Annotated in this window: 56 protein-coding genes, 1 pseudogene and 1 riboswitch (2 of these 58 cut by a window edge); of the genes and pseudogenes, 34 read left to right on the top strand and 23 right to left on the bottom strand. The window is 61.0% G+C overall.

The genetic code is table 11. From position 1 onward, the window contains the following. The 5 genes from C816_RS10925 to C816_RS10905 all read right to left on the bottom strand — a co-directional run. Nucleotides 1-479: the 5' portion of an ABC transporter permease gene (locus tag C816_RS10925; RefSeq protein WP_016322448.1), read on the bottom strand. The gene continues 277 nt to the left of window position 1, outside the view; 479 of the gene's 756 nt are visible here — the first part of the coding sequence; it begins with the start codon at nucleotides 477-479; the stop codon falls past the left edge of the window. After that, nucleotides 476-1,237 carry an ABC transporter ATP-binding protein gene (locus C816_RS10920; protein ID WP_016322447.1) on the bottom strand — a complete coding sequence of 254 codons (762 nt, stop codon included), beginning with the start codon at nucleotides 1,235-1,237 and terminating at the stop codon, nucleotides 476-478. The genes C816_RS10925 and C816_RS10920 overlap by 4 nt, the downstream gene beginning before the upstream one ends. Continuing rightward, nucleotides 1,234-1,893 carry a thiaminase II gene (gene tenA, locus C816_RS10915; RefSeq protein WP_016322446.1) on the bottom strand — a complete coding sequence of 220 codons (660 nt, stop codon included), beginning with the start codon at nucleotides 1,891-1,893 and terminating at the stop codon, nucleotides 1,234-1,236. The genes C816_RS10920 and tenA overlap by 4 nt, the downstream gene beginning before the upstream one ends. 358 nt (nucleotides 1,894-2,251) lie before the next feature. Next, a riboswitch (TPP riboswitch) is annotated at nucleotides 2,252-2,358 on the bottom strand. Between the two features lie 82 nt (nucleotides 2,359-2,440). Continuing rightward, a complete protein-coding gene (locus C816_RS10910; protein ID WP_016322445.1) occupies nucleotides 2,441-3,028 on the bottom strand; it encodes a GNAT family N-acetyltransferase in 588 nt (195 codons plus the stop codon). A gap of 286 nt (nucleotides 3,029-3,314) precedes the next feature. Continuing rightward, complete coding sequence (locus tag C816_RS10905) at nucleotides 3,315-3,515, bottom strand: hypothetical protein (protein WP_016322444.1); 201 nt, start codon at nucleotides 3,513-3,515, stop codon at nucleotides 3,315-3,317. Between the two features lie 91 nt (nucleotides 3,516-3,606). Here C816_RS10905 and C816_RS10900 point away from each other — a divergent pair, with 91 nt between their 5' ends. Beyond that, nucleotides 3,607-3,855: a helix-turn-helix domain-containing protein gene (locus C816_RS10900; protein WP_016322443.1), complete on the top strand. Its 249-nt coding sequence runs from the start codon at nucleotides 3,607-3,609 to the stop codon at nucleotides 3,853-3,855. A gap of 90 nt (nucleotides 3,856-3,945) precedes the next feature. Here C816_RS10900 and C816_RS10895 read toward each other — a convergent pair whose 3' ends face one another. From C816_RS10895 to rpsT, 5 genes are all read right to left on the bottom strand, one after another. Next, nucleotides 3,946-4,185 (bottom strand): GlsB/YeaQ/YmgE family stress response membrane protein, encoded by a 240-nt coding sequence (locus C816_RS10895; RefSeq protein ID WP_016322442.1) that lies wholly within the window; start codon nucleotides 4,183-4,185, stop codon nucleotides 3,946-3,948. 53 nt (nucleotides 4,186-4,238) lie between these two features. Further along, the gene (locus C816_RS10890) at nucleotides 4,239-4,862 is read right to left on the bottom strand and encodes a TatD family nuclease-associated radical SAM protein (protein WP_016322441.1); all 624 of its coding nucleotides are present in this window, start codon (nucleotides 4,860-4,862) and stop codon (nucleotides 4,239-4,241) included. A 13-nt stretch (nucleotides 4,863-4,875) separates the two neighbouring features. Continuing rightward, nucleotides 4,876-5,748, bottom strand: coding sequence for a hypothetical protein (locus C816_RS10885; protein ID WP_016322440.1), 873 nt, complete (start codon nucleotides 5,746-5,748; stop codon nucleotides 4,876-4,878). A gap of 11 nt (nucleotides 5,749-5,759) precedes the next feature. Further along, a complete protein-coding gene (locus tag C816_RS10880; protein WP_016322439.1) occupies nucleotides 5,760-6,536 on the bottom strand; it encodes a TatD family hydrolase in 777 nt (258 codons plus the stop codon). A 139-nt stretch (nucleotides 6,537-6,675) separates the two neighbouring features. Further along, the gene (rpsT, locus tag C816_RS10875) at nucleotides 6,676-6,939 is read right to left on the bottom strand and encodes a 30S ribosomal protein S20 (protein ID WP_016322438.1); all 264 of its coding nucleotides are present in this window, start codon (nucleotides 6,937-6,939) and stop codon (nucleotides 6,676-6,678) included. A gap of 194 nt (nucleotides 6,940-7,133) precedes the next feature. On the opposite strand from rpsT, the gene gpr reads away from it, so the two are divergent. Further along, nucleotides 7,134-8,030, top strand: a complete 897-nt coding sequence (gene gpr, locus C816_RS10870; RefSeq protein ID WP_016322437.1) for a GPR endopeptidase — start codon at nucleotides 7,134-7,136, stop codon at nucleotides 8,028-8,030. Nucleotides 8,031-8,254: 224 nt separating this feature from the next. On the opposite strand, the gene C816_RS10865 is transcribed toward gpr, so the two are convergent. Beyond that, a complete protein-coding gene (locus C816_RS10865) occupies nucleotides 8,255-9,010 on the bottom strand; it encodes an exodeoxyribonuclease III (RefSeq protein ID WP_016322436.1) in 756 nt (251 codons plus the stop codon). Nucleotides 9,011-9,209: 199 nt separating this feature from the next. Between C816_RS10865 and C816_RS10860 the strand changes: the two genes are divergently transcribed. The 5 genes from C816_RS10860 (at nucleotide 9,210) to C816_RS10845 (ending at nucleotide 14,948) form a co-directional block, all read left to right on the top strand. Beyond that, complete coding sequence (locus C816_RS10860) at nucleotides 9,210-9,830, top strand: hypothetical protein (RefSeq protein ID WP_016322435.1); 621 nt, start codon at nucleotides 9,210-9,212, stop codon at nucleotides 9,828-9,830. 320 nt (nucleotides 9,831-10,150) lie between these two features. Further along, nucleotides 10,151-12,271, top strand: a complete 2,121-nt coding sequence (locus tag C816_RS10855) for a sodium-translocating pyrophosphatase (RefSeq protein WP_016322434.1) — start codon at nucleotides 10,151-10,153, stop codon at nucleotides 12,269-12,271. A gap of 80 nt (nucleotides 12,272-12,351) precedes the next feature. Further along, nucleotides 12,352-12,483: a hypothetical protein gene (locus C816_RS25335; RefSeq protein ID WP_256378405.1), complete on the top strand. Its 132-nt coding sequence runs from the start codon at nucleotides 12,352-12,354 to the stop codon at nucleotides 12,481-12,483. Between the two features lie 753 nt (nucleotides 12,484-13,236). After that, nucleotides 13,237-13,929, top strand: a complete 693-nt coding sequence (locus tag C816_RS10850) for an iron-sulfur cluster assembly scaffold protein (RefSeq protein ID WP_016322433.1) — start codon at nucleotides 13,237-13,239, stop codon at nucleotides 13,927-13,929. Between the two features lie 20 nt (nucleotides 13,930-13,949). Beyond that, nucleotides 13,950-14,948, top strand: a complete 999-nt coding sequence (locus tag C816_RS10845; RefSeq protein ID WP_016322432.1) for a GGGtGRT protein — start codon at nucleotides 13,950-13,952, stop codon at nucleotides 14,946-14,948. Nucleotides 14,949-15,008: 60 nt separating this feature from the next. On the opposite strand, the gene C816_RS10840 is transcribed toward C816_RS10845, so the two are convergent. Both C816_RS10840 and C816_RS24280 read right to left on the bottom strand, forming a co-directional pair. Further along, nucleotides 15,009-15,239, bottom strand: coding sequence for a hypothetical protein (locus tag C816_RS10840; RefSeq protein ID WP_016322431.1), 231 nt, complete (start codon nucleotides 15,237-15,239; stop codon nucleotides 15,009-15,011). A 112-nt stretch (nucleotides 15,240-15,351) separates the two neighbouring features. Next, nucleotides 15,352-15,513 carry a hypothetical protein gene (locus C816_RS24280; protein ID WP_016322430.1) on the bottom strand — a complete coding sequence of 54 codons (162 nt, stop codon included), beginning with the start codon at nucleotides 15,511-15,513 and terminating at the stop codon, nucleotides 15,352-15,354. A 108-nt stretch (nucleotides 15,514-15,621) separates the two neighbouring features. Here C816_RS24280 and C816_RS10830 point away from each other — a divergent pair, with 108 nt between their 5' ends. Then, complete coding sequence (locus C816_RS10830) at nucleotides 15,622-15,837, top strand: hypothetical protein (RefSeq protein ID WP_016322429.1); 216 nt, start codon at nucleotides 15,622-15,624, stop codon at nucleotides 15,835-15,837. Between the two features lie 200 nt (nucleotides 15,838-16,037). Here the strand turns inward: C816_RS10830 and C816_RS10825 are convergent, their stop codons facing one another. Together C816_RS10825 and thiI are read right to left on the bottom strand one after the other, a co-directional pair. Then, nucleotides 16,038-17,291, bottom strand: coding sequence for a competence/damage-inducible protein A (locus tag C816_RS10825; protein ID WP_016322428.1), 1,254 nt, complete (start codon nucleotides 17,289-17,291; stop codon nucleotides 16,038-16,040). A 93-nt stretch (nucleotides 17,292-17,384) separates the two neighbouring features. Continuing rightward, complete coding sequence (gene thiI, locus C816_RS10820; protein ID WP_016322427.1) at nucleotides 17,385-18,563, bottom strand: tRNA uracil 4-sulfurtransferase ThiI; 1,179 nt, start codon at nucleotides 18,561-18,563, stop codon at nucleotides 17,385-17,387. Nucleotides 18,564-18,934: 371 nt separating this feature from the next. Here thiI and C816_RS10815 point away from each other — a divergent pair, with 371 nt between their 5' ends. Next, on the top strand, nucleotides 18,935-19,561 hold the full coding sequence (locus C816_RS10815) for a flavodoxin family protein (protein WP_016322426.1): 627 nt from the start codon (nucleotides 18,935-18,937) through the stop codon (nucleotides 19,559-19,561). Nucleotides 19,562-19,853: 292 nt separating this feature from the next. Here the strand turns inward: C816_RS10815 and C816_RS10810 are convergent, their stop codons facing one another. Beyond that, nucleotides 19,854-21,371, bottom strand: coding sequence for a YifB family Mg chelatase-like AAA ATPase (locus tag C816_RS10810; protein ID WP_016322425.1), 1,518 nt, complete (start codon nucleotides 21,369-21,371; stop codon nucleotides 19,854-19,856). Between the two features lie 275 nt (nucleotides 21,372-21,646). Between C816_RS10810 and nifJ the strand changes: the two genes are divergently transcribed. Then, a complete protein-coding gene (nifJ, locus tag C816_RS10805; RefSeq protein ID WP_016322424.1) occupies nucleotides 21,647-25,309 on the top strand; it encodes a pyruvate:ferredoxin (flavodoxin) oxidoreductase in 3,663 nt (1,220 codons plus the stop codon). A 266-nt stretch (nucleotides 25,310-25,575) separates the two neighbouring features. Here nifJ and C816_RS10800 read toward each other — a convergent pair whose 3' ends face one another. After that, nucleotides 25,576-26,109: a nitroreductase family protein gene (locus C816_RS10800; protein ID WP_371254370.1), complete on the bottom strand. Its 534-nt coding sequence runs from the start codon at nucleotides 26,107-26,109 to the stop codon at nucleotides 25,576-25,578. Between the two features lie 303 nt (nucleotides 26,110-26,412). Here C816_RS10800 and C816_RS10795 point away from each other — a divergent pair, with 303 nt between their 5' ends. The 11 genes from C816_RS10795 to C816_RS10745 all read left to right on the top strand — a co-directional run bounded on the left by C816_RS10795 (nucleotide 26,413) and on the right by C816_RS10745 (nucleotide 40,472). Next, entirely contained in the window at nucleotides 26,413-26,922 is a 510-nt protein-coding gene (locus C816_RS10795; RefSeq protein WP_016322422.1) for a hypothetical protein, read from the top strand. 208 nt (nucleotides 26,923-27,130) lie between these two features. Beyond that, nucleotides 27,131-28,180: a galactose ABC transporter substrate-binding protein gene (locus tag C816_RS10790; protein WP_016322421.1), complete on the top strand. Its 1,050-nt coding sequence runs from the start codon at nucleotides 27,131-27,133 to the stop codon at nucleotides 28,178-28,180. A gap of 298 nt (nucleotides 28,181-28,478) precedes the next feature. After that, the gene (locus tag C816_RS10785; protein ID WP_016322420.1) at nucleotides 28,479-29,987 is read left to right on the top strand and encodes a sugar ABC transporter ATP-binding protein; all 1,509 of its coding nucleotides are present in this window, start codon (nucleotides 28,479-28,481) and stop codon (nucleotides 29,985-29,987) included. A gap of 17 nt (nucleotides 29,988-30,004) precedes the next feature. Further along, the gene (locus tag C816_RS10780) at nucleotides 30,005-31,036 is read left to right on the top strand and encodes an ABC transporter permease subunit (protein WP_016322419.1); all 1,032 of its coding nucleotides are present in this window, start codon (nucleotides 30,005-30,007) and stop codon (nucleotides 31,034-31,036) included. Between the two features lie 103 nt (nucleotides 31,037-31,139). Continuing rightward, nucleotides 31,140-32,726 (top strand): response regulator transcription factor, encoded by a 1,587-nt coding sequence (locus tag C816_RS10775; RefSeq protein WP_016322418.1) that lies wholly within the window; start codon nucleotides 31,140-31,142, stop codon nucleotides 32,724-32,726. A gap of 47 nt (nucleotides 32,727-32,773) precedes the next feature. Further along, entirely contained in the window at nucleotides 32,774-34,603 is a 1,830-nt protein-coding gene (locus C816_RS10770; protein ID WP_016322417.1) for a sensor histidine kinase, read from the top strand. Next, on the top strand, nucleotides 34,600-35,544 hold the full coding sequence (locus C816_RS10765) for a sugar ABC transporter substrate-binding protein (protein ID WP_016322416.1): 945 nt from the start codon (nucleotides 34,600-34,602) through the stop codon (nucleotides 35,542-35,544). The genes C816_RS10770 and C816_RS10765 overlap by 4 nt, the downstream gene beginning before the upstream one ends. Before the next feature lie 12 nt (nucleotides 35,545-35,556). Further along, the gene (locus tag C816_RS10760) at nucleotides 35,557-36,591 is read left to right on the top strand and encodes a galactose ABC transporter substrate-binding protein (RefSeq protein WP_016322415.1); all 1,035 of its coding nucleotides are present in this window, start codon (nucleotides 35,557-35,559) and stop codon (nucleotides 36,589-36,591) included. Between the two features lie 49 nt (nucleotides 36,592-36,640). Then, complete coding sequence (locus C816_RS10755; RefSeq protein WP_016322414.1) at nucleotides 36,641-37,930, top strand: galactokinase; 1,290 nt, start codon at nucleotides 36,641-36,643, stop codon at nucleotides 37,928-37,930. Nucleotides 37,931-37,945: 15 nt separating this feature from the next. Further along, a complete protein-coding gene (gene galT, locus C816_RS10750) occupies nucleotides 37,946-39,448 on the top strand; it encodes a UDP-glucose--hexose-1-phosphate uridylyltransferase (protein WP_016322413.1) in 1,503 nt (500 codons plus the stop codon). A 10-nt stretch (nucleotides 39,449-39,458) separates the two neighbouring features. Continuing rightward, nucleotides 39,459-40,472 (top strand): aldose epimerase family protein, encoded by a 1,014-nt coding sequence (locus tag C816_RS10745; protein WP_016322412.1) that lies wholly within the window; start codon nucleotides 39,459-39,461, stop codon nucleotides 40,470-40,472. Between the two features lie 42 nt (nucleotides 40,473-40,514). On the opposite strand, the gene C816_RS10740 is transcribed toward C816_RS10745, so the two are convergent. From C816_RS10740 to C816_RS10730, 3 genes are all read right to left on the bottom strand, one after another. Next, the gene (locus tag C816_RS10740) at nucleotides 40,515-40,763 is read right to left on the bottom strand and encodes a hypothetical protein (protein WP_016322411.1); all 249 of its coding nucleotides are present in this window, start codon (nucleotides 40,761-40,763) and stop codon (nucleotides 40,515-40,517) included. A gap of 160 nt (nucleotides 40,764-40,923) precedes the next feature. Then, a complete protein-coding gene (locus tag C816_RS10735) occupies nucleotides 40,924-42,831 on the bottom strand; it encodes a M3 family metallopeptidase (protein WP_016322410.1) in 1,908 nt (635 codons plus the stop codon). Nucleotides 42,832-42,911: 80 nt separating this feature from the next. Further along, the gene (locus C816_RS10730) at nucleotides 42,912-43,604 is read right to left on the bottom strand and encodes an aspartate/glutamate racemase family protein (RefSeq protein ID WP_016322409.1); all 693 of its coding nucleotides are present in this window, start codon (nucleotides 43,602-43,604) and stop codon (nucleotides 42,912-42,914) included. 333 nt (nucleotides 43,605-43,937) lie between these two features. Between C816_RS10730 and C816_RS10725 the strand changes: the two genes are divergently transcribed. The 13 genes and pseudogenes from C816_RS10725 (at nucleotide 43,938) to C816_RS23670 (ending at nucleotide 52,826) form a co-directional block, all read left to right on the top strand. Continuing rightward, the gene (locus tag C816_RS10725) at nucleotides 43,938-45,227 is read left to right on the top strand and encodes an O-acetylhomoserine aminocarboxypropyltransferase/cysteine synthase family protein (protein WP_016322408.1); all 1,290 of its coding nucleotides are present in this window, start codon (nucleotides 43,938-43,940) and stop codon (nucleotides 45,225-45,227) included. A gap of 16 nt (nucleotides 45,228-45,243) precedes the next feature. Beyond that, on the top strand, nucleotides 45,244-46,176 hold the full coding sequence (gene cysK, locus C816_RS10720; RefSeq protein WP_016322407.1) for a cysteine synthase A: 933 nt from the start codon (nucleotides 45,244-45,246) through the stop codon (nucleotides 46,174-46,176). A 60-nt stretch (nucleotides 46,177-46,236) separates the two neighbouring features. After that, nucleotides 46,237-47,421: a cysteine desulfurase family protein gene (locus C816_RS10715; protein WP_016322406.1), complete on the top strand. Its 1,185-nt coding sequence runs from the start codon at nucleotides 46,237-46,239 to the stop codon at nucleotides 47,419-47,421. A 13-nt stretch (nucleotides 47,422-47,434) separates the two neighbouring features. Then, complete coding sequence (gene nifU, locus C816_RS10710) at nucleotides 47,435-47,866, top strand: Fe-S cluster assembly scaffold protein NifU (protein WP_016322405.1); 432 nt, start codon at nucleotides 47,435-47,437, stop codon at nucleotides 47,864-47,866. A 285-nt stretch (nucleotides 47,867-48,151) separates the two neighbouring features. Continuing rightward, nucleotides 48,152-48,340 carry a hypothetical protein gene (locus C816_RS10705; protein ID WP_016322404.1) on the top strand — a complete coding sequence of 63 codons (189 nt, stop codon included), beginning with the start codon at nucleotides 48,152-48,154 and terminating at the stop codon, nucleotides 48,338-48,340. A 91-nt stretch (nucleotides 48,341-48,431) separates the two neighbouring features. Further along, nucleotides 48,432-49,926 (top strand): annotated as a pseudogene (locus C816_RS10700) (recombinase family protein). Nucleotides 49,927-50,122: 196 nt separating this feature from the next. Continuing rightward, nucleotides 50,123-50,296 (top strand): recombinase zinc beta ribbon domain-containing protein, encoded by a 174-nt coding sequence (locus C816_RS25635; RefSeq protein WP_196803635.1) that lies wholly within the window; start codon nucleotides 50,123-50,125, stop codon nucleotides 50,294-50,296. A gap of 45 nt (nucleotides 50,297-50,341) precedes the next feature. Continuing rightward, the gene (locus tag C816_RS21825) at nucleotides 50,342-50,710 is read left to right on the top strand and encodes a hypothetical protein (protein WP_016322401.1); all 369 of its coding nucleotides are present in this window, start codon (nucleotides 50,342-50,344) and stop codon (nucleotides 50,708-50,710) included. A gap of 54 nt (nucleotides 50,711-50,764) precedes the next feature. Next, nucleotides 50,765-51,052, top strand: a complete 288-nt coding sequence (locus tag C816_RS25630) for an AAA family ATPase (protein ID WP_081646330.1) — start codon at nucleotides 50,765-50,767, stop codon at nucleotides 51,050-51,052. 111 nt (nucleotides 51,053-51,163) lie between these two features. After that, nucleotides 51,164-51,556, top strand: coding sequence for a hypothetical protein (locus tag C816_RS23680; protein ID WP_155978994.1), 393 nt, complete (start codon nucleotides 51,164-51,166; stop codon nucleotides 51,554-51,556). Between the two features lie 14 nt (nucleotides 51,557-51,570). Then, the gene (locus C816_RS25625) at nucleotides 51,571-51,774 is read left to right on the top strand and encodes an AAA family ATPase (RefSeq protein ID WP_081646329.1); all 204 of its coding nucleotides are present in this window, start codon (nucleotides 51,571-51,573) and stop codon (nucleotides 51,772-51,774) included. Between the two features lie 352 nt (nucleotides 51,775-52,126). Next, entirely contained in the window at nucleotides 52,127-52,501 is a 375-nt protein-coding gene (locus C816_RS23675) for a hypothetical protein (protein WP_207636921.1), read from the top strand. 52 nt (nucleotides 52,502-52,553) lie between these two features. Further along, nucleotides 52,554-52,826, top strand: coding sequence for a hypothetical protein (locus C816_RS23670; protein WP_207636920.1), 273 nt, complete (start codon nucleotides 52,554-52,556; stop codon nucleotides 52,824-52,826). Here C816_RS23670 and C816_RS22710 read toward each other — a convergent pair. From C816_RS22710 to C816_RS10670, 3 genes are all read right to left on the bottom strand, one after another. Then, nucleotides 52,823-53,095 carry a DUF4368 domain-containing protein gene (locus C816_RS22710; RefSeq protein ID WP_196803633.1) on the bottom strand — a complete coding sequence of 91 codons (273 nt, stop codon included), beginning with the start codon at nucleotides 53,093-53,095 and terminating at the stop codon, nucleotides 52,823-52,825. The genes C816_RS23670 and C816_RS22710 overlap by 4 nt on opposite strands. 374 nt (nucleotides 53,096-53,469) lie before the next feature. Next, complete coding sequence (locus tag C816_RS10675) at nucleotides 53,470-56,169, bottom strand: DegV family protein (RefSeq protein WP_016322400.1); 2,700 nt, start codon at nucleotides 56,167-56,169, stop codon at nucleotides 53,470-53,472. A gap of 51 nt (nucleotides 56,170-56,220) precedes the next feature. Continuing rightward, on the bottom strand, nucleotides 56,221-56,351 hold the 3' portion of the coding sequence (locus C816_RS10670) for a hybrid sensor histidine kinase/response regulator (RefSeq protein WP_242832185.1). Its footprint extends 2,107 nt past the window's final position; 131 of the gene's 2,238 nt are visible here — the last part of the coding sequence; its start codon lies off the right edge, out of view; it ends in the stop codon at nucleotides 56,221-56,223.

Genomic DNA, 56,351 nt, shown 5'->3' with positions numbered 1-56,351 from the left:
TTTGTGGCTCCGTAGGTCTCCAGCAGTTCCGTCATCTCTGTGCGGGCGGAGCGGAAGCCGTCGTACACCGTAATGGTGATGGGGAAAAAGGTCATCAGCACCGACACCAGCACCTTGCTCCAGATACCGTAGCCAAACCACAGCACGAACAGCGGCGCAATGGCGGTGGTGGGGATGGTCTGGGAGGCCACCACCACGGGGTACAGGCACTTTTGCAGCAGGGGGCTCCAGTCCATGGCCGCCGCCAGCCCCAGGCCCAGCGCCAGAGAGATGGCAAGGCCCAGTCCCGTCACCGCCATGGTGGCGGGCAGGTGGACCGTAAAGAGGGGGAGCCGCAGCTCCCACAGCCGCCGGAGGATCTGGAGGGGCGTGGGCAGGATATAGGCGGCGTTCACCTCCATGGCCCCCAGCTGCCAGAGGGCCAGCAGCGCAAAGAGAAAGATCAGCGCGGGCAGACTGCCCCGATTGGCCCGGTTCATACCTCCACCTGCCTTCTCAGCATTTCGATCAGCTCCTCCCGCAGGGCCACCGTCTCCGGCCGGGCAAAACACGCCCGGGTCCGGGGATACGCCGCCGGGACGGGGATCTCCGCCAGGCGGCGGATGGGGGTGTTGTCCACCGCCAGCACGCTGCCGGAGAGAAAGACCGCCTCCTCCACGTCATGGGTGATAAAGAGGATGGTCTTTTTGTGCTTTTCCCACTGGTCCAGCAGCCACTCCTGCATGGAGATCCGGGTGAGGAAGTCCAGGGCGGAAAAGGGCTCGTCCAGCAGCAAAAGATCGCTGCCCGCCAGCATGGTGCGGGCGAAGGCCGCCCGCTGGCGCATTCCGCCGGAGAGCTCCCCCGGCAGCTTGCCGGCGCAGCCCGCCAGTCCCACGTCCGCCAGGACCGATTCCGCCAGCTCCCGCCGCTCCGCCCTGGTGTACCCGCCCCGGATCTCCAGGGGCAGGGCCAGATTTTCCCCCACGGTGCGCCAGGGGAGCAGCAGATCCCGCTGGGGCATATAGCCGCAGTAGCGGGACTGCCCCTCAATGGGCGCGCCGCCCGCCAGGATGCGCCCGCACCTGGGCCGCAGCAGTCCGCAGGTCAGGCGGAGAATGGTGCTCTTGCCGCACCCGCTGACGCCCACAATGCAGTGGAAGGACCCGGGCTCCACGGAAAAGCTGAGATTGTCGATGATGTCAAAATCGTCCTCCGGATAGCGGTAGGAGACGCGGTCGAACTCCAGCGCCTTCATGGCCGCATCTCCCAGGCCATGTCCCAGAACGCCAGCTCGTAGCGGCTGCAGTTGACGAAAATCTCCTCCAGGTACGCCAGCTCCGACTCCGCCGCCTTCGCTGCCAGACGGTCCGTCAGGTCAATGAGGGCCTGGTTTGCAGCGTTATAGTCCTCCGAGGCATAGCCTTGAATCCACTCGCCGTAAAAGGGGTGCTCCGCCGCCCCGGGAATCTCGGCCAGGGCCCGGCCGATCTCCGCGTAGCTCCAGGAGCAGGCCAGAATGGACGCCGTGATCTCCATGGGCCCGCCCCGCTCGGCGACGGAGAGCATATAGTGGGTGTAGGAGAGGTTGTCCAGGGCGGGCTTCACCGCCAGCACCTGCTCCTCCGAAATGCCCAGACGCTCCATGTAGGCCCGGTGGATGTTCATCTCCCCGCCCAGAATGGCGTCCACATTCCGGGCGAAAACGCGCATCAGCGCCGCTTCCCGCGCCTTTACCACCCCCAGGGCGAACACCCGGGCGTAGTCGAAGAGGTACAGGTAGTCCTGGAGCATGAAGTATTGGAACTTCTCCGCCGGGAGGGTGCCGTCGCCGATGCCGGCGACAAAGGGGTGGGTCAGGCACCGGTCCCAGATGGGACGGGCCGCCTCCCGCAGGCGTTGGGAAACCGTCATAATATGTCCTCCTTAAACATCAAAGCCTGGGCCTTGTTTGGAAACCGTCAAAACGCCTCCTTGGGGCGTCTTTTCCCGTCAGGACTGCGTTGATTTGACCTGAAACCCGGGAGGGATTTCCCCAATGTCATTAAGATAAGACCAATTTCCAAATAATGGGGCATCAAAATGTTCTTAGATTTCAGCTAAGCACTTAGAATCCAAAATATTTCTGCACCCCATTATTGGGTAAATTTCCTTAACTTAATGACATTGGGGATTTCCCGCGCCGTTTTCACTTGGGGGAATTTTTTCGGCAAACGAAAACGGGACGTCCCCACAGGGACGTCCCGCGCAATTACGAGAAAACCGCCGCAAAAGGCGGCGAACAGCTGCATCCCTACGTTGGCATGATCCAAATCAGGTGAGGTCGAGGGGTAACACCCTCCTCTCAGCCCCCTTCCGGGGACTCCCTTGCAAGCCGTAGTATATGCTGTTTTTCACGAAATGTCAATCCTTTTTCACCGGAAGCTCCGGAGCGGCTCGCCGCTGCGCGTTCCGCCATGTATCAAGCAGGGCCCAGGCGGAGGACCTCCGAAAAGGGCTTCACCGGCGGCGGGTCCGCCGGGTGGAGCCCGATGTGCTTCTCCATCCAGACCATATTGTACCACCGGCCGAACTTGCAGCCGCACTGGCGGAACTCCCCCGCCAGCCGGTAGCCCATGCGCCGGTGGAAGTCCACGCTGTCCCTCGTCAGGTATTCGTCCTCCCGCTCCGGGCAGGCCACGCAGGCGTTGAGGTTCAGAACCCCCTGGGCCGCGAGGCACCGCTCCAGCGCGGCGTACAGTGTCCGCCCCACGCCCTGCCGCTTCGCCTCCTCCCGGACGTAGACCGTGGTCTCCACGGCCCAGTCGTAGGCGGCCCGCTCCTTGAAAGGACCGGCATAGGCATATCCCATGATCCGCCCCTCCGCCTCCGCCGCGAGATAGGGGTATCTCTCCAGCGTGCGGGCGATCCGTCCGGCGAACTCCTCCGGGGAGGGGACGGCGTACTCAAAGGTAATGGCGGTCTTCTCCACATAGGGTGCGTAGATCTCCAGCAGGGCGGCGGCGTCCTCCGGCGCGGCGGCGCGGACGGTCAGGTCTCCCGGGGCCATAAAATCCCTCCCGTTTCGGTTTTTCTCAAAATAGCACGCCGGAGGGGAGAAGTCAAGGGAGCTGTTCTTTGGGGAAATGTCCAGCCGCGCGTTTTATCGTCCGGACCTTTGATTTTCGGCCGTGCCTTTGTAGGGGCGGGGCTCTGTCCCCGCCCGTTTTCCCGGAAATGCCGGGTTTCCCGAAAAAGCCAGATTTTCCGAAAATACCCGTTTTCCCGGAAATGCCAGGCTTCCGGCGGACGGGCCGGGACAGAGCCCGGCCCCTACAGACACGCCTGCGGTGATTCTAAAAGTCCGCGGGCCCTTGGTCCCCCACGGAGATTCCGTTCAGCAGGAGATACTCTGTGAGCGTCTCCACACATTCCCGGTCGCTCTGCCGGGCGGCAATGATTCTGGCGATATTCCGCAGGTGCGGGTTGGCGGGCTGGGGGGTGAAACCGGAGAGGCCATATGTCTCTATCAGTTTTGCGAGGCGTTTTTCCTTCATTGCTGCATCCACCTTAATATCCATATATGGTTATTATAAACCAAAATACTCCATATAATCAAGGTTAAATCCTCTATATATGGAGAACAGGATGAATCGCAGTACGCCAAAAAAACGGAATATCGGTCAAAAGGTCAAATACTACCGCATGGAGAGCGGATTATCTCAAAAAGATTTGGCCGCCCGTTTGCAGACGATCAACTGCGACATGACCTCTGAAATGATCTGGAAGGTGGAAAACGGGCGGCGAAGCCTCTCGGTTTTTGAGATTGACAAACTGGTGGAAGTCCTGAAAGTGGACTACAACGCCCTCTTTGCCCAGGACAAGGAAGATCAATAGAACCGGGACGGAAATGCTCCGCCCCGGCTCTTTTTTCGTCTCCCGATTTGCGTTTGCTCCTTCGGAACCCTGCAGGGACCGCCGCCCGGCTCAGTGAAACAACTTCCGCCCGATCCAGATGAACAGGCAGGCCCCCACCACGGAAACAATCAGGTTGGCAATCGTGCCGTAGGCCCGGAAGCCGATCAGCCCAAAGACAAAGCTGCCCACCATGGAGCCCACCACGCCTACCACGATATTCCGCAGCAGCCCGTCCTCCATGTCCATCAGCTTCCCGGCGATCCAGCCCACCAGCGCGCCCATAATCAGCGTACCCAGTAAATGAAACATCTCTCTTCTCCTTCTCCGCCCGGAGAGCGGTTTTTCTATTGTATGGGAGCGGTTTAGTCCTTGATATACTCCCGCACCCGGTAGACCGCGCCGATCTCCTCCTCGCAGATCCTCCGGCAGTTCTCGATCTCCTCCGCCGGGATGGTGTCCACCACGGTCATCATCACCGTGGGCACGTACTGCCTGAGCTCCTTGGCAAAGCTCTTCATGGCCTCGTAGGCCCCGGGGTACCGGGGGCGGCACAGCGCCTCGTACTTCTCCGCCGTGTCGGTGTTCAGGGAGATGGACACCATGTCAAACCGCCCCGCAAAGTCCGGGCAGGTGTCCCGGCCGTGGATGAGGTTGGCGGTGCCGTTGGTATTCATGCGGGTGGGGATCTTCGTGCCGTGCTCCTTCATCCGGTCGATGACCCAGCAGATGTCCTCCAGCCGGTAGGCGGGCTCGCCGAAGCCGCAGAACACCAGCTGCTTGAATCGGGAGAGATCCCAGCCCTCAATGGAGGCCAGAATCTCCTCCCTTGTGGGCTCCCGCTCCAGCCACAGGTTGTCGTTGTAGATGCTGCCGCCGCTGGACTCGTTGTGCCGCAGGCAGAAGGTGCAGGCGTAGTCGCAGCGGTTGGTGGTGTTGACGTAGAGGCTGCCCTCGTACTCGTAGGTGATAGTAAAGCCCTTTTTCATGGTTGTCGCTCCTCTAAAAATTTCCGTATAAGTGAAAACCCGACAGGGTGAATATGCCGTCCTGATACGTCACATCGGCGGAGAGGTCCGCGATATACCAGGTGGGCACCACATCCACCCCTCCCCAAAACCGGATGCGGCACTCCTCCGGAAAGACCTCAAACTGAATGGTGTCGCCGACGGACGGCGCCCGGTCCTCCTCCGGAAGCGCGGCGGAATCCACCTCCGCCAGCTCCCGGCCCAGGATCAGAAAGGCCCGGTCTCCCGCCCGCTCCAGCCGCAGCAGAGAGGAAACGCCCTTCCACAGCGGATTCCCGCCCTCCGCATAGTAGAACGTGGAGTAGTCCGTCAGCGTCCCGTCCTCATTATTCTCCACCACGTGGAGGTCCCAGACAGAGACACCGGTGCCGCTGCCGGAGTAGCAGAGGACGACCAGCTCGTCCTCCCCGTCGCCGTCCAAGTCAAAGCAGTACATCTCCGGTAGGAACTGGCGGGGCGTGGAAAAGCACCAGTTGAACTCCGCCGCGCTCTCCCCCCAGCGAATCAGGGCGGTCTCCGGATGCTCCTCCGTCCGGGGCAGGGCGTAAAAGTACGCCTCCGGCGCCTCCGCCAGCAAAGCGGCCTCGCCCTCATAGACCCAGCGCATCATGTTCCTGTGATAATCCCGGTCTCCCACGGGGATGACCGGTTCCCGGCCCTCCTCCGGCTCCCGTCCTTCCGTCACAATGCCCGGGGCGGAGAGGGGCTCCAGCCGCCATGTCTCCGGAAGGGAGAGCGCCTCTTCCGCCGGAGGTTCTTCCGGCGGTGGTTCCGGCACTTCCGGTACGGGCGTTCCGCACCCGCCCAAGACCAGCAGGGCCAGCGTCAAAAACAGCAATTTCCGCATCCCGCGCTTCCTCAAATCCGGACCTTCGGAAACAGCCGCAGTCCGTTCTCAAAGGTGATCTTCGCCATCTCCTCCGGCGTCACACCCTTCCACTCCGCCAGTTTTTCCACGATATACGGCAGGTTCCGGCTGTCGTTCCGCCTGCCCCGGTTGGGCACCGGAGAGAGGTACGGCGCGTCCGTCTCGATGACAATCCGGTCCAACGGCGTGATGGCCGCCACCTCCGGCGCCCGCCTGGCGTTTTTGTAGGTGATGGGCCCGTCAAAGCCCAGATACCAGCCCCGCCTGAGGAGCTCCTCCGCCATCTCGGGACTGCCGGAAAAACAGTGAAACACCCCTGTGACCTCCGGGTACTCCTTCACAATGGCCAGGGAGTCCCCGTGGGCCTCCCGGTCGTGGACGATGACGGGGAGCCCCACCTCCCGGGCCAGAGCCAGCTGGCGGCGGAAAATCTCCTGCTGGAATTCCTTAGGCGGGTTCTCCGCCCAGTAGTAGTCCAGCCCGATCTCCCCCAGGGCCGCGGTCTTGGGGCGCCGGCACAGGACCCGAATCTCCTCCAGCTCCCGCTCTCCGGCCCCGGCGCAGTCCTCCGGGTGGATGCCCGCGGCGGCGTAAATATAATCATACGCCTCCGCCAGGGCGACGGAGGCCCGGGAGCTCTCCACGTCCACCCCGGCGGTCACCGCAGCGGCCACACCCGCCGCCGGGAGCAGCTGCCCCAGCAGCTCGGTCCGGTCCCTGTTAAAGGCGTTGTCCGTATAGTGGGCGTGGGTGTCAAACAGCGTCATGGCGCGCCTCCTGTGTCAGCATTTGCTCCATTGTAGCACGATTTCCTGTGAAAGAAAAGGACCAAATCCCTTCCGGGAAATCAGCCCAGAGCATGAAAAAAGGACATCCGACGGATGTCCTTTCCATTCACTCGCACAATCAGCCGATCTTGTTGAGCTTCAGGGTCATGGCGCTCTTTCTGTGAGCGGCCGTGTTCTTGTGCAGAACGCCCTTGGCAACCGCCTGATCGACCTTCTTCACCGCAACCTTGTACGCGCCATCGGCCTCGGTGCGATTGCCTTCTGCGGCAGCAGCCTCGAACTTCTTGATGGCGGTCTTCAGCGCGGACTTCGTGGCCTTGTTGCGCGCGTTTCTGGCGGCTCCGATGAGCACACGCTTCTTGGCAGACTTGATATTCGGCAAACCAAACACCTCCTCCTTAGGCAGATTTATTCGGGGAGAATCAAAATTCCCACCGTGCAGAATGATATTTTAGCAGGGAAGTCAAAAAAAAGCAAGAGTTTTTTTACAATTTCCGGTGATTTTTTGAATATTGTATCCCCAGCCGCAAAACCTAGTGCGAAGACCCCCAGATTTTGTGCAGGAGGCAGAGCGGTATGTTGGTAAAGCGCACAGACCTGGCCCTGGAGGCCCGGGAGTTATGGCAGGAGTCCGCCGAGCGGACCACCCGCCTCTCGGGCGTCAAGGCCACCAAGACCAAGCGGGAGGGATACCCGGTGACCCGGGTGGACATTTTGGACCAGCGGGGGGAGAAGGCCCTGGGAAAGCCCCAGGGAAGCTATCTGACCATTGATCTGACCACCTTCTGGCAGCGGAAGGCGGACTTTTTCGAGCGGGCCGTCCGGGCGGTGGGGTCCCAGCTCAAGGAGCTGCTGCCGGAGGAGGGGCCGGTCCTTGTCATCGGCCTGGGGAACGAGGCCATGACGCCGGACGCCGTGGGGCCCCTGGCGGCGGACAATATCCTGATTACCCGGCACCTGATCGCCGCCATGCCCAAGCACTTCGCGGGCTTCCGGCCCGTGGCGGTGTTCCGCACCGGTGTGCTGGGCACCACCGGCGTGGAGTCCGCCGAGGCGGTGCGGGGGCTTGTGGCGGAGGTGCAGCCGGCCCTGGTCATCGCCGTGGACGCCCTGGCCTCCCGCCGGGTAGGCCGGGTGTGCGCCACGGTGCAGCTCTCGGACACCGGAATTATCCCCGGCTCCGGCGTGGGAAACCACCGGGCGGCCCTGAACCGGGAGACCCTGGGCGTGCCGGTGCTGGCCGTCGGCATTCCCACGGTGGTGGACGCTGCCACGCTGGCGGCGGACCTTCTGGAGGAGTCCGGGGTGGAGAATATCGACCCCGAGTCCCTGCGGGGCGGCGGACAGAGCCTGATGGTGACGACCCAGGATATTGACCGGCAGGTCCGAGACCTGAGCAAGGTGGTCGGGTACGGCATCAACTGGGCGCTCCAGGACCTGGAGATTGAGGAGATGAACGCCCTTTTGAGCTGACTCTGCGGGGAGCGGGAGAAGCGGAGCCCGCGCCAACCGCCTCGGCACGCAGCCGTACGGCCGAGACCGCCGCTGGCCGCGCTGAAAAATCCCGAAATGCCGCATAGCCCGAAGCGGGAAAGCCGCTTCGGGCTATGCGGTTTTCTCTGCGGGGAGACTGGGCCTTGTTTGACAAATGGCAAGATGCGCGGCGGCGGGATTTTTTCGCCGGGCAGGGCCCGCGGTCAAATATCGATTTCCAAAACCACCGGGCAGTGGTCGCTCCCCGTCACCTCGCTCCAGATGTCCGCTCCCCGGATTCGCTCCCGCAGCCTCTGGGAGACGATGAAGTAGTCGATCCGCCATCCGGCGTTATTCTTCCTGGCGTTGAAGCGGTAGCTCCACCAGGAGTACGCCCCCGTCTTGTCCGGGTACAGCGCCCGGAAGGTGTCCACAAATCCGCTCTCCAGCAGGCAGGTCATCTTCTCCCGCTCCTCGTCGGAAAAGCCGGGGTTCCGCCGGTTGCTCTGGGGATTTTTCAGGTCGATCTCCCGGTGGGCCACGTTCAAATCCCCGCAGTAGATCACAGGCTTTTTCCCGTCCAGCTCCAGCAGGTACTCCCGGATGTCGTCCTCCCAGGCCATGCGGTAATCCAGCCGGGCCAGCTGGTCCTTGGAGTTGGGCGTATAGCAGCACACCAGATAGAACGCCGGGTACTCCGCCGTGATGACCCGTCCCTCGTGGCGGTGCTCGTCAATGCCGAAGTCGTTCGTCACCGCCAGGGGCTGCCGCCGGGTAAAGACCGCCGTGCCGGAATAGCCCGCCTTGTCGGCGCAGTTCCAGAAGCGGACGTAGCCCGGCAGGTCGAACTCCGCCTGCTCCGGACGCATCTTCGTCTCCTGCAGGCAGATCACGTCCGCATTGGCAAAGGCGCAGAAATCCAAAAAGCCCTTTCCCAGACAGGAGCGCAGGCCGTTGACGTTCCAGGATACCAATCTCATCGCCGTCTTCCTCCTCACAAAATCCATAATGTTTTATTTTACCTGATCCGCCGGAAAAACACAACGCCGCCCGCCGCAAAAAAAGCGAAAAAAAGGGAAAATTTCCGTAGCATTTTGGAGCGAAATGTGATACGCTGAAACAGAGAGAAAAAGCCCCGGCCGGCGGAGCCGTCCGGGGGAAGAGAGAGGAGAGAGCGGGATGAAAAAATGGATCTGTCAGTGGCTTTTGCTGCTGTTTCTGCTGCCTGGCTGCGGGAACGTCTCCTTGCCCGCTCCGGCGGCGGGAGAGGACGCCGCTTCCGTCCAGACTCCGGAGAGCGGCGGCCTGTCTGCCACCCGGCTGGAGGCGGAGCCCCGCCCGCTGATGGAGGAGGAGATTCTGGCCGCCTACTACCGGGCGGAGGAGGCCTACGCCTGGTTTGACCTGGCCCCTCTGCCGAGCAGCGGCGGGACGGTCCGCCTGGACGGCACGGCCTACCATAAGGTGGACTACCCCGGCATGGAGACCATGGACGATCTTCGCGCCTACCTGCGGAACCTGTTTTCCGCCGAGCTGACGGACCGGCTTTTGTCCCTGGCCTACTACCGGGACGTGGACGGGGCGCTGCACGTCTCCTTCTCCGGCAGGGACCGGGACGGCGGCAAGGGTGCATCCCAGGTGGAGGCGGTGCAGCTGGACGGCCAGACCTATTCTCTGGAGGTGTCCGTGGAGCTGCTGGACAGCACCGGAACCGATGTCACCGGGCTGGAGTGCTGGTCCTTTCCCTACGCCTACGTGGACGGCCGGTGGGTCTTCACGGACTTCCAGCTGGTCGTCTGAGAGAGGACGTGTCGCGCAAATTTCTGCGAAAACTTTTGAATTTTTTACGCAAAATATTGCATTTCCCCAGGGAGCTCAAAGGGCTCCCTGGATTTTTGTCAGCTAATTAACGGAATTTGCGCTATAAAACCTCAAAATTTGCGCAAAAATTTACGGAAATTGGGTCAATCTGCACGAACTGTTCATTTGAAATTATGCAAAAGGTAAAAGTTACAACGTTTGCGTAAAATGTAGCGTAAGATTTACTTGAAAAAACGTTCACGTATGCTACAATAATACTATCAGTCAAAACCTAGTAACAACGCAAAAGGAGTGGAAGTATGGAAAATTTGTTTTGGATCGGATTCATCGGCGCTGTCGTGGCCGGGCTTTTCGCGGTTGTGCAGGCCAAGAAGGTCATGTCCTACTCCGAGGGTACCGAGCGGATGCAGAAAATCGCGGCCAATATCCGCGCCGGCGCAAACGCTTACCTGAAACAGCAGTACACAACGGTATTCAAGGTCTTTGTGGTGGTGTTCGTCATTCTGCTGATCCTGGCCTTCGCCACCGGCGGGCAGATGCTCTCCAAGTACACCCCCTTCGCCTTTGTCACCGGCGGCATTTTCTCCATGCTGGCCGGCTTCATCGGCATGAAGATCGCCACCAACTCCAACGCCCGCACCGCCCAGGCCGCCTCTGAGAGCTTGAACAAGGGACTGCGGGTGGCCTTCTCCTCCGGCTCCGTCATGGGCTTCACCGTGGTGGGCCTGGGGATGCTGGACATCACCATGTGGTTCTTCCTCCTGCGCTGCGCCTTCGGCGTCAACGACCCCGCCGCTTTGGGCAACATCATGGTCATGAACGGCATGGGCGCCTCCTTCATGGCGCTGTTCGCCCGTGTGGGCGGCGGCATCTACACCAAGGCCGCCGACGTGGGCGCGGACCTGGTGGGCAAGGTGGAGGCCGGCATCCCCGAGGACGACCCCCGGAATCCCGCAACCATCGCCGACAACGTGGGCGACAACGTGGGTGACGTGGCCGGCATGGGCGCGGACCTGTACGAGTCCTATGTGGGCTCCATTCTGGCCACCTTCGCCCTGGGCGCCGTGGGCGGCTACGGCTGGAACGGCATGCTGCTGCCGGTGGCTCTGGCGGTGTGCGGCATCATCTGCTCCATCTTCGGCTCCTTCCTGGTGAAGACCAAGGAGGACGCCACCCAGGAGTCCCTGCTGAAGAGCCTGCGCACCGGCACCTATACCGCCGCCGTGCTGGCTGCCGTGCTGGCGGCCCCTCTGACCTACTGGATTCTGGGCAGCTGGGGCGTGTATGTGGCCATCCTCTGCGGCCTGCTGGGCGGCTGCGCCATCGGCTATTTCACCGAGTACTACACCTCCGACACCTACAAGCCCACCCAGGAGCTGGCGGCGGCCTCTGAAACCGGCTCCGCCACCATCATCATCGGCGGCATCTCCCTGGGCCTCAAATCCACCATGACCTCCATCCTCATCGTGGCCGCGGCGGTGCTGGTGAGCTACTTCGCCGCCGGCGGCACCGTCCAGATTGTGGACGGCGCGGGCCACTTCACAAGCGCCTTCAACCAGGGCCTCTACGGCATCGGCATTGCCGGCGTGGGCATGCTCTCCACCCTAGGCATCACACTGGCGACGGACGCCTACGGCCCCGTGGCCGACAACGCCGGCGGCATCGCCGAGATGAGCGGCCTGCCCGAGACCGTCCGGCAGCGGACCGACGCCCTGGACTCCCTGGGCAACACCACCGCCGCCACCGGCAAGGGCTTTGCCATCGGCTCCGCCTCCCTGACCGCCCTGGCCCTGCTGGTCAGCTACGTCAACATCGTTCAGGAGAATACCGACGAGATTTTGAACTTCACCCTTACCAGCCCCACCGTTCTGGTCGGCCTGTTCACCGGCGCGATGCTGACCTTTGTCTTTACCGCTGAGACCATGAACGCCGTGCAGAAGGCGGCCCAGTCCATCGTAGTGGAGGTCCGCCGCCAGTTTAAGGAGATCCCCGGCATCATGGAGTACAAGGCCGAGCCGGACTACGCCTCCTGCGTGGGTCTTTGCACCAAGGGTGCGCTGCGCGAGATGGTCTCTCCCGCGGTGCTGGCCATTGTGGTGCCCATCGTCACCGGGCTGATTCTGGGGCCCACCGGCGTGGTGGGACTGCTGGGCGGCGTGTCCGTCACGGGCTTTGCCATGGCGGTGTTCATGTCCAACGCCGGCGGCGCCTGGGACAACGCCAAGAAGTACATTGAGACCGGCCACCACGGCGGCAAGGGCTCCGAGCAGCACAAGGCGGCTGTGGTGGGCGATACCGTGGGCGATCCGTTTAAGGATACCTCCGGTCCGTCTCTGAACATTCTGATTAAGCTGTGCTCCACGGTGTCCATCGTGTTTTCCGGGTTGATTCTGGCGTTCAATGTGATGAATATGCTGTAAATTCCGATTGCACCGCTCCCCTCGCCTGCGGGCGGGGGGAGCTTTTTCTCGCCCTGATGAGCGGAGGGGGGATTTCAGCCATGATGATGGCTGGGCAGATGCACCCCCCATTTTCTCTTTTTCTGCGCGCAGAAAAAGAGAAAACGGGCCGTGCACGGTCTAAAAGAGAAAAAGACTTTTTGGAGCTCGCGGAAGCTTTTACCTTCGATTGATGGGTACTCTGCAAATTTGCTGCGTGGACGCAAGGACTTTCTTCTCTTCCCGCGCTTCGCGCCTGGCTGGGTCCATGTGAGATGGTGCCCTATTCTACCGGCCTTCTTTCGGCAGAACTGTGGGGCCAGCAGCCCTCTGCCGGCCATTCTCCCGCCGCTTCCAGCACTTCCAGCAGAAGATTTATGGGGTTTGGCCCTCTGACCGGGCCATTTCCTTCCAAGAGAACTGTGGGGCCTGCACCCTGTGCAGGCCATCCCCCCCAATACCCCCTGCACTTCCTGCGGAACACCCTGTAGGGGCCGGGCTCTGACCCGGCCCGCCTTCCGATCCCCTGGCGCTTCCGGCAGAAGATTTGTGGGGCCCGGTCCCCTGACCAGGCCATTCCTCTCCCCCAGCACCCTGGCACTTCCGCTGGAACACCGGTGGGTCCTGCAGCCCTCTGCCGGCCAGTGACGGTGAATGGGCGGAAATGTAAAAATGGGGAAGCCGCCGCCTTAGAATGGAGCTCATGACCCTGCGGAATACTGTCTGCGTCATGCAGGGGCATACCTCTTGGCTCGCCGCATCTCCGTTTTTGTCATTTTCCACAGGAAACCGCCCCAAAATTTAAGAGGGTAAAAACCCTCCGGAATCAGCCAGTCCGCCTTGACAAGGTAATCGTTTACCGATATAATACTTTCGGAAATTTCCCCGGAGCCCTCCGGCGAAAGCCGGATCTTCGCAAAAACATATCAAGGAAAGGATGCGCGAACATGATCTACTCTACCGAAGTGCAAAACATGTGCCCTGTCGCCAAGGGCGCGTACCACGGTCCCGCTCCCATCCCCGAAGAGGGCAAGTGGGTCCAGGCCAAGGAGATCAAGGACATCTCCGGCCTCACCCACGGCGTGGGCTGGTGCGCCCCCCAGCAGGGCGCCTGCAAGCTCACCCTCAACGTCAAGGACGGCATCATCGAGGAGGCGTTGGTTGAGACCCTGGGCTGCTCCGGCATGACCCACTCCGCCGCCATGGCCAGCGAGATCCTCATCGGCAAGACCCTGCTGGAGGCCCTGAACACCGACCTGGTGTGCGACGCCATCAACACCGCCATGCGGGAGCTGTTCCTCCAGATCGTCTACGGCCGCACCCAGACCGCCTTCTCCGAGGGCGGACTGCCCGTCGGCGCCTCTCTGGAGGACCTGGGCAAGGGCCTGCGCAGCCAGGTTGGCACCATGTTCGGCACCAAGGCCAAGGGCCCCCGCTACCTGGAGATGGCCGAGGGCTACGTCACCCGCATTGCCCTGAACAAGGATGATGAGATCATCGGCTATGAGTTCGTGAACCTGGGCAAGATGATGGACGCCATCAAGAAGGGCACCGACGCCAACGAGGCGTTGGAGAAGGCCAAGGGCCACTACGGCCAGTTCGACGGGGCCGCCAAGTATATCGACCCCCGTCACGAGTAAGGAAAAGGAGGAATTGAGAAATGGCTCTGTTTGAAAGCTACGAGAGAAGAATCGACAAGATCAATTCCGTCCTGTCTCAGTACGGAATCAAGAGCGTGGAGGAGTGCCGGGAGATCTGCCAGGCCGCCGGCTTCGACCCCTACGAGATCGTCAAGGGCATCCAGCCCATCTGCTTTGAGAACGCCTGCTGGGCCTACTGCGCAGGCGCCGCCATCGCGCTGAAGAAGAACGTGGCCACCGCCGCCGAGGCCGCCGAGGCCATCGGCGAGGGCCTCCAGGCCTTCTGCATCTCCGGCTCTGTGGCCGAGGACCGCAAGGTGGGCCTGGGTCACGGCAACCTCGGCGCCATGCTGCTGCGGGATGAGACCAAGTGCTTCGCCTTCCTGGCGGGCCACGAGTCCTTCGCCGCCGCCGAGGGCGCCATCGGCATCGTCCGCAACGCCAACAAGGCCCGCAAGGAGCCCCTGCGGGTCATCCTCAACGGCCTGGGTAAGGACGCCGCCCAGATCATCAGCCGCATCAACGGCTTCACCTATGTCCAGACCCAGTTTGACTACGGCACCGGCGAGGTGAAGGTGGTCAAGGAGACCCGGTACAGCGAGGGCGAGCGGGCCAATGTCCGCTGCTACGGCGCCGACGACGTGCGCGAGGGCGTGGCCATCATGCACCTGGAGGGCGTGGATGTGTCCATCACCGGCAACTCCACCAACCCCACCCGCTTCCAGCACCCCGTGGCCGGCACCTATAAGAAGGAGTGCTACGAGCAGGGGAAGAAGTACTTCTCCGTGGCCTCCGGCGGCGGCACGGGCCGTACCCTGCACCCGGACAACATGGCCGCCGGCCCCGCCAGCTACGGCATGACCGACACCATGGGCCGGATGCACTCCGACGCCCAGTTCGCCGGCTCCAGCTCCGTCCCCGCCCACGTGGAGATGATGGGCTTTTTGGGCATGGGCAACAACCCCATGGTCGGCGCTACCGTGGCCGTGGCTGTCGCTGTGGCCGAGAGCAAGAAGTAAGCCATAAAGACGCCAAAGCTCCCCGGAGGATTCCTCCGGGGAGCTTTTTGCCGTTTCCGGTCAAAAGAGTTTTTTCAGGCCCTCCAGCTTATCGCCGATGTCCGCGGCGGCTAATTTAGCCTTGACGCCGGAGACCAGGGGCTGGAGCTTGTCGTCCGGCAGGTCCACACCCAGCAGGCCCTCCACGGTCTTGATGGGGTCGGCCTGGAAGCGCTTGAGCAGGGCGGGGTCCTTCTGGAGCTTTTCCGCCAGCTCCCCGATCTTGGCTTTTACATCAAAATTCATGTCCATGGTTACGGTTCCCTTTCTCTCTCGTTTTGCGGAGCTCAAGGGCTCCGCGGCCCTCTCATCATAGAGGATTCCGGGGCGGTTGTCAAGGCGGGCACAAGGCGGGCGCGGCCCCTTACAGCTCAATTTTTCCGTGCTTTTCCTCGTACTGCTCTATGGCATCCCGGATGAGAATCAAAATCTGGCTGTTGGCGGAACGTCCCTCATAGTCGGCAAGAATGTGGAGTTTGTGCAGCATCGCTTCATCAATGCGGATGGACAGCCCTTTAATCGCCATGTCAAGACCTCAGATTCATTATAGATTGGTTTCATTTTATATCCATTTTTACCATTTTTGTCGAAAGTGGATATAAAATGAAACTAAAATATAATCAGGGGGAAGCGTATGGCAAAATACAAGGTGAACCCAAAGGATATTCTGGAGAAAAAACTCAGCAGGGAGAACCCGCGGCTCAATTACAACCGCCTGTACGCCGCGGCGGTCCTGGCCGCTTTCGACGCGCAGGAATCCCTGGAGGAGCTGAACATCGGGGAGGCGCGGAGAATCCTGAGAGCAGTCTGCCAAACGGCGGAACAGCTCCACCTCCTCCCGCCGGAATGACCCAAAGGCGAGGCCGGAGTCTGTTTGATACGTGGCAAAATGACCGGCGGCGAGAGATTTTCCCTGGGCAGGGCGGAAATTCGCGGGAACACTTTGTGTGTTTCAAGAATTTTTAACCCGGCACAGCGGAAAAAACCGCCGCTTGGACATTTTGCCATTTTTCAAACAGGACTCAGCCTCGCTTTTTGTACCCTGCGGCATCAGACCGGAAGCCCCGTCAGATACCGCCGGACCACGTCGAAGGCATGGTTTGCCGCAAGGCCCTGGATGCGGTCCCGCCGCCGCCGGCCCAGGTCCAGGGAACGGCAGAAGGTTCCCTCCGGCGCCGCCAGCCCGACATAGACGATGCCCACGGGGACGCCCCGTTCGTCCGGGTCCGGCCCCGCCGCTCCGGTGACGGACACGGCGATGTCCGCCCCGGTGATCTTCCGGGCGCCCTCCGCCATGGCCCGGGCGCACTCCGCGGACACGGGGCCGTATGTATCCAGAATCTCTTGGGGAACCTGGAGCACATCCCCCTTGACGCTGGTCCAGTAGCTCACCACGCCGCCGCGGTACACTGCGGAGGCCCCGGGAATGGCGGTGAGCCTCTCAGCCGCCATGCCGCCGGTACAGCTCTCGGCAGTGGCCAGAGTCAGCCCCTTGTCCTTCAGCAGCCCCAGACAGGCCTCCGCGAGGCCGGACACGTCCACGCCGTAGACGATGTCTCCCAGGGTGCTCCGGACCATCTTCTCCACAGGGGCCAGCATGGCCAAGGCCTCCTCCTCCGAGGCGGCCTTGGCGGTGGCCCGGAGGCGCACCTCGAAGGGTTTGGCGTAGGTGGCGAGGGTGGGGTTGGTCATGTGGGTCATTCTGCTGCGCAGAAGCTCCTCCACGGAGCTCTCCCCCATGCCGAAGGTCATGATGTCCCGGGAGACGATGACCTCGTGGGACAGCCTGCGCAGGTAGGGCTCCGCGCAGCGGCGGAGCATGGTGGACATCTCATGAGGCGGACCGGGAAGCATGAGAACATGGACGCCGCCGCTCTCAAAGGCGCAGCCGGGGGCGGTGCCCACGGGGTTATCGAAGATGACGCCGTTTTCCGGCAGCTCCGCCTGCTGGGTGTTGTTCTCCGGCATGGGGACGTGGAGAGAGGTCTCGTAAAAGCTCCGGATGTCCTCCAAAATCTCCGGGTGGAGCACCAATCTTTGACCGAAGGCCTCGCAGATGGTCTGCTTGGTCAGATCGTCGTAGGTGGGCCCCAGGCCGCCGGTGGTGATGATGATGTCCGCCCGGCGGCGGGCAATGTCCAGGGCCTCTTTCAGGCGCTCCGGGTTGTCGCCTACAACGGTGTGCCAGAAGACGTTGATTCCCAGGGCGGAGAGACTCTGGGAGATGGCCTGGGCGTTGGTATTTACGATGTTGCCGAGGAGAAGCTCTGTGCCGACGGCGAGGATTTCAGCTGTATGGGACATAGTGTTGACCTTCCTTTTCAAGGGAGTGGGGGTGTCCGCCTGCGGGCGGGACGGGGGGTGTGCCGCCCTTCGGGCGGAGGGCGAGCAAAGCGCTCAGGGTTTCACCCTGATCCAGCTCTCCCCCTCCAGGGCCTTGGCCGCCAACCCCTCCACATCCAGGGCGGCCTCCGCCTTTCGAACGTCCTCCAGGCTGGGCCGCGTGGCGGGATGCCTGGGCGTGAACACCGTGCAGCAGTCCTCGTAGGGCAGAATGGAGGTCTCATAGGTTCCGATCTCCCGGGACATCCGGATGATCTCCACCTTGTCCATGCCGATCAGGGGCCGCAGGACGGGCATGCCGGCCACGTCGTCCGTCACGGCCAGGGCCATCATCGTCTGACTGGCCACCTGGCCCAGCGACTCGCCGGTAATCAGGGCCTTGGCCCCCGCCCGCCTCGCCACGGCCTCCGCCAGGCGCATCATGAAGCGGCGCATAATCAACGTGAAATATTCCTCCGGGCACTTGCGGCGGATCTCCTCCTGGATCTCCGTGAAGGGCACGATGTGAACCAGCATCCGGCCGCACCAGGCCGTCAGCTGCTGGGCCAGCTCCAGCACCTTGTCCTGGGCCTGCTGGGAGGTGTAGGGCGGGGAGACAAAGTGGACCATCTCCAGTTCCACGCCCCGGCGGGCCATCATCCAGGAGGATACGGGGCTGTCCAGCCCGCCGGAGAGCAGAGAGACGGCGTGGCCCCCCATGCCCACCGGCAGACCCCCGGCCCCGGGGACGGCGGGGGCGTGGACGTAGGCGTACTTCTCCCGGATCTCCACGTAGACCGTCAGGTCCGGGTTGTGCACGTCCACCGCCACGTGGGGGAACAGCTCCGCCAGATCTCCGCCCACGGCCTGGGAGACCTGGATGGAGTTCATGGGGTAGTTCTTATCCGCCCGCTTGCTCTCCACCTTGAAGCTCTTCGCCTGGGCAAAGGCCTCCGCAAGATAGGTCCTGGCGGTCTCCACAATGGCGGGGACGGTCTTCTCGCAGGGCACCGCCCGGGCCACGCTCACCACGCCGAACACCTGCCGGGCCGCCTGCCAGGCCGCCTCCATGTCGCAGCTCTCATTCACCGGCTCGGCGTAGATGGTGCTCTGGCGGACATAGACCTGAAAGCTGCCGCATTTTTTCAGCCGCCGCCGGACGTTGGTGACAAGCCGGTCCTCAAAGGAGCGGCGGTTCTGGCCCTTCAGGACCACCTCGCCCAGCTTCAGCAGAAACATCTCATTTTGCCGCATGGGGATCATCCTCCATAGATCTTAAAATTTACGGACTCTATTATAGCGCGTTTTTTCCGGAAGAGAAAGCCCTATTTTCAAGATCCGATCTCCCCGCCGCAATCCCTGCCTGCTGTAATATAGACTGAAGCAGGCGCTGTCCGCCGGACGCAGGAGCGTGCGTTCCAGAGGCTTTTCGGGAGCCGATTCTGCCCTGGCGGGAGTCCGGCGTCACGGGCCGCATGGTGGACGGAGCGCCGGGGACCTCTCCGGTGTTTCTGGCGGACGGTTTTGGAGCAGCGCCTCCTGCGGCGGCGGACCAGGCGTCCGGCGCTTGCAATCCCGGCGGGGACCGGATATAATCGTTTTATCAACTTCAAAGGAGGCCCCTTATGAAAATTGTCGCCATCAACGGAAGTCCCCGCAAAAACGGCAACACCGCCCGGTGCCTGGAGGCCGTGGGCCGGGAGGTAACGGCCGCGGGCGTGGAGTTCCAGGTCTTTCAGCCCGGTCCAGATGTCCGCCCCTGCATGGCCTGCTATCACTGTCTGAACACCGGCAGTCTCCGCTGCGTCCGGGATGACGACGGCGTCAACGAGATCATCGCCGCCTGCATTGAGGCCGACGGCATCCTGCTGGCCTCCCCGGTGTACCACGGCGGCATCGCCGGAGGGATGAAGTGCGTGCTGGACCGCCTTATGCTGGCGGCGGGCTGCGGGGACAACCAGCTGCGCCGCAAGGCGGGCGGCGCGCTGTGCACCCTGCGCCGCAGCGGCGGCATGGAGACCTACCAGCAGCTGCTGGGCACCATGGACGCCATGGAGATGGTCATCGTCACCTCCGACTACTGGGGCGCCGTCCACGGCGCGGACCCCGGCGAGGTCCTGGAGGATCAGGAGGGCATGGCGGTGGCCCGGAAGCTGGGGAGGAACATGGCCTGGATGGTAAAGGTTCTGCACGACACGGCGGTGCCGGCTCCGGCGGGCGATCCCCGGCCGATGATGAATTTCATCCGGTGACACCGGCGGAGAACCAGGGGCGGTCTAAAGACCGCCCCTGGCAGACTGTCGAAAACTACCAGCCAGAATAAAAAGGCTTCCGATAATGCGGGGGAGCGCGAGGGGGCAGCGCCCGCCTCGTATTGGATCAAATGTCTGTAAACGTCTGCACCGCAGACGTTTATGGAGCGAAGCGACAGATTTTCCAATCGTCAAACGATTGGAAAATCGAGACATTGACAGGTTGTCGAAAAAGTCCAACGGGACTTTTTCGACAACCTGTCAGGGGCGGTCTGAAAGACCGCCCCTGGTTCTATCCTTTTAATATGTCCGTATTTCGGTACTGGACCGCCTCCGCCAAATGGGCGGCCCCGATGTCCGCCTCCCCCTCCAGGTCCGCGATGGTGCGGGCCACCCGCAGAATACGGTCATGGGACCGGGCCGTAAGGCCCATGCGCTCAAAGGCGGCCTTCAAAATCCGCTCCCCCGCCGCATCCAGGCGGCAGAAGGACCCCACCATGGCCGGGGGCATCTGGGCGTTGCAGGTCACGTCCGTTCCGGCAAACCGGCGGGATTGGAGGGCGCGGGCGGCGTCCGCCCGGGCCTTCACCGCGGCGGAGGACTCCGGCGTCTCCCGGCGGCGCATGGCCTCGTACTCCACCGAGGGGACGGTGACGTGGAGGTCGATGCGGTCCAGCAGGGGACCGGAGATCTTCTCTACGTATTTGGCCGCCTCCCGGTCCGAGCAGGTGCACCGCCGGTCGGGATGGCCCCGCCAGCCGCAGCGGCAGGGGTTCATGGCGCACACCAGCTGGAACCGGGCGGGGAGGCGCAGGGTGCCTCCGGCCCGGGAGATGGTGACCTCTCCGTCCTCCAGGGGCTGGCGCAGGACCTCCAGCGCGTCCCGGCGGAACTCCGGCAGCTCATCCAAAAACAGCACGCCGTTGTGGGCCAGGGAGATCTCACCCGGCCGCATGGCGGGCCCGCCGCCGGAGAGGGCGGCGGCGGAGACCGTGTGATGGGGACTGCGGAAAGGGCGGCGGGTCAGCAGAGGGTTCCTGGGGTCCGCCAGTCCCGCCGCAGACCAGACCCCGGAGGCCGCCAGGGCCTCCTCCCGTCCCATGTCCGGCAGGATGGAGGGCAGGCGCCTGGCCAGCATGGACTTGCCCGCGCCGGGAGAGCCGATCAGCAAAATATTATGCCCGCCCGCGGCGGCAATCTCCAGGGCCCGCTTGACATTCTCCTGCCCCATCACGTCCCGGAAATCCGGGAGCTCCGCCCCGGTGTCCGAGGGGACCCAGGCCGGGGCGGGAGCCAAGGGCTTTGCTCCGCGGAGATGGTCCGCCAGGGCCGTCACATCCGGCACGCCGTAGACCGTCAGCCCGCCGGCCAGGGTGGCCTCGGCGGCATTGTCCGCCGGGACGAAGAGCCGGCGGACCCCCGCCCTCTCCGCCGCCAGGGCCATGGGGAGAACGCCCGCCACGCCGCGCAAAGCGCCCGTGAGGGACAGCTCCCCCAGAAAGGCGGCGTCCTGCGGCGGGGGCGGCAGCTCCCCGGCGGCGGCCAGCAGCCCCACAAAAATGGGCAGGTCGTAGAGAGTCCCCGCCTTCTTCCGGTCCGCCGGAGCCAGATTCACCGTGATGCGGCTGACGGGGAACTTGGCCCCGCAGTTCTTCACCGCCGCCCGGACCCGCTCCCGGGCCTCCCGCACGGCGGCGTCGGGCAGACCCACTATATCAAATGCCGGCAGGCCCCCGGAGAGAAAGCACTCCGCGCTGACCTCGTACCCGGATATTCCGCTCAGTCCCAAAGACCGCACGCTCACCACCATGGAAGCGGCACCTCCCGATCTGTTTTCCACCACTATATCATAAACCTGTTTCCATGGGAAACACTTTTTGGAAAAGTGCCGAAAAAAACGGGGTGGTTTTGTCCTATCCGCAGAAAAGGAAAATTCTTGTGCAAAAAATAACAAAGTGCCGGTTTACAGCTAAAACAACCTGTGATATAATGGCGGCGCATGAGATTTCGGAGGAGAGCACCCCGGAGTCCGTGTGTCTGGCAAGATGCTGCCGCAGGGCAGCGATTTATAGGAGGTAAGTGTTTATGGCAAGAAAGTTCAAGTCCATGGACGGCAACAACGCGGCTGCATATGTCAGCTACGCGTTTACCGAGGTCGCGGGGATCTATCCCATCACCCCGTCCTCTCCCATGGCGGACCTGGTGGACCAGTGGGCTGCCGCTGGTCAGAAAAACATCTTCGGCACCACCGTGAAGGTGTGCGAGATGCAGTCCGAGGCCGGCGCTTCCGGCACGGTCCACGGCTCTCTGGCCGCCGGCGCGATGACCACCACCTACACCGCGTCCCAGGGCCTGCTGCTGATGATCCCCAATATGTACAAGATCGCCGGCGAGCTGCTGCCCTGCGTGTTCCACGTGTCCGCCCGTACGGTTTCCAGCCACGCGCTGAACATCTTCGGCGACCACTCCGACGTCATGGCCTGCCGTCAGACCGGCTTCGCCATGCTGGCCGAGGGCAACGTGCAGGAGGTCATGGATCTGGCCCCTGTGGCCCACCTGGCCGCCATTGAGGGCCGCGTTCCCTTCCTGAACTTCTTCGACGGCTTCCGGACCTCCCACGAGATCCAGAAGGTGGCCGTGTGGGACTACGAGGACCTGAAGGAGATGTGCGACATGGAGGCCGTGGACGCCTTCCGCAAGCACGCCCTGAACCCCGAGCGTCCCAACATGCGGGGCTCCCACGAAAACGGCGACATCTTCTTCCAGCACCGCGAGGCCTGCAACCCCTACTACGACGCTCTGCCCGACGTGGTGGAGAAGTATATGGGCAAGATCAACGAGAAACTTGGCACCGACTATCAGCTGTTCAACTACTACGGCGCCGCTGACGCTGACCGCGTCATCATCGCCATGGGCTCCATCTGCGACGTGGCCGAGGAGGTCATCGACTACATGAACGCTCACGGCGAGAAGGTGGGCCTCATCAAGGTCCGCCTGTACCGCCCCTGGCGCGCAGACAAGCTGATCGCCGCCATCCCTGCAAGCTGCAAGAAGATCGCCGTTCTGGACCGCACCAAGGAGCCCGGCTCCCAGGGCGAGCCCCTGTATATGGACGTGGTCACCGCCCTGGCCAACGCCGGGAAGAACGACATCACCGTCATCGGCGGCCGCTACGGTCTGGGCAGCAAGGACACCCCGCCCCGCAGCGTCTTCGCCGTGTATGAGGAGCTGAGCAAGGCCGCTCCCAAGCGCCAGTTCACCATCGGCATCGTGGACGATGTGACCCACCTGAGCCTGGAGGAGCACAAGGCCCCCAACACCGCGGCGGCCGGCACCATCGAGTGCAAGTTCTGGGGCCTGGGCGGCGACGGCACCGTGGGCGCCAACAAGAACTCCATCAAGATCATCGGCGACCACACCGACAAGTACGTTCAGGCGTACTTCCAGTACGATTCCAAGAAGACCGGCGGCGTCACCGTCAGCCACCTGCGCTTCGGCGACCAGCCCATCCGCGCCCCCTACTATATCAACAAGGCCGACTTTGTGGCCTGCCACGTGCCCGCCTATATCATCAAGGCCTTCCCCATGGTCCGCGATGTGAAGCCCGGCGGCACCTTCCTCATCAACTGCCAGTGGTCTGACGAGGAGATCAACAAGCACATGCCTGCCGTGGCCAAGCGCTATATCGCCGAGAACAACATCCAGGTCTACACCATCAACGCCATCGACCTGGCCAAGGAGATCGGCATGGGCAAGCGCACCAACACCATTCTCCAGTCCGCATTCTTCTCCCTGGCCAAGGTTATGCCCGAGGCCGAGGCCATCGGCTATATGAAGGACGCCGCCACTCACTCCTACCTGAAGAAGGGCCAGGACGTGGTGGATATGAACCACAAGGCCATTGACGCCGGCGCCACCGCCTACAAGAAGTTCGAGGTTCCCGCCGACTGGGCCACCGCTCAGGACGCCCCCGACACCACCGTTCTGGAGGGCCGCCCGGAGCTTGTGGAGCAGGTCAAGACCATCCTCAACCCCGTCGGCAAGATGGACGGCGACAGCCTGCCCGTCTCCGCCTTTGTCAAGCACGTGGACGGCCAGTTCGAGCTGGGCGCCGCCGCCTATGAAAAGCGCGGCGTAGCCGTCACCGTCCCCAACTGGGACTCCACCAAGTGCATCCAGTGCAACAACTGCGCCTATGTCTGCCCCCACGCCACCATCCGTCCCTTCGCTCTCAGCGAGGAGGAGGCCAAGAACGCCCCCGACGCCGCCAAGATCGTGGACGTCAAGGCCGGTAAGGGCAAGGGCGTGTACAAGTACACCATGGCCGTGTCTCCTCTGGACTGCATGGGCTGCGGCGTCTGCGTGGGCGTGTGCCCGGTGAGCGCCCTGGCCATGGTTCCCCAGGAGCAGGAGGCGGCCCAGCAGGACGTCTTCAACTACTGCGTATCCAAGGTCGAAGAAAAGGCGGACATGCAGGACGCCACCGTCAAGGGCAGCCAGTTCCGCAAGCCTCTGCTTGAGTTCTCCGGCTCCTGCGCCGGCTGCGCCGAGACCAGCTATGCCCGCCTGATTACCCAGCTCTTCGGCGACCGGATGTATATCTCCAACGCCACCGGCTGCTCCTCCATCTGGGGCGGTCCTGCGGCCACCTCTCCCTACTGCACCAACAAGGACGGCCACGGCCCCGCCTGGTCCAACTCCCTGTTCGAGGACAACGCCGAGCACGGCTTGGGCATGTATCTGGGTCAGAAGGCCATCCGCGACCGGCTGGCGGACCGGACCCGCGCCCTGATCGCGGTGCCCCACACCTATCAGCCCTTGAAGGATGCCGCTCAGAAGTGGCTGGACACCATGGAGGACAGCGCCGCCAACGGCGAGGCCGCCAAGGAGTACGTCAAGCTGCTGGAAGAGAGCATCATGCCCGTTGACGCCATCGTCGCCTTCACCTCCAGCCCCGACGCCGCCAAGGTCTTCGGCGATCAGCTGCCCAAGTTCCAGGCCCACGCCAAGGAGCTCAAGGCCAGCGGCGCCCAGTTCTGCGACTGCGACGCCTGTAAGCTGGTTGCCGAGATTTTGAAGGACAAGGAGTACCTGGCCAAGAAGTCCGTGTGGATCTTCGGCGGCGACGGCTGGGCCTATGACATCGGCTTCGGCGGCGTGGACCACGTCCTGGCCTCCGGCAACGACGTCAACATCTTCGTCTTCGACACCGAGGTCTACTCCAACACCGGCGGTCAGGCCTCCAAGGCCTCCAACATCGGCCAGGTGGCGCAGTTCGCCGCGGCCGGCAAGGAGATCAAGAAGAAGTCCCTGGCGGAGATCGCCATGAGCTACGGCTATATCTACGTGGCCCAGGTGGCCATGGGCGCCAACCCCGCCCAGACCCTCAAGGCCATTCAGGAGGCCGAGGCCTATCCCGGCCCGTCTCTGATCATCGGCTACTCTCCCTGCGAGATGCACAGCATCAAGGGCGGCATGATGAACTGCCAGGCCGAGATGAAGAAGGCCGTGGAGTGCGGCTACTGGAATCTGTTCCGGTTTAACCCGGCTGCGGAGGGCGCCAAGTTCACCCTGGACTCCAAGGAGCCCAAGGGCGGCTATCAGGAGTTCTTGATGAACGAGGCCCGTTACAGCCGTCTGACCCGCGAGTTCCCCGACCGGGCCAGCGAGCTGTTCCAGCGCAACGAGAAGGCCGCGATGGATCGCTACGAGCACCTGCTGAAGCTCAAGGCCATGTACGAGGGCTGAGGCACAGTCCCAATGTAAAAAAGGTCCCGGAGCAATGCTCCGGGACCTTTTCACTGTCTAAGGAAGCTGCAATAAAACCCTTGCTAAAGTTCTTTTTGGCTGCTTTTTCTTTCAAGAAAAAGTGCCAGAACTCCCATAATAAAACTTTTACACTGCAACCCGCCGCTCCATGGAGAGCACACGGGGCTTTGCCCCGCACCCCAGCAGGGACCCTGCCCCTGCACCCCGCCAGGGGCGGAACCGCCCCTGGACCCGGCAAGCTGGGCTCACAGGTACTTTATCAGCTCCTCCAGGGGCTTCCGGTCCCCGTGCAGACGTGCCGGATGGGCCCCCTCCGCCGGATATCCCAGCGGCAGCAGCGCGATGGGCGTCGTGCCCGCCATCTCCGGGAAGGCCGCCAGCAGCTTCTCCGGTTCAAACATCCCCACATAGGTGGTCCCAAGGCCCAGATCCGCCGCCTGGAGCATCATCTGCGCGGCGGCAATGGCGGCGTCAATCTCGCCGTGGTCCTTGCCGTCGGTCTCCCGCTTCCAGGAGACGGCGCCGTCATAGGCCACCGCCAGAATCACCGGCGGGTGGAAGTGGCTGCCCATGCAGCCGTCGGCCTTCTCCAGCGCCTCGGGGCTTTGGAGAACAAAAATCCGCTGGGGCTGGAAGTTGTGGGCGGTGGGGGCGTTCCGGCCAGCCTCCAGAACCAGCGCCAGCTTCTCCGGCTCCACCGGCTGGGGACTGAATTTCCGCAGGGAGTACCTGGCGGCGGACAGTGCGTTGAAATCCATGGTGATCTCCTCATTTCTCAATTAAGATGACTTGCATTTTACCACAGGTTTTCCGCCGCCGCAATCCCATGCTTGAAAGTTTGGCGCAGAATCTCCGGCACAGGTCTCCGCAGTTCCTCTTCGGCGCTTTTGAACCTGTATTTGCTTGAATGCCGCGGGCTTTACCATACGGGCCGCCGCTCTCGGCGGCCCGGCACCCGCAACTTTGAAAACTGCTATCGTTCTTCTGTCTGCTGTTCATAGCTTTTTATCTCTTGAAACGCGCAACCGTTTTCTGTAGAATTCCGACTATAAGGGTAACTCGATCAAAGGAGGAGATCCGAGATGAAATGGTACAAGAGAATCCGCCTGGCCTTGACGCTGGCTCTGCTGCCGGCCCTCGCCGCCTGCGGCGCGGGAGGCGGGGTCTCAGCGGAAGAGGAACCGGCCGGGACGCTGTCCGCCGTTCCGGCCCTGGAGGAGGCCGCGCCGGAGGAGGCCTGCGTCCACCAGTTCGCCCAGGGGGACAACACGGCGGAGCATGAGGCGGCGGGCTACTGCGGCAACACCGTCACCACCGTCTCCCGGGAGAGCCGGGTATGGGACGAGCCGTGGGAGGCGTCCTTCTGGGGGGACGACTCCGTGGCGCTGACGGATTTGCTGCTGTATCTGGATTACAGCGGGGACGTGTGCCGCTGCCTGCCGGAGTACAACGTGGACACGGAGTTCGGCACCGGCTACGGCGTCAACCTGACTGCGGGCTACGTCCGCCATGACGGCGGACAGACGGACCTGACGGAGGAGCAGACGGAGCTGATCCGGGAGATTCTGGAGCGGCAGGGCGAAACGCCCTGAGAGGAGGCCGCCGGCTTTGCCGGCGGCCTCCGTTCCCGTGTGGCCCCGCTTTTCGGAAAATTTGCGCACGCTGAAAAAGGAGCGAAGTTTTTTTATACAAGACCAAAGATTTTTCTATCGTTTTTTTGCGCCGCAGCCGATAAAATAGAAATCGCTTTCGGGAACATGCCCGAGGCATACGACCTAAAATTTACTAGGAGGAACAACGATGAAGAAGATTTTCGCTCTTGCCCTGTGCGCCGTCATGATGCTGTCCGTTCTGGCCGGCTGCGGCGGCAAATCCGACGCTCCCGCTGACAACACCCCCGCACAGAACGAGCCCGCCGCCACCCCTGACGCCGCTCCGGCTCCCGAGGCCGGCGGCACCATCGGCGTGTGCATCTACCAGTTCACCGACGCCTTCATGACCACCTACCGGAACGCCCTGCAGGAGATCCTGGAAGGCAAGGGCTACACCGTCACCGTGGTGGACGGCGCCAACGACCAGGCCAAGCAGAACGAGCAGATCAACACCTTCATCACCCAGGGTGTGGACGCTCTGATTATCAACCCCGTCATGACCTCCGCCGCCGACCAGATCATCTCCACCGTGCAGGCCGCCGGCATCCCCACCGTGCTCATCAACCGCGAGCCCTCCGCCGAGCAGATGGCCGTGTATGACAAGCTGGTCTACGTCGGCTGCGACGCCGCCCAGTCCGGCACCTTCCAGGGCGAGCTGATCCTGGAGACCCCCAACGGCGGCGACATCAACGGCGACGGCAAGGTCTCCTACATCATGGTCCAGGGCGACCCCGAGAACATTGACGCCCAGCTGCGCACCGAGTACTCCGTCAAGGCTCTGACCGACGCCGGCGTGGAAGTCGAGCAGCTGAACCTCACCCGCGGCGACTGGATGCGTGAGCGCGGCCAGGAGATCGTGGCCAACGACCTGGCCCAGTTCGGCGCCCAGGTGGAGGTCGTCTTCTGCAACAACGACGATATGGCCATCGGCGCCCTGCAGTCCATCCAGGCTGCCGGCCGCAAGGTCAACGAGGACATCTACCTGGTGGGCGTTGACGCTCTGGACGCCGCTCTGAACGAGGTCAGCAACGGCAACATGACCGGCACCGTGCTGAACGACGCCGTGGGCCAGGCCACCGCCGCTGTGGAGCAGATGGAGGCCCTGCTGGGCGGCAAGACCTTTGCCGCCGGCGAGCAGAGCGTGTACGTTGACTACGTGAAGGTCACTCCCGACAACGTGGCCGACTTCATGGGCTGATTCCGCTGTTAGAGAAAAAGCAAGACCGGCAAAGGGGTGCGTGCGCAGGTGCGCACGCACCCCTTTCCCAGGGTCTGCTCACAAAAAGCCCAAAGCAGGGCTTGCCGAAAAATTTCCCCGGAAATCCGCATGCTTGTCCTCTGTGAACAGACCCTGGCGCCGCGGCAGCCTGTGCCGGCCGCGGATGGGAAAGTGTGATCCACCATCGATTGACAAGAGGCAATACGGCCATGGAAACGGCAGCGGGCGTGCTGTCCCTTGTCAACCGATGGAAACAATCAAAGGGGGGGACCGAGAATTGTCAGAGTATCGTTTGGAAATGCGTGGTGTCGTTAAGACCTTCCCCGGCGTCAAGGCGCTGGACCACGCGCAGCTCAATCTCCGCCCCGGCACCGTCCACGCGTTGATGGGAGAGAACGGCGCCGGAAAGTCCACGCTGATGAAGTGCATGTTCGGCATCTATCACATGGACGAGGGCGAGGTGATCTACGAGGGCGAAAAGGTCCAGATCAAGGGCCCGCTGGACGCCCTGAACCGGGGCATCGCCATGGTGCACCAGGAGCTCCAGCCCATCCCGGAGCGGAGCATCGGCGAGAATATCTACGTGGGCCGCTATCCGACCAAAAAGTACGGCCCGGTGACGGTCATCGATCACGCGAAAATGTACGAGGACGCCGCGGCGGTGCTGAAAGAGGTTCACCTGAACTTCGACCCCAGGGCCAAGCTGGGCAGCCTCAGCGTGTCCCAGATGCAGCTGGTGGAGATCGCCAAGGCCGTCTCCGCAGACTGCAAGGTGCTCATTCTGGATGAGCCCACCTCCTCCCTGACCGCGGCGGAGGTGGAGGCCCTCTTCACCATCGTCAATGAGCTGAGGGCCAAAGGCGTGTCCATTGTCTACATCTCCCACAAGATGGACGAGATCCTCCGCATCAGCGACGAGGTCACCATCATGCGGGACGGCCAGTACATCGGCACCTGGGACGCCAAGGGCCTCACCACCGACTTCATCATCACCAAGATGGTGGGCCGGGAGCTCAGCAACCTCTACCCCAAGCGGGAGAACGTGCCCGGCGAGGTGGTCTTTGAGGTGGAGGACTTCACCTCCATCAACCCCAAGAGCTTCCGCCACGCCTCCTTCACCGTCCGCAAAGGCGAAATCCTGGGCGTCGCGGGCCTCGTGGGCGCCCAGCGGACTGAGCTCATGGAGGGTCTCTTCGGCCTTCGGAGCCACACGGCGGGCAAGATCACATACCAGGGCAAGGAGCTGAAAATCACCCAGCCAAGAGACGCCATCAACAGCGGCATTGCCATGCTGACGGAGGACCGCCGGGCCACCGGTATCCTGGGGGTGCTGTCCATCGCGGACAACGTGTCCATCGCCTCGCTGAACCAGTACCTGATCGGCGGCATCATGCTGGACGACGGGAAGATCGAGCAGCTGGTGCAGGACAACGTGGCCAAGCTCTCCATCAAGACGCCCTCCTCCAAGACCCAGATCCAGTCCCTCTCCGGCGGCAACCAGCAGAAGGTGCTCATCAGCCGCTGGCTTGCCAACGATCCGGATGTCTTCATCCTGGATGAGCCCACCCGCGGCATCGACGTGGGCGCCAAATACGAAATCTACTGCATCATCGCGGATCTTGCCAAGCAGGGCAAGAGCGTCATCATGATCTCCTCCGAGATGAGCGAGCTCATCGGCATGTCCGACCGGATCATGGTCATGTGCGACGGCCGGGTCACCGGCTTTATCGACGGACAGGAGGCCAATCAGGAGAACATCATGGCCCTGGCCACCCAGTTTGAATAAGGAGGAAAGAGATAACTATGGGAGAGACAAAAGGAAAGACGCTGAACTCCAAGAGCGCCGTCAAATTCGTTTCCGATCACGCGATCATTTTTCTGATTATCCTGCTGGCGCTGGTCACCTGGGCCAACAGCCAGAACTTTATGAGCGCTGACAACGTGGGCAACCTGATCTCCAACGTGGCCCCCCGGTTTATCATCGCCTGCGGCGTGTCCGGGTGCCTGATTACCAAGGGCACAGATCTGTCCGCCGGCCGGCAGGTGGGCCTGGCCGCGTGCTTTGCCGCCATGATGCAGCAGACGCTGGACTACAGCGCCCGGGTGTTCGATTGGATGCCCGACTTGCCCTGGATCGCCGCCCTGCTGATCACTGTGGCTATCATGGCCTGCTTCGGCGCGGTCAACGGCTGTGTCATCGCCTTTTTGAAGGTTCCCCCCTTCATCGCCACCCTGGGTATGCAGACCCTGGTCTACGGCGCCTGCCAGATCATCACCGGCAACCAGCCCATCGGCGGCTTCAAGGAGAGCTACCGGGCCCTGGCCAGCGGCAACTTCTTCAGCGACTACCTGGGCCGCTACAGCCGCCTGCTCCCCTATCTGCTGCTTCCCGCACTGCTGGTGGGCCTGTTCATGTGGTTCCTTTACAACAAGACCCGTCACGGCAAGTATATGTACGCCATCGGCGGCAATGAGAACGCCGCCCAGGTGGCCGGCGTCAACGTTCCCGCCTCCCTGATCCGCATCTACATCCTGGCCTCCGTCATGTACGCCCTGGCCGGCTTCCTCATCGGCTCCAAGGCCGGCGGCGCCTCCACCGCCACCGGCACCGGCTACGAGCTGGAGGCCATCGCGGCCTGCACCATCGGCGGCGTGTCCGTCAACGGCGGCGTGGGCAAGGTCTCCGGCATCCTCATCGGCGTGCTGGTGTTCGAGGTTTTGAAGATCTGCCTCCAGTTCCTCCGCTTCGACCCGGCCTACACCTTCATCGCCCAGGGTCTGGTCATCATCGTGGCCGTCGCTCTGGACCTGCGGAAGTACCTGGCCAAGAAATAAGAGGTTTTTTGAAAAAAGCGATAGGGACCGGCGTGACTGCGCCGGTCCCTATTTTCAAACGGGGCAAACTGTATTATAATTGCGGAAAGGGGGGCGCGTTTGGATGGAGGAGTACCGGGTACTGCTGGTGGACGACGAGGAGGACATCCGGGTTGGCATCGGCCGCAAGATGGACTGGACCGCCCTGGGTTTCGCCTTGGTGGGGGAGGCCGAAAACGGCCTGGAGGCGCTGGATCTGGCGGAGGCTCTGGAGCCGGACGTGGTGCTGACGGACATCAAGATGCCCTTTATGGACGGGTTGGAGCTGTGCCGCATTCTCACGGAGCGCCTTCCCGCCGCCAAATTCGTGGTGTTCTCCGGCTTTGACGAGTTCGAGTACGCCAAGCGGGCCATCCGGATGAATGTGTTTGAGTACATCCTCAAGCCCATCAGCGCGGCGGAGCTGGGCGGCGTGCTCCGGCGGCTGAAGGACCGGCTGGACACGGAGCGCACGGAGCGGCAGAACACAGAGGCGCTCCGCCGCCGCTATGAGGAGAGTCTGCCGGTGCTGCGGGAGCTCTTCTACGCCCACCTGCTGGAGGGCCGCGTGCCGCCGGACCAGGCGGCGGAGCGGGCGGCCCGTCTGGAACTGGACGTCACCGGCGACGCCTGGGCGGCGGCCCTGGCCCATGTGGACGGCGCGCCGGACCGGGAGCTGGCGGCGCTGTCCGTCCAGCAGCTGCTGGATGAGAATCTGGCCCTGGAGGGCTGGAGCTGCCGGGCGTTTTTGTACGGGGATGCGGCGGCGGTGCTGGCGGTCTCCCGGGACGGCGGCTCCGTCTACGCCCTGATCCAGGCCCTGGACCGGGTCTGCGCCCTGGCGGAGAGCTATCTGGGGCTGACGCTGACCATGGGCGTGGGCGCGCCCTGCGCCGGGCTGGGAGAGCTGGCCCAGTCGGCGGCGGGCGCCCGGGCCGCCCTGGACTACCGGGGGCTGGTGGGGGCCGGACGGGCCATCTACATCGGCGACCTGGAGCCGGGGGCGGGGGTGCGCATCAGCTTTGACGAAAACGATGAGCGGGAGCTGGCCGGGGCGGTGCGGCTGGGCGGTGAGGCGGAGGTCCGGGAGGCGGTGGACCGCCTGACGGAGAAGGTCCGGCGCTCCGGTCTGGCGGCCAGCCAGTGCAATCTCTTTTTCCTGGAGCTGCTCACCTGCCTGCTGCGGCTGGCCCGGGGAGCCGGGCTGGAGGTGGAGGAGGTGTTCGGCACCGGTTTCACCGGCGCGGTGCAGGCCACGGACTTCTCCTCCTTCACGGCCATGGGGGCGTGGTGTTTGGAGCGGTGCCTGCGGATTCAGGCCCTGTTCCGCCGCCAGCGGACAGACTCCGCCGGCCAGACCGTGGAGCGTGCCAAGGCCTATATCCGGGAGCACTACGGGGAGAGCGACCTCTCCGTGGAGCGGCTGTGCGACCATCTCCACCTGAGTCCCGCCTATTTCTCCACCCTCTTCAAGCGGGAGACGGGCATGAGCTTCACCGCCCATGTGACCGTCATCCGGATGGAGGCGGCGGCGGAGGCCCTGCGGAACAGCGAGGACAAGACCTATCTCATCGCCCGCCGGTGCGGCTATGAGGACGCCAACTATTTCAGCTATGTGTTCAAAAAGCACTTCGGCGTGACGCCCACCAAATACCGCGCCGGGGCGCTGTAAAGGTCCGCTGAGCCGCACACGAAAATTTCCGGAGAGGAGGCCCGCCTGTGGCGAGATTGTCCGTGTCCCTGCGCCGGCGCTGGAGGGAGCTCTATCACCGCTCCAGCATCCAGGTGATTTTGTCCCTGTTTTTCACCGCTGTGGCCGTGGTGGGCATGGTCTTTCTGGGACTGACGCTGTTTTTGCGGTTCTCCGCCTCCAACAACGCCCTTCTGGTGGAGAACAGCCAGCGGGTGCTGTCCCAGGTGAACCTGAACCTGGACGCCCGCCTGCGGGAGATGATGCGCGTTTCGGACGCCGCCTATTACCGGGTCATCAAGGACGCGGACCTGGCAGAGGAGGACATCGCCCGGGACCTGGAGCTGCTGTACTACACCAGCCGGGAGTCCCTGGTGTCCATCGCCGTGTTTTCCGACAGCGGCGATTTGATCGCCGCCGCCCCGCTGGCTGTGCTGAAAAACAGCGTCTCCCCGGAGCGGGAGGGGTGGTTCAGCGCCGCCCAGGAGCGGATTGAAAACCTCCACTTCTCCACGCCCCACGTGCAAAACCTCTTCGTGGACCCGGATTACCGCTACCGCTGGGTGGTGTCCCTGAGCCGCCATGTGGAGCTGACCAGGGACGGCGCCATCGAGAGCGGCGTGCTGCTGGTGGATATGAGCTACAGCGGCATCGAGCAGATTTGCAAGGACGTGGACCTGGGAGCCGGTCAGGGGGGATACCTCTACCTGATGGACGGAGCGGGAGAGATCGTCTACCATCCCCGCCAGCAGCTGATCTACGCCGGACTGCTGGAGGAGAACAACGCCTCTGCCGCCGCCTATGCCGACGGCAGCCACAACGAGGTCTTTCAGGGCCAGCGGCGGCAGGTGACGGTGAAGACCGTGGGCTACACCGGCTGGAAGCTGGTGGGGGTGGTGCCCTCGGAGAACCTGTGGGACAACTACGGCCAGCTGCTTTTGTTCTTCCTCTTCATCGTCTTTTTCTCCGTCTTTTTGCTGGTGCTTGTGAATCTGCGCCTCTCCGCCTGGATCACCGCCCCCATGAAGAAGCTGGACCGGGCGGTGAAGGAGCTGGAGGCGGGAAGGGAGACGGTGGACCTCAAGGTGGACGGCCCCTATGAGGTGGAGCACCTGAGCCGGTCCATCCAGTCCATGGTCTCCACCATGCGCCACCTGATGGACGATATCCTCCAGCAGGAGGAGCAGAAGCGGCGCAGCGAGCTGGACGTGCTCCAGTCCCAGATCAACCCCCACTTTTTGTACAACACCCTGGACTCGGTGATCTGGATGACGGAGAACGGCCGGACGGAGGACGCGGTGGTGATGCTCACCTCCCTGGCGCGGCTGTTCCGCATCTCTTTGAGCCGGGGCAGCAACATCATCACCGTGGCCGAGGAGCTGGAGCACGCCCGGCACTACCTCACCATTCAGAAGATGCGCTACAAGAACAAGTTCTCCGCCGACCTGTCGGCGGAGGATGGTGTAGAGGGACTCTACACCATCAAGCTGATCGTGCAGCCCATTCTGGAAAACGCCATCTACCATGGCATGGACTACGCCGACGGCGACGGAAAAATCTGTGTCCAGGCCTTCCGGGAGGGAGAGGACGTCGTCATCGAGGTTGCGGACAACGGCCCCGGGATGCCGGAGGAGGTGGTGGAGCGCCTGCTGGACCAGAGCGGCGTCTACGCGGCGGCGGGCTCCAAGGGATCGGGCATTGGGCTGCGGAACGTCCATCGCCGGATTCAGCTGACCTTTGGCAGGGCGTACGGGCTCTCCATCCTCAGCGAGCCGGACGACGGCACGGTTGTGCGCATCCGCCTGCCCGCCCTGGACGAGGAGGCCGGCCGGAGATACCGAAAGGAGGGGGGACAGTGAGCGGAAGACGGTTTGCCTGGTGGGTTTTGCCCCTGCTGATGCTGGGGGTGCTGCTGCTGCTTTTGCTGCTGATTCTCTATCCCGCCCGAACCCAGCGGCGGCCGGAGCTGCTGGAGATGTCGGTCATCGCCCGGGAGGCGGACGGCTCCGCCTGGGCCACCGCCCGCCAGGGCATGGAGCAGGCGGCGGCGGACCTGAACGTGGAGCTTCGGTTTTTATACCCCGGCCAGTCCGACAGCGCCCAGGAGCAGGGCCAGCTCCTCCGCCGGGAGGTAGAGAGCGGCGCCAGCGCCATCTTGCTCTTCCCGGCGGACCGGGAGGCCCTGTCGGAGGAGGTGCGGGCGGCGTCCTCCAAGGCCGCGCTGGTGACGCTGGAGACGGACATGGAGGATACGGCGGGCTATGTGGGCGTGGATAACGCCGCCCTGGGGGAGGCTCTGGGCCGGGCGGCGCTGAACGGCGTCCCCCCAGGCGGCACGGTGCTGCTTGTGCTGGCCGCCTCCCAGCGCAGCGGCGTGGGAGACCGTCTGGCGGCAGCGGAGGCGGTGCTGAGGTCCGAGGGCCGGGAGGTCCGCTACTTCGCCGGAACGGCGGACGCTTTGACGGAGGCGCTGTCCCAGGGGGACACCCAGGCGGTGATTGCCTTTGAGGCCTCCAGCCTGGAGCGGGCGGCTGCGGCGGTCTCCCGCCTGGAGGACCCGCCGCTGCTCTATGGCGCCGGGTCCACGGCGGCCATCACTGCGGGACTGGAGCAGGGGCGCATCACGTCCATCCTGGCCCAGAACGCCTTTTCCACCGGGTATCTGGCGGTGGAGTCCGCGGCGCGGACGGCCCGCCGGGAGACGGCGGAGCCCCTGGAGTCGCTGCCGTTTTTTACGGTCCGGCGGGAGAATATGTATGAGCCGGAGCATCAGAAGCTGCTGTTTCCGGTGACGTGGTGAGGAGGGAGTGCCATGCTGAAAAGACGGTGCGCCGCGGCGCTGGCGGCATGCCTGCTCCTGCTCGTTACCGCCTGCGGCGAAAAGCCGGATGATACCATCCGTGTGGGCGTGGCGCTGTACCGGCAGGACGATACCTTTATCACCAGCCTCTCCCAGTGCCTCCAGCAGGCGGTTTTGGAGGAGGAGCAGGCCCGGGGCGTGAAGATCAATCTGAACATCGTGGACGGACGGGGCAGTCAGACCACCCAGAACGAGCAGGTGGACCAGTTCCTGGACAAGGGATACGATGTGATCTGCGTCAACATTGTGGACCGGACGGCGGCGGCGGTAATCATCGACAAGGCCCAGGGCGCCGGGGTGCCGGTGGTGTTTTTCAACCGGGAGCCGGTGGAGGAGGACCTGAACCGCTGGAAATACGCCTACTATGTGGGCACCCGGGCGGACGAGGCGGGGCGCATCCAGGGCGGACTGGTGCTGGACGCCTGGCGGGCGGACCCTGCCGCCCTGGACCGAAACGGCGACGGCGTTTTGCAGTATGTGATGCTGGAGGGGGAGCCGGGCCACCAGGACTCGCTGCTGCGGACAGAGCACAGCGTCCGCACGCTGACCGCCGCCGGGGTGCCCATGGAAAAGCTCTCCAACAACGCCGCCGACTGGCAGCGGGGCCCTGCGAGGCTGCGGATGCAGCGGTGGCTGGAGGAGCTGGGGGACGCCGTCGAGGTGGTGTTCGCCAACAACGACGACATGGCCCTGGGAGCCATCGACGCCTGCCTGGACGCGGGGATGGAACCGGAGGAGATGCCCTTCATCGTGGGAGTGGACGCCACGGCCCCGGCCCTGCGGGCATTGGAGGAGGGCGCCCTGCGGGGTACCGTCCTCAACGATGCCGCCGGCCAGGCGGAGGACATTCTGGCCCTCAGCTGCGCCCTGGCCCAGGGGGAGGACCCGGGGGCGGCGGTGGAGCTGGAGGATGAGAAATACTGCTGGCGGCAGCACGCGGCGGTGACCCGGGAGAATCTGGCGGAGTTTCTGCCGGAGGCGCCCTGACGGATCAGGGCGCGGGCCGGGAAGACTTGGAGAAAAAGGAGAGACTATTATGGAAGGACAGACTTTGGAGACAAGGCTGCGGCAGGGCGGCCTGGACGAGGCGCTGGAGCGTCTCTACGGCGCGGCAAAACTGGAATCGGCCCGGAGCCGGTGCGCCGGCGTTCTGGAGGGCTTTGCCAAAACCTTCGGCAAAGAGGCGGAGGCACTTTTCAGCGCTCCCGGCCGCACGGAGCTGGGGGGCAACCACACGGACCACGAGCGGGGACGGGTGCTGGCAGGCAGCGTGGACCTGGACATTCTGGCCGCCGCCGCCCCCAACCGCAGCGGCGTGATTCGGATTCAGTCGGAGGGCTATCCCCAGATCACGGTGGATCTGAAAGAGCTGGAGCCCCGGCGGGAGGAGGAGAACACCACTGCCGCCCTGGTGCGGGGCGTGGCCGCCAGAATGGCGGAGCTGGGCTGTCCCCTGGCAGAGGCGGGACTGGACGCCTATATGAGCTCCACTGTTCCCGGCGGCAGCGGGCTCAGCTCCTCCGCCGCCTTTGAGGTTTTGATGGGCACCATGCTCAACGATCTCTTCTGGGGCGGAAAGTGCGCCCCGATGGAGATTGCCCAGATTGGGCAGTACGCGGAAAATGTGTTCTTCGGCAAGCCCTGCGGCCTGCTGGACCAGGCAGCCTGCGCCGTGGGCGGCGTGGTGGCCATCGACTTCGCGGACAGTGAAAATCCGGTTGTGGAGAGGATTGGCCTGGACCTGGCCGCCATGGGACACGCCCTTTGCATCATCGACAGCGGCGCGGACCACGCGGACCTGACGGGGGAGTACGCCGCCGTGCCGGAGGAGCTGCGGGCCATATGCCGCCGCTTTGGCAAAGAGGTGCTGCGGGAGGTGCCTGAGCAGGAATTCTTTGCCGCTTTGCCGGAGCTCCGGCGGGAGTGCGGCGACCGGGCGGTGCTGCGGGCTATCCACATCTACGACGACAACGTCCGGGTCAGCGGCCAGGTGGGCGCCCTGCGCCGGGGGGACTTTGACGCCTTTTTGATGCACGTGAGGGATTCCGGCCTCTCCAGCTGGCGGTATCTCCAGAATGTGGTCCCCGCCGGGTATACGGAGCACCAGGATGTGGCCTTTGCCCTTGCTCTGGCGGAGCGTCTGCTGGATACGGCGGGAGCCTGCCGGGTCCACGGCGGCGGCTTTGCGGGGACCATCCAGGCCTTTGTGCCGCAGGAGGGTCTGGAGAAATTCCGGGCCGGGATCGAGGCCGTGCTGGGCGCGGGCAGCTGCCACGTGGTCGCCATCCGCCCGGTGGGCGGCGTCCGGCTGGACAGAACAATGTGAGAGGAGCGCGGAATCATGGATGCCAACACCTATTCCTACACCGCCGCCCTGGCGGACTACGCCATTGCCAGAGGGCTGATCGAGGCGGCGGACCGGACATGGGCCGTCAACGCTTTGCTTGCCGCCATGAAGCTGGAGGACTTCCAGGAGCCGGAGGGGCGCCGGACAGGGGAGCCTTCGCTGGAGGAGATCCTGGGGATGCTGACGGATTTCGCCGCGGCGCGGGGGATTATCCAGGAGGACATCACCAGCCGGGACCTCTTTGACACCGCATTGATGGGAATTCTGACCCCCCGGCCATCCCAGGTGATCGGGACCTTCCGGGAGAAATACGCCCAGTCCCCCCAGGCGGCCACGGACTGGTACTACAAATTCAGCCAGGACACGGACTACATCCGCCGCTACCGCATCGCCAGAGACGTGAAGTGGGTGGCCCCCACGGAGTACGGCGATCTGGACATCACCATCAATCTCTCCAAGCCGGAGAAGGACCCCCGGGCCATCGCCGCCGCCAAGGCGGCCCCCCAGAGCGGCTATCCCAAGTGCCAGCTGTGCCGGGAGAACGAGGGCTACGCCGGGCGCATGAACCACCCCGCCCGGCAGAACCACCGCATCATCCCCGTCGCCATCGACGGGAAGGACTGGTTCTTCCAGTACTCCCCCTATGTCTACTACAACGAGCACTGCATCGTATTCAGCGCTGAGCACACCCCCATGAAAATCGACCGCTCCACCTTCCGCAAGCAGCTGGACTTCATCAGGCAGTTCCCCCACTACTTTGTGGGCTCCAACGCGGACCTGCCCATCGTGGGCGGCTCCATCCTCAGCCACGACCACTTCCAGGGCGGGCGGTATACCTTCGCCATGGAGCGGGCCCCCTTGGAGCGGGCGGTCTCCTTCCCCGGCTTTGAGGACGTGGAGGCGGGTATCGTCCGCTGGCCCATGTCCGTCATCCGCCTGCGCTGCGGCGACGATGCGCGGCTGGTGGAGCTGGCGGACAAAATCCTCCTGGCCTGGCGGGGCTACACCGACGAGGCCGCCTTCATCCTCGCCGAGACGGCAGGAGAGCCCCACAACACCATCACCCCCATCGCCCGGATGCGGGAGGGGAAGTTTGAGCTGGATCTGGTGCTGCGGAACAACATCACCACGGAGGAGTACCCCCTGGGCGTGTATCACCCCCACCAGGAGCTCCACCACATCAAAAAGGAGAATATCGGCCTCATCGAGGTCATGGGCTTGGCGGTGCTGCCCGCCCGCCTCAAGGGAGAGCTGACGCTTTTGGCGGACGCCCTGTCCCAGGGTGGAGACCTCCGGGCCGATGAGACGCTCAGCAAGCACGCCGATTGGGCGGAGGAGCTGAAAAAGCGGTATTCCTTTACCCGGGACAATGCCCTGGACATCCTGAAAAAAGAGGTTGGCATTGTCTTTGCCCAGGTACTGGAGCACGCCGGTGTCTACAAGTGTACAGGCGAGGGCCGGGCCGCCTTCCTGCGGTTCATTGAGACGGTAAAGTGAGGGATATGCCATGGTAACACAAGAAATTTTTGGCCGTTTGGACGGCCGGGAGATCCCCCTGCTGACGCTGACGGAGGGACCGGTATCTGTGGAGCTGATCCCCCTGGGGGCGGCGGTGCGGGCCATCCGGGTGCCGGACCGGAAGGGGCGGACCGTGGACGTGTGCCTGGGCTACGACACCCCGGCGGAGTACCGGGATTGGAACTCCGCCCTGGGAGGCACCCTGGGCCGGTGCGCCAACCGCATCGGCGGCGCCCGGTTCGCCATCGGCGGAGCGGAGTACCGCCTCACCGCCAACGAGGGGGCCAATACCCTCCACGGCGGGGCGGAGGGCTTCCACAAGAAGCTGTGGAGCTGCGCCGTGGAGGAGCACTCCGCCGCCTTCTTCCTGGACTCTCCCGACGGAGAGGAGGGCTTTCCCGGAAATCTCCACGCAGAGGTCACATACACCCTGCAAAACGGCGTTTTGACTATGGAGTACCGCGCCTCCTGCGACCGGGACACAGTGGTAAATCTCAGCAACCACACGTATTTCAACCTGGCGGGCCATGACGCCGGCTCCATAGCGGGCCACCGGGTAACTCTGGGGGCGGGGCGCTACACGCCCAGCGGAGCGGGCAACGTGCCCACCGGGGAGATCGCCCCTGTAGACGGCACGCCCCTGGACCTGCGGCAGGGGGCTCTGCTGGAGGAGCGGCTGGGGGACCCCTTCCTGGCGGCCACCCGGGGCTATGACCACAACTTTGTCTTAGACGGCGGAGGGCTGGCGGCGGAGGTCTGCTGCCCCGCCACCGGCATTGCCCTGGAGGTGCGCACCACCCTGGAGGGAATGCAGTTCTATACCTCCGGCTTCCTGACGGACCGCCCCGGCAAGAGCGGGGCCCGGTACGGCCGGGCCAGCGGGCTGTGCCTGGAGACCCAGCGCTTTCCGGACGCGGTGAATCACCCCTCCTTCCCCTCTCCCGTCCTGCGGGCCGGGGAGGCGTACCGGGAGGCCACCTCCTGGCGGTTTTTTGTAAAATAGATGCACAGCCCGTGGGCGGAAATCCGCCCACGGGCTGTCTGCTCACTTGATGCTGTCCAGATAATCGCCCACCGGGCAGGCATTGTACTGCTTGACGACCTTGACAATGACGGAGCCGTCCGGCTGGACCGTCTCGTCCAGGAGCTTGTACTGGGTGCCGTTTTTCTCCAGGGTCCGTTTATAGTGCGCAACTTCCGCCTGCACCTGTTCCACGGCCAAGGCGTGCTCCGCATCCTCTCTGAGCATAAAGTGCAGGGTCTGGCAGATGCACGCCGCTTTCACACGTTTCATGGGTCTCCCTCCAATAATAGAATGTATCAAATATCGCGGCGGCTGAGATGGCGGCCGCCATTGATGTTTGTAGTATATTCTATTTTCAGAGCGATTTCAAAGGCGTTTTTATACAAAGTATACAAGAGCAAGTGTTGTGCATTTTCCACAGCTCCGTGCCTCACGGCAGTTCCCAGGGCGTCTCCGCCGCCTGGGCCAGGGCCGCCGCCCGCCGCCGTCTCCGGCAGACCAGCAGAGCTCCCGCCGCGATCAGGATGACCGCGCCGCCAAAGCCGGCGCCCAGAAGAACAACGGGAAGCTCCCAGCTGCCGCGCTCCCCGGTCTCCTCCGACAGACGGTCCTGGATGCCGTCCGCCAGAAGCCGCATGGTCCTCTCATGGAAGATGTCCCGCAGGCCCACGGCCTCCACGGTCTCCCGGTAGGGCTGGGACAAGCCCATGGCCGCAAGGTCCAGATAGATGTCCACCGCCGTGTCCCAGTCCTCCAGGGATATGAGCCACAGATCCAGGGCGGACAGGGCGGAGGTGGCGTAACTGATGTAGTACATGGGGCTCTGAAAGTTGTGAGTGATCTCCACCCAAAAATAGCTCTCCTCCCCGTCTCCCTCGTAGGAGTAGCCGTACTCCTCCGAGATGTCCTTGAAGAGGCGGTTGACCTCCTCCAGGGTCATATCCGGGTCCTCGTACACCGCCGTCTGAAATTCGTCGTACATGCAGCCCTCCAGCACGGAGCTGACCATGTTGGAGATGGTGGCCCAGTAAAAGGCCCTGCCGCCCTCCGGACCGAACATCTCGCCGGCATAGGCGGTGAACAGCACCTCCAGCCCCTGGGAGTGGATCTCCCCCACGTCGATGTGGAAGGAGGACCACAGGTCATGCTCCGCGCTGTGAAAGGTCTCGTTGAAGTGGCCGAACTCGTGAATGACAGTGCTGTAATCCTGGTGGTCCCCGTAGGGATCGTCAAAGATAAAGGCGGTTCCGTAAGCCGGGAGGCCCACAGTGTAGCCCACGGGCAGCTTGCTGTCGCTGGGGGCGATGTCGTAGAGGTGGTATTGCCGCATAAAGGCAAAGGTCTCCGCCAGCTCCGGGTCGATACGCGCCATGTAGGGCTCAACGGCGTCCAGGATGTCGTCTCCGTAGGCCCGGGTCCGCACGTCCAGGGCCCGCAGGTCCCGCTGGGAGAGGGCGTCCATCAGCCTGGCTTCCAGGGGGACCCAGTACCGCTTCGCCGCCCGGCGGACGGCCTCGATGTCCTCTGTGGTGTAGTCCCGGCCGTAGCTCTCCCGGTAGGCGTAGTCGGCGTAGCTGTCATAGCCGTTCTCCTTTGCAATCTCCGTCCGCACCCGCACCAGCTGGAGGAAGATCTCTCCGGCGGCCCGGTTCCGCTCCCGCTCCAGCTGGGCGCTGATCTCCCACCAGGTCTCGTCGTCCAGCTCCCGGTCCTGGGCAAGGGATTCCTCCGTCCACACCTGCCCCTCCCGGACGGCCTGGACCGGCTGGGCCATCGCCTGGTCGTAGGCCTGTACCAGCCGCTCCTCCTCCTCATAAAGTGCGGCCTCCCGGGCCGTCAGGGCCTGATAGTTCCGGAGCTCGTCCAGGATTTCCGGCCCCGCGTCCCGCTCCAGAATATCCCGGTAGGGGGTGTCCGCCAGCAGGCCCAATGTCCGGTAGCACTCGTCGAAGAGCTGGACGGACAACTGGGAGAGGGCGGCGGACTCGTCCGCAGCCTCCTGGTCCGCCCCGTTGGCGTCGTAGCGGATGCCGATCAGGGCAGACTGGGTGGACAGCTGGTCCACCTCTGAGAGAATCCGGCCATACAGCGCCTCCAGCGCCGCCCGGATCTCTGCGTCCTCCGTTTGGGCGGCGGGGGAGGCGGCAATCTGTTCCAGAGCGGACAGGGCGGACCGCAGGGCGGCACCGTCGTATCCGGTGTACTCCATGTCGGCGAAGTCCACCGGCAGGTGCTCTTTTTCCGGGTAGCGGGCGGCCGCCTGGGCCGGGAGTGTCAGCGTCAGGCAGGCGGCCAGCAGAATCGCTCCCAGTCGCAGAGCGCGGAAAGTTTTTTTCACGGTAATCCACCTCGCAGAAAATTGTTTAGAGCCATTGCGGCAGGACGGCGGTCCAAGCTGCCGGGCCGCCGGATATGAAATCAGCCGTCCAGCGCTATCTCGGCCGCGCGGCCGGCGTGAATCAGGGTTGTGTCAAAGACGGGCAGGGGAGAATCCGCCTGATGAATGAGAAGCCCGATCTCCGTACAGCCGAGAATGACGCCCTCCGCGCCCTTTTCCCCCAGACCGCCGATGATGCGCCGGAACTGCTCCCGGGAGGCGTCGTTGATCTCGCCCACACAGAGCTCGTGAAAGATCACGTCGTTGACCAGCTCAATGTCCGCCTCATCCGGGATGAGGACATCAATGCCTCTGTCGGTCAGCTTCTGCTTATAAAAATCCTGGGTCATCGTGTATTTGGTCCCCAGCAGTCCCACCCGCCGGATATGGGATTTTTCAAGCTCGCCGGCGGTGGCGTCCGCAATATGTACGATGGGAATCCGGACCATGGAGGCGATCTGGGGCGCCACCTTGTGCATGGTATTTGTGCAGATCAGAAGGAAGTCCGCACCGGCGGCCTCCAGGGCCTGAGCGGCCCCGCCCAGGATGCTGCCGCTCTTCTCCCAGTCGCCGCTGGACTGGCACCGCTCGATCTCGTCAAATTCCACACTGTAAAGGATAATCTTTGCAGAATGCAGTCCGCCAAGCCTGGCTTTGACAGCCTCGTTGATGATTTTGTAATAGGAAATGGTACTCTCCCAGCTCATTCCGCCGATCAGTCCGATGGTCTTCATATGCGCGCCTCCTGATTTTTGAAGATTGCTGTCATTATATCAAAAGGCGGAAGCGGGTACAAGGGATTTGACAAATTCAGTGCCGGCGCGCACTGGAAAATAACGTCGGTCTTTGGAGTCCACATGGCCGAAGGCCGTGCGTTTGGGCTTATGTAAACAGGTCCTAAAAACGGTTTTGCCGCAAAGAGAGATACGCACCGGAACAGGAATGTCTGCAGAGAGAGAAGGCGGCGGCCTGCCGGTACATTTTCTAAGTCATCGAAATATACCTATTGACAAAGTAGGTTTATTGGGATATGATGGAGCTACCTTCACTGAAAGGGGATTTCTCCCATGAGTACATACAGATTTGAGACCTTACAGCTCCATGTTGGGCAGGAGCGGCCCGATCCCGCCACCGATGCCCGGGCGGTTCCGATCTATCAGACCACCTCCTATGTCTTTCGGGACTCCGCCCACGCCGCCGCCCGCTTTGGCTTGGCGGACGCCGGCAATATCTATGGACGGCTGACCAATTCCACCCAGGATGTGCTGGAAAAGCGGATCGCCGCCCTGGAGGGCGGCGCGGCGGCGCTGGCCGTTGCCTCCGGCGCGGCGGCCATCACCTATGCCATACAGGCTCTGGCGCAGGCGGGGGACCATATCGTGGCCCAAAAGACCATCTACGGCGGCAGCTACAACCTGCTGGCCCACACCCTGCCCCAGTACGGTATCCAGACCACCTTTGTGGACGCCCACGACCTGGCTCAGGTGACCGCCGCCATTCAGCCCAATACCAAAGCCGTCTATCTGGAGACCCTGGGCAACCCCAACAGCGATATACCGGACATTGACGCGATTGCAAAGATCGCCCATGCCCACGGGCTGCCCCTGGTCATCGACAATACGTTCGCCACCCCTTATCTGATTCGCCCCATTGAGCACGGGGCGGACATCGTGGTCCATTCCGCCACCAAATTTATCGGGGGCCACGGCACCACTTTGGGCGGCATCATCGTGGACGGCGGAAGCTTTGACTGGAAGGCCTCGGGAAAATATGCCCCCATTGCCGCGCCCAACCCCAGCTACCACGGGGTCAGCTTTGCGGACGCCGCCGGCCCCGCCGCCTTTGTCACCTGCGTCCGCGCCATTCTCCTGCGGGACACCGGGGCGGCTATCTCCCCCTTCAACGCCTTTTTGCTCCTCCAGGGGGTGGAGACACTGTCCCTGCGGCTGGAGCGCCACGCTGAGAACACAAAAAGGGTAGTGGAATTTCTGGCTGCCCATCCCCAGGTGGAGAAGGTCAACCACCCCTCCCTGCCCGGTCATCCCGACCATGCCCTGTATGAGAGGTATTTCCCCAACGGCGGCGCTTCCATTTTCACCTTCGAGATCAAGGGAGGGCAGGCGGAAGCCCACAAGTTCATTGACAATCTGGAGATCTTCTCCCTGCTGGCCAACGTAGCGGACGTAAAATCCCTGGTGATTCATCCCGCCACCACCACCCACGCCCAACTCTCCCCCGAGGAGCTGCTGGACCAGGGGATCAAGCCCAACACCATCCGGCTTTCCATCGGCACGGAGCATATTGACGACATCATCGCCGATCTGGAGAAGGGGTTTGCGGCCACAGCGCAGAAATAACAGGAGGAATTTTATTATGTCCAACATCTACACATCCGCCGACCAGCTCATCGGCAGGACGCCCCTGCTGGAGCTGACGCACATTGAAAAAGAGACCGGGGTAAAGGCCCGCATTCTTGCAAAGCTGGAGTATTTCAATCCCGCCGGATCGGTAAAGGACCGCATCGCCAGGGCGATGATCGACGAGGCTGAGGCCGGCGGCAGGCTGAAACCCCACTCCACCATCATTGAGCCCACCTCCGGCAACACCGGCATCGGCCTGGCCTCCGTGGCGGCTGCCAGGGGCTACCGCATCATCATCACCATGCCGGAGACCATGAGCGTGGAGCGCCGCCAGCTGATGAAGGCCTACGGCGCGGAGCTGGTGCTGACCGAGGGGAGCCAGGGGATGAAGGGGGCCATCGCCAAGGCGGAGGAGCTGGCCAAGGAGATCCCGGACAGCTTCATTCCCGGCCAATTCGTCAACCCCGCCAATCCCGCTGCCCACAGAGCCTCCACCGGCCCGGAGATCTGGGCGGACACCGGCGGAGAGGTGGATATTTTCGTGGCGGGCGTGGGCACCGGCGGGACCATCACCGGCGTGGGACAGTATCTGAAGGAACAAAATCCAGCGGTGAAGATCGTGGCGGTGGAGCCTCAGGACTCCCCTGTCCTCAGCGAGGGCCGCTCCGGGCCGCATAAAATTCAGGGAATTGGCGCGGGCTTTGTCCCCGAGGTGCTGGATACCGCCGTTTACGACGAGATCCTCCCCGTGTCCAGCGAGGACGCCTTTTCCGCCGGGCGGCTGATCGGCCGCAAGGAGGGCGTTTTGGCGGGCATCTCCTCCGGCGCCGCGCTTCACGCGGCCATTGAACTAGCCAGGCGGCCCGGGAACGCGGGGAAAACCATTGTGGTCCTGCTCCCGGACACCGGCGACCGCTATCTGTCCACACCGCTTTTCGCGGACTGAGTATGGAGCGAGCACGCCGGTAAAAACGCCGGCGTGCTGTCGTTTGGAAAGGATTTTTCTATGATTTACGCAGATAATGCGGCCACAACAAAAATGAGTGCCGCCGCGATCAGCGCCATGCTGAACTGCATGGAGGAGAGCTGGGGCAATCCCTCCAGCCTGTACGGACTGGGGCAGAGGGCGTCTGAGACGCTGCAAAGCGCCAGAGAGCGGATTGCAGCCTGCATCGGCGCCTCCCCCAAAGAGATTACCTTTACCTCCGGGGGAAGCGAGGCGGACAACCAGGCCATCCGCTCTGCCGCCCTTCTGGGGGCGCGGAAGGGAAAACGGCATATCATCTCCACCGCCTTTGAGCATCATGCCGTGCTGCACACGCTGAAAAAGCTGGAGGATGAGGGCTTTGAGATAGAGCTTCTGCCTGTGGGCAAATTGGGAACCGTCACAGCCCAACAGGTGGCGGACGCCATTCGGACGGATACCGCCCTGGTCACCGTCATGTATGCCAACAATGAAATCGGCTCCATCCTGCCCGTTTCGGAAATCGGTGCGGTCTGCCGGGAGCGAGGGGTCCTCTTCCACACGGACGCGGTGCAGGCGGCGGGCCACCTGCCCGTCGATGTAAAGACGCAAAATATTGATATGCTGTCCCTTTCCGCCCACAAATTCCATGGTCCCAAGGGGGCCGGCGTGCTGTATGCCCGGCAGGGAGTGCCGCTGACCCGCCTCATTGAGGGCGGGGCCCAGGAGCGGGGCAGACGGGCGGGAACGGAGAATGTCGCCGCGGCCGCGGGCATGGCGGCGGCGCTGGAGGAGACCTGCGCTCATATGGAGGAGAATGCCTTTAAGGTCTCCGCCCTGCGTGAGCGGCTGATTGCGGGGCTATCTCAGATTCCGCACTCCGCCCTGAACGGCGACCCGGTGAACCGGCTTCCGGGCAATGTCAGCTTCTGCTTTGAGGGCGTTGAGGGGGAGAGCCTGCTTCTGCTGCTGGATGACAGGGGCATCTGCGCATCCTCCGGATCGGCCTGCACCTCCGGCTCCCTGGACCCCAGCCACGTGCTGCTGGCCATTGGGCGCCCCCACGAAGTGGCCCACGGCTCCCTGCGGCTGTCCCTCTGCGAGGAAAACTCGGAAGCCGATGCGGCGGCGATTTTGAAGGCTGTCCCGGAGATCGTGGCGTATCTGCGGAATATGTCCCCGCTGTGGAAGGATAAAATCAGCGGGAAGAGAGAATTTGTCCTGTGAGGAGGAATTTGTTATGGCGCTTTACAGTGAAAAGGTGATGGACCATTTCCGGAATCCCCGGAACGTGGGTGTGATTGAGGACGCGGACGGCGTGGGCGAGGTGGGTAACGCTGTCTGCGGAGACATCATGAAGATCTATCTCAAAATTGAAGATGGTATTGTGGCTGATGTGAAGTTTGAGACGTTCGGCTGCGGCTCCGCCATTGCCTCCAGCTCCATGGCCACTGAACTGGTCAAGGGAAAGCCTCTGGAGCAGGTATTACAGCTGACAAACAAAGCTGTCGCCGAGGCTCTGGACGGTCTGCCCGCCCACAAGCTCCACTGTTCCGTCCTGGCGGAGGAGGCCATCCGGGCGGCGGTGAAGGACTACTATGAGCGGCAGGGACTCCCCTGCAGTCCGAAGGATTTTCCCGACTGCGGTTCCTGTGAGGGGTGCCGCAGGTAAGCGGCCGTTGGCCGCTGTGGGCGGCGGCGGAACTTCCGCCGCGTTCCCGGGCTGTGCAGCGGGACGGCGCTCCGGCATGGCGGTGCAGGAAGCCGGTTATCCCGCCGCTTACATCTGAACATAACACAAATGCCCGGACGTTAGTAAGCCTAGCATCCGGACATTTGTCCAGAGGTGGAGCAAAGTTGTAAGGCAGCACTTCCGGGTGCTGCCTTTCTGCGCTTCCCCACCATCCAGCGGGAAACATGTACGCATAGGGACCCCGTTTACATAGGAGGGCAGATCATGGCACAGACAAGGACCAGCTACCATAAGGAAGTCAAAACGGCCTCTTTCCAGGGCCGGACCATCACCGTGGAAAACCTGACCCCCATCCTCGCCCCCAAGGTGCGGGACAAGCGCAAGCGGGAGATCGAGGCGGGGCTTTACACCGTGTTCCGCAAGTACGCGCCGGGCCGGGCGGAGATGCACTGACCGGCAGCATCCTGGTGATTTGGGGCTGCTTTTGGTATAATATACCTGTAACGGTTGACAGCTCCATTTCCTGACAGGAAAGGAGCCGACAATGGAAAATCGCATTGACGCTATCTACGCAAGGCAGTCTGTGGACCGCAGGGACAGTATCAGCATTGAGAGCCAGATCGAGTTCTGCAAGTACGAGCTGCGGGGAGGGAATTACAAGGACTACAAGGACAAGGGCTTTTCCGGCAAGAACACGGACCGCCCCCGCTTCCAGGAGTTGATGGCCGACATTAAGCAGGGCCTGATCCGCCGGGTAGTAGTCTACAAGCTGGACCGTATCAGCCGTTCCATTCTGGACTTCGCAACCATGATGGAGCTGTTCCAGCAGTTCAATGTGGAGTTTATCTCCTCCACGGAAAAGTTTGATACCTCCACGCCCATGGGCCGGGCGATTCTGAATATCTGCATCGTGTTCGCCCAGTTGGAGCGCGAGACAATCCAGAAGCGCGTGACCGACGCCTACTATTCCCAGTGTCAGAGAGGCTTCCACATGAGCGGAGCGGCCCTCTACGGCTTCGAGCTGGAGCCCACCACCATCCAGGGCATCCGCACGAAAATGATGATCCCGGACCCCGACACGGCGAATATCGCCCGGCTGATGTTTGAGATGTACGCCGAGCCCTCTACGTCGTTTGGGGACATCGCCCGGTCCTTTGCCCAGGAGGGCATCCTGGTGTATGAGGAGCTGAGCCGGGGCTTCATTTCTCAAATGTTCCGCAATCCCATTTATGCCCAGGCCGACCTGGAGCTGTACGAGTTCTTCAAGGGCCAGGAGGCTGTAGTCGTGAATGAGGCGGCGGACTTCACCGAGACCAACGGCTGCTATCTCTACCAGGGCCGGGACGTGCAGGAAGGAAAAAACAAGGACTTGAAAAATCAAATCCTTGTGCTGGCCCCCAGCGAGGGCATTGTTTCCGCTGATACCTGGCTGCAGTGCCGGAAAAAGCTGATGGCAAATATCACGTTCCAGGGCGGACGCAAGCCGAAAAATACCTGGCTGGTCGGAAAGATGAAGTGCGACCACTGTGGGCGGGCACTGAAAAGCATGGGCAACCGGAGAGGAACCCAATACCTCTATTGTACCAAGCGGGCGGACAACATGAGCTGTGAGGGCTGCGGAACGCTCCGGACGGCGGAGTTTGAGCAGTTCGTCTATGAGGCTATGGTGCAGAAGCTCTCCAAATTCCAAACGCTGACCGCCAAGGCCGAGACAGTCACCCCCCAAGCTGACGGCCTTAAATGTGGAGCTGGCCTAGGTGGAGGACGAGATTGAAAAGCTGCTGAACACCCTGACCGGGGCCAGCGCGCTTTTGATGTCCTACGCCAACGGGAAGATTGAGGAGCTGGACGCCAACCGGCAGAGGCTCATTAAGGAGATCGGCGCGCTGAACGCTGAACCAGTCTCCACGCAAAAGATCGAGTTTCTCTCCGCCCACCTGGGCAACTGGGACAATATCGACTTTGAGGACCGGCGGCAGGTGGCCGACATCATTCTCTCCCAGGTCCACACCACCGGCGAGCGCGTTTCATTTGAGTGAAAAATCTGATTTTTTACCCCCAGCACTTTATACTCTGGTGTGTTTGCCCTTGTCAAGCGATGTTTACCAATCGCACATACATGGGGATGCTGGTGCAAGGGAAGGAAAAGCAGGCAGTGAAGGCCACCCATGACCACTGATTGATTCCGCCAAATTTGATGCCATTCAAAAAGTATTCCAAGCCAAAGCATACAATGTGGTTCCGCAGGGACAGTCAGCAGATAATATTCTAAAGAGCAAGGTGATATGTGGGTGCTGCGGCGGAAAGATGCAGCGCAAGCGCGGCACCGGCCATGCCGATTGGCACTTTTTTACCTGCATCACCAAGAATCGCTTGGGAGCTGATAAATCTACTGGGATGTATGCCTGAGAGGAAGATGTTTTCAAGGCCATCTATCGTCAGTTAAAGGTCTGTGTGAACGAAAACTATATTACAAATTCGGAATATAAGCAGAAAATTCAAGAGTATACAGGACAAATTGCTAATCTTACACAGCGCAAGACAACGGCATGGATCAACGCAATGGAGCACTATAAGAAGTATGTGCAGGGAGAAATCAGCAAAGAAGAATTTCGTGCAGTACAAAACATTGCAAATCTTGCAAAAGAGGCTCTTATTCAAGCTACAGAGAACAAGACCGCCTATGAAAAGCAATACTCCAAGTTCCGTAAACTTCTTTCTGCCAATAGTGAAGATGTTCCGCTCAGCGAGATTGTTAGTTGCATTGATAAAGTTGTGGTAGACGAAGGTGGGAAAATTGTGGCAAAATGGAATTTAATTTGAACCATAGATAATCTTTTCTAAGTCAGGAGGGATCCCTCTAATGTTTTTTCAGAATTGCAGGTAAAGGGATTTCGCTTGTTCAAAGATCCAGCGACAGTTGAATTATATCGTGGGTTAAACCTGCTTGTTGGAGAAAATGGGTGTGGAAAGAGTAGCATAGTTGACGCTATTCGGATTTTGCTAAATAAATCTGAGTTTTTTCACAGAGGGCTCCGTGAAGAAGCTTTCTATCAAGAGTATAGTGGAGGCGCTTTGCCAACATTGCCAATCTCTGTTTCGGCTATCTTTTCCGATTTGGACGATACGCAGAGGATTGAGTATCTAACATGGTTAACGCCTTAATTTAATGCAAAATTAAACGTGGAATATCAGTATAATGCGGATTCAAGGAGGTTATTCAAGCCCAAAAGATGGGGAGGCAGTTCTTGCAACAGCATATTTGACTGGGAGCCATTGGAGGATATTCAGTGTGTATATCTTCCAGCTCTTCGGAATGCTGAACGCAGTTTAAGGTCTAGCCGCGGTTCTTGGCTCTCAAGATTCATTACCAACCTTTCTGCGGATGAATTAGCCCAACGGAGAAAGAACCACAAGAAAGTGCCACAGGAAGATGATGTGGGGCAATTTAATCAAACCGCTGCCGAACAGGAATACATTAAACAAGCAAACGAATTGATAAATTCCAGCTTAAAAAATGCTGTTGGAACGATATTTGGGCAAAGCACTCGAATTCGGTTTAATGAACTTTCTTCTGAACGAATTGTCGAATCTCTCCAGATCCTATTTTCTAAAAGTATCGGATGCACTGAACTCGAAAGTTTTAGAAACTTGTCCGAAAATAGTTAGGTTATAACAATCTTATCTATATTGCAACCATCTTAGCAGAGTTTGAAGGACTGAAAGATAGGTATACAACACCAAGGATTCTGCTCGTTGAAGAATTAGAAGCTCAGCTACACCCACAATTGCAAATAAAACTTCTGAAATATTTGAGTCAGCAGGCTGCGGATTATGACATTCAAGTTATTATCACAACGCATTCAACTACACTAGGCCTTGTTTGAAAAAAGGCGGAATGCCCAACGGCGAGAGATATTTTCGCCAATCAAGGCAAATTTTTGCAGGCGGGCTGACGCCCGGCAAGAAAAATTAACGCAGAGTGGCGGATAACGATCCACCGTTTGGGCCTTTTGACTTTTTTCAAACATGGCCTAGTAGCAGTTGTCCCGATTAATCAAATTATTTCTGTTCATCGAACCAGGGATGGTCCCTTGATGTCCCAATCAAGGACTGTGGGATTGAGGATTCTGCAAAAGCATTTTTAAAAAGACGGCTTGATACTACAAAATCCGCCCTGTTTTTCTCCAAAGGAAACATTTTTGTTATGCTATTGCTGAAGCAATATTAATTCCTAAATTGGCTGAAGCTTATTTGAGACAGTATACTGTTATTCATAGTATAGATATTTTGTCTCTTGAAGATGCCGGTATATTTGTAAAAAATATGAACGAAATTTATTTTCAGTATTTTACCCAGCTCTACAATGGATACTCAATATGTATTCCTGTTCGACAAGAGGATAAGTCTAAAAACCACTATGAAGATCGTTTAAAAGAGCTTAGAGAAAAATCTCACTTTAATGATAATGACTATGTAAAAACTTTCGCACTTCCCATCTGTTGTGCGGTGCTTATAGACAATGATCCACCATTTCTTGTTGAGACACGCACTGATACGGAGACAGGAAAAGAAACCGTTTTTAGATGGGCACCAGAAGCCCACCAAACATGAGCCAATTGAAGGACTTAACCCTCAACTATATTTGATTTCCCAATTTGAGAATATGACAAAAAGTTGTCGCATTTTTTCAAATTTAAAAACATTTGAGTATGATTTGGCAATTGAAGGCCACAATAATGCGAAGTTGATGCTAGAAATACGTGTTGAGTCGATTTCAGCAGTTGGTTCGATTATGGCCAGCCTAATTCATTATTTAGACGAACTGAAGAAGGAAGAAACTGGAGAATCGCCAGAAGTTGATGATGCACAAATGGCGTTGGATATTTTACATCAGGTTGATAAATTTGGAAAAAAGCTGACTTTGATAAGGAACTAAATACTTTGCTGATTTGGCAAAAACTGTGTATCCATTTCAGCTTTCGATCTTCTTCTGGCCTTGGTCGTTTCTACGGACATATCAAGCTGTCCGACAAAGTTGTAGTGAATATCAATCTGTTGGGTGCGGTGGCCGCTTGACCTATCGGGTGCATGGACAACGACTTTCTCAACGAACATTCGCAGGATTTCCAGGGTGAGCTGTTCGGCTCGGTATAGCTTTTGACTAATTTCAAAAAACTTTTGATGTTGACTTTCTACTGTTCCCAAACCTCGACTGCTCTCTGCAATTTTTTGGTGCTAACTTCCAATTCCTTCTGTTCCTGTTCGTAAGTTGCACTCATTTTGCAAAAGCGTTCATCCCTCAATTTTCCAGATACATTATCCTCAGATAAACTTTGTCAAGGGTATTTTAGGAAAATGTACAAAGCTAAAACAGCACACCCTGATTTTATAATCAAGGCGTGCTGTTCATAATGAATCGAACAAGGTCGCAGGGCACTAAGAGGCAATCGGAGCAATCATCGAATAGAAAACCGCTAGATTCCATAAGACGACTGGCACGCCTTCATTTGATGCGCATATTGGGGAACATGGCTGCCAATCTTATTTAAGCGGTATGCTGGAACGGGACGCAAACAATTCTAGGCTACTCCATTTTGGTTGGGCACCTCAAAAAAAGAGTGTGTGACGTCGTCCCTTCGCATAAATAGGAGGCCGAAGGAACCGGGGCCGCAGTTGCTGGCAATGGCGGAAGACGCTTTTTGCAGGTAGACCCGTTCAAATGTACAATATTGCTGTACTAAGTTTTTGATGTACTGGAGCTTCTCCTTATCCAGCCCGGAATATGTGATAAACAGAATGCGGCGGTCGATATTTCTGGATTCTTGCAGCGTTTTCTTGATATACCTTTTGGCCATGTGTGAAAAGCTGCCCATTTCCACACGCCTGACTACCATTTTACTCTTTTTCAGCATAAGCACCGGATGCAGCAGAAGCGCGTCACAGAGAACCTGTATCTTCTTGGATATCAGCCCGGAGCTGCACATCATATGGGTAGTGTCTATGATAAACGCGGAAGAAATGAACCGCCGCATTCGTTTCACAGACTCCACGATATCCTCCTTTGACGCGTGATGCTCTGCCATGTGGGCTGCGCACAATACCAGAAGACCCATGCTGCTGGAGAGATGCCCCGAGTCGACCACCGTAACATTTTCAAAGGATTTTGCCGCCTCAAGAGCGTTTTGGTATCCCTTGCTGACGTGCTTTGCCATGGCAATGTGAATGACGTTTTGCGCTTCCGTCAGCTTCTGGGCAAAAAATCGTTCGTAATCCTCCACATCAGGCGGCTGAGAAGCGCCCTTTCGGCCCTCCGTAATATGCATCAGCAATTCATCCGTCCCAATCTCCTGGTCATCCAGGAACCGCCCTTCATCTGTGCAGACATAGTAGGGACAAACCGAAATGTCATATTCCTTCAAGAAGGATTCCGGCAGATCGCACACACTGTCTGTTGTCACCATCACTGAGCGCCTTTGCGCCTGCTCAAAAATCAGGATATCTTTTTCAATATCCGTCTGCCTGACATTTTCATTCAGGTGCACCAGCTCCTTGGGAAGAATACTCAGCACAGCCGCCTCCAGCAGCGCGCCGCTGACCGGCTTGGCAAGATATCCGCTGAATCCCTCTTTACGGTAGAGAAGCTGGTTGTCGCTGCCCGCGTTGGCGGTCAAAGCAACCACAGGGACATTCTGACATAATCCCGTTGGCTGTGCCCGCAGTGCGTGGAGGCATTCGATCCCATCCATCTCCGGCATCAAATGATCCATAAGGATGCAGTCGTAATGGTAGTTTTGTGTCAGGCTTAAGCATTCGGCGCCGCTGGAGGCTGTATCGATCTGAATCTTCGTCTCCGCAAGCAGCTTTTTTACCACCAGCAGATTCATATCGTTATCGTCCACCACAAGAATATGGGCATCCGGCGCCTCAAAGCTCTGCTGGTAAGTTTCACTCTCGTGTACCTTCGTGCGGGAGGCAAGGGTAAACGTTCCCAGCTCCCTGTCGTCAACGATGTCCTGCTCCAGCATGACCACAAACTTTGAACCTATCGTATAGACGCTGTTCACGCTGATCTCGCCGCCCATCAGCTCCACCAGTTGGTGGACGATGCTCAAGCCCAGCCCGGTCCCCTCGATATAACGGTTCCGCTCTTCATCCACCCGCCGGAACGCGTTAAAAATATAAGGGATGTTCTCCTTTTTTACGCCCTGTCCGGTATCCTCCACGGAGTACCAGACACGCACCCGGTTAATCGCCTGTCGTTCGCACCGGACAGAGAGGGTCACAGACCCTTCGCTGGTATACTTCACCGCGTTGTTCAGCAGGTTGATTAAAATCTGCTTGATACGAACCTCGTCCCCGCAGAGCATACTTGGGATGGATGAGTCCACCTGGAGCCTGAACTCCAGCCCTTTTTCCTTTGCCTTGATCCAGATCATATTGACGATCTCGGAAAAGAGAGCGCCTGTCTCATAGGAGACGTTGACGATTTCCATCTTCCCCGATTTGATCTTGGATATGTCCAGGATGTCATTGATCAGCGAGAGCAGCAGTTTGCTGGCCCCTTGGATATTCCTGGCGTTCTCCGCCACCTCTTCGGAAGTATTCTCCCGCAAAATAATCTCGTTCAGCCCAATGATTGTGTTGATGGGCGTGCGGATTTCATGGCTCATGCTGGAGAAGAAGTGATTTTCCGCGCGGTTCAGCTCCTCGATCTCTTTTTTTTGCTTCTGGGTGAGGGCGTTCTCCTCTTCATACATCCTGTTCAGGAACATGAGCAGGACACAGGTCAGCAGGCCGACCATGATCACAGAGAACGCCGAGTCGAAAAAGGCGTGATGCTGCTCGTTTTGAGCGACCAGCTCCGGGTGATAGAAAGCCATACCGTAGCATACCAGAGTTTCCAGCGTACAGAGTACAAAAAACGCATTCCTGCGCCGCCCCTGCAGGGTGATGCAGACATAAACAAAGCAAAAGACAAACCATTCCGGCACTCCGCTGTAAAACCCGCCCGCTGTAAAAAAGCAGACGGGAAAAAGCGTTAGAAGTAGTATCGCAATAATAGTGGCCCCTGTATGAACACATTTCTTTTGAATGCTGAATTTGACAATCAACGCCATGGCGATCAGGTACACTACCATGATAAGAATGTTCCATAGCGTTCGGCCCATGGGCATGGTAAATACCAGCGCAATCATGCAGATGCCCGTGACAAGGCGGAACATACGCTCGTACAGGCTGATCCTGTGATCGGTGATGATTTCAAACCATTTTTTTATCACGAGGTTTCCCACTCCTCAAATCGTAATATTTCCAGGAAAACAAGGAAAAAGCTACAGCCCGGTAATTTGCGCGCAGAGTTCTTCATGCGCGCTCAGCAGCGCATGGTGATGTGCCCGGATAAAGTCAACATCGCCCCGCTTTCCCGCCAGCTCCAGCTCTTTTGCCTGTGCGGAAAGCGCCT

It is taken from the genome of Oscillibacter sp. 1-3 (assembly GCF_000403435.2).
In the GTDB taxonomy this organism is placed as follows: domain Bacteria; phylum Bacillota; class Clostridia; order Oscillospirales; family Oscillospiraceae; genus Oscillibacter.
This window is presented reverse-complemented; position numbering and strand designations above follow the sequence as displayed.

What these genes read in the sequence shown, in the direction of transcription:
- C816_RS10920 (WP_016322447.1), bottom strand. Translation starts at nt 1,237, where the DNA reads ATGAAGGCGCTGGAGTTCGACCGCGTCTCCTACCGCTATCCGGAGGAC.
- tenA (WP_016322446.1), bottom strand. Translation starts at nt 1,893, where the DNA reads ATGACGGTTTCCCAACGCCTGCGGGAGGCGGCCCGTCCCATCTGGGAC.
- C816_RS10910 (WP_016322445.1), bottom strand. Translation starts at nt 3,028, where the DNA reads ATGGCCCCGGGAGACCTGACCGTCCGCGCCGCCGCGCCGGAGGACGCC.
- C816_RS10905 (WP_016322444.1), bottom strand. Translation starts at nt 3,515, where the DNA reads ATGAAGGAAAAACGCCTCGCAAAACTGATAGAGACATATGGCCTCTCC.
- C816_RS10900 (WP_016322443.1), top strand. Translation starts at nt 3,607, where the DNA reads ATGAATCGCAGTACGCCAAAAAAACGGAATATCGGTCAAAAGGTCAAA.
- C816_RS10895 (WP_016322442.1), bottom strand. Translation starts at nt 4,185, where the DNA reads ATGTTTCATTTACTGGGTACGCTGATTATGGGCGCGCTGGTGGGCTGG.
- C816_RS10890 (WP_016322441.1), bottom strand. Translation starts at nt 4,862, where the DNA reads ATGAAAAAGGGCTTTACTATCACCTACGAGTACGAGGGCAGCCTCTAC.
- C816_RS10885 (WP_016322440.1), bottom strand. Translation starts at nt 5,748, where the DNA reads ATGCGGAAATTGCTGTTTTTGACGCTGGCCCTGCTGGTCTTGGGCGGG.
- C816_RS10880 (WP_016322439.1), bottom strand. Translation starts at nt 6,536, where the DNA reads ATGACGCTGTTTGACACCCACGCCCACTATACGGACAACGCCTTTAAC.
- gpr (WP_016322437.1), top strand. Translation starts at nt 7,134, where the DNA reads ATGTTGGTAAAGCGCACAGACCTGGCCCTGGAGGCCCGGGAGTTATGG.
- C816_RS10865 (WP_016322436.1), bottom strand. Translation starts at nt 9,010, where the DNA reads ATGAGATTGGTATCCTGGAACGTCAACGGCCTGCGCTCCTGTCTGGGA.
- C816_RS10860 (WP_016322435.1), top strand. Translation starts at nt 9,210, where the DNA reads ATGAAAAAATGGATCTGTCAGTGGCTTTTGCTGCTGTTTCTGCTGCCT.
- C816_RS10855 (WP_016322434.1), top strand. Translation starts at nt 10,151, where the DNA reads ATGGAAAATTTGTTTTGGATCGGATTCATCGGCGCTGTCGTGGCCGGG.
- C816_RS25335 (WP_256378405.1), top strand. Translation starts at nt 12,352, where the DNA reads ATGATGATGGCTGGGCAGATGCACCCCCCATTTTCTCTTTTTCTGCGC.
- C816_RS10850 (WP_016322433.1), top strand. Translation starts at nt 13,237, where the DNA reads ATGATCTACTCTACCGAAGTGCAAAACATGTGCCCTGTCGCCAAGGGC.
- C816_RS10845 (WP_016322432.1), top strand. Translation starts at nt 13,950, where the DNA reads ATGGCTCTGTTTGAAAGCTACGAGAGAAGAATCGACAAGATCAATTCC.
- C816_RS10840 (WP_016322431.1), bottom strand. Translation starts at nt 15,239, where the DNA reads ATGGACATGAATTTTGATGTAAAAGCCAAGATCGGGGAGCTGGCGGAA.
- C816_RS24280 (WP_016322430.1), bottom strand. Translation starts at nt 15,513, where the DNA reads ATGGCGATTAAAGGGCTGTCCATCCGCATTGATGAAGCGATGCTGCAC.
- C816_RS10830 (WP_016322429.1), top strand. Translation starts at nt 15,622, where the DNA reads ATGGCAAAATACAAGGTGAACCCAAAGGATATTCTGGAGAAAAAACTC.
- C816_RS10825 (WP_016322428.1), bottom strand. Translation starts at nt 17,291, where the DNA reads ATGTCCCATACAGCTGAAATCCTCGCCGTCGGCACAGAGCTTCTCCTC.
- thiI (WP_016322427.1), bottom strand. Translation starts at nt 18,563, where the DNA reads ATGCGGCAAAATGAGATGTTTCTGCTGAAGCTGGGCGAGGTGGTCCTG.
- C816_RS10815 (WP_016322426.1), top strand. Translation starts at nt 18,935, where the DNA reads ATGAAAATTGTCGCCATCAACGGAAGTCCCCGCAAAAACGGCAACACC.
- C816_RS10810 (WP_016322425.1), bottom strand. Translation starts at nt 21,371, where the DNA reads ATGGTGGTGAGCGTGCGGTCTTTGGGACTGAGCGGAATATCCGGGTAC.
- nifJ (WP_016322424.1), top strand. Translation starts at nt 21,647, where the DNA reads ATGGCAAGAAAGTTCAAGTCCATGGACGGCAACAACGCGGCTGCATAT.
- C816_RS10795 (WP_016322422.1), top strand. Translation starts at nt 26,413, where the DNA reads ATGAAATGGTACAAGAGAATCCGCCTGGCCTTGACGCTGGCTCTGCTG.
- C816_RS10790 (WP_016322421.1), top strand. Translation starts at nt 27,131, where the DNA reads ATGAAGAAGATTTTCGCTCTTGCCCTGTGCGCCGTCATGATGCTGTCC.
- C816_RS10780 (WP_016322419.1), top strand. Translation starts at nt 30,005, where the DNA reads ATGGGAGAGACAAAAGGAAAGACGCTGAACTCCAAGAGCGCCGTCAAA.
- C816_RS10775 (WP_016322418.1), top strand. Translation starts at nt 31,140, where the DNA reads ATGGAGGAGTACCGGGTACTGCTGGTGGACGACGAGGAGGACATCCGG.
- C816_RS10760 (WP_016322415.1), top strand. Translation starts at nt 35,557, where the DNA reads ATGCTGAAAAGACGGTGCGCCGCGGCGCTGGCGGCATGCCTGCTCCTG.
- C816_RS10755 (WP_016322414.1), top strand. Translation starts at nt 36,641, where the DNA reads ATGGAAGGACAGACTTTGGAGACAAGGCTGCGGCAGGGCGGCCTGGAC.
- galT (WP_016322413.1), top strand. Translation starts at nt 37,946, where the DNA reads ATGGATGCCAACACCTATTCCTACACCGCCGCCCTGGCGGACTACGCC.
- C816_RS10745 (WP_016322412.1), top strand. Translation starts at nt 39,459, where the DNA reads ATGGTAACACAAGAAATTTTTGGCCGTTTGGACGGCCGGGAGATCCCC.
- C816_RS10740 (WP_016322411.1), bottom strand. Translation starts at nt 40,763, where the DNA reads ATGAAACGTGTGAAAGCGGCGTGCATCTGCCAGACCCTGCACTTTATG.
- C816_RS10730 (WP_016322409.1), bottom strand. Translation starts at nt 43,604, where the DNA reads ATGAAGACCATCGGACTGATCGGCGGAATGAGCTGGGAGAGTACCATT.
- C816_RS10725 (WP_016322408.1), top strand. Translation starts at nt 43,938, where the DNA reads ATGAGTACATACAGATTTGAGACCTTACAGCTCCATGTTGGGCAGGAG.
- cysK (WP_016322407.1), top strand. Translation starts at nt 45,244, where the DNA reads ATGTCCAACATCTACACATCCGCCGACCAGCTCATCGGCAGGACGCCC.
- C816_RS10715 (WP_016322406.1), top strand. Translation starts at nt 46,237, where the DNA reads ATGATTTACGCAGATAATGCGGCCACAACAAAAATGAGTGCCGCCGCG.
- nifU (WP_016322405.1), top strand. Translation starts at nt 47,435, where the DNA reads ATGGCGCTTTACAGTGAAAAGGTGATGGACCATTTCCGGAATCCCCGG.
- C816_RS10705 (WP_016322404.1), top strand. Translation starts at nt 48,152, where the DNA reads ATGGCACAGACAAGGACCAGCTACCATAAGGAAGTCAAAACGGCCTCT.
- C816_RS23670 (WP_207636920.1), top strand. Translation starts at nt 52,554, where the DNA reads ATGACAAAAAGTTGTCGCATTTTTTCAAATTTAAAAACATTTGAGTAT.